The 54,746-nt window shown below is 62.0% G+C and carries 52 protein-coding genes (1 of these 52 running past the window's edge); 18 read left to right on the top strand and 34 right to left on the bottom strand.

Annotation, left to right across the window (positions count from 1 at the left end):
* Positions 1 to 242: 242 nt before the first annotated feature.
* The gene (locus tag ACSQ84_RS35270) at positions 243 to 1,349 is read right to left on the bottom strand and encodes a hypothetical protein (protein ID WP_436216358.1); all 1,107 of its coding nucleotides are present in this window, start codon (positions 1,347 to 1,349) and stop codon (positions 243 to 245) included.
* 584 nt (positions 1,350 to 1,933) lie between these two features.
* On the opposite strand from ACSQ84_RS35270, the gene ACSQ84_RS35265 reads away from it, so the two are divergent.
* The 4 genes from ACSQ84_RS35265 to ACSQ84_RS35250 all read left to right on the top strand — a co-directional run bounded on the left by ACSQ84_RS35265 (position 1,934) and on the right by ACSQ84_RS35250 (position 6,640).
* Positions 1,934 to 3,505, top strand: coding sequence for an ABC transporter ATP-binding protein (locus tag ACSQ84_RS35265; protein WP_436216357.1), 1,572 nt, complete (start codon positions 1,934 to 1,936; stop codon positions 3,503 to 3,505).
* The gene (locus ACSQ84_RS35260) at positions 3,489 to 4,580 is read left to right on the top strand and encodes an ABC transporter permease (RefSeq protein ID WP_436216356.1); all 1,092 of its coding nucleotides are present in this window, start codon (positions 3,489 to 3,491) and stop codon (positions 4,578 to 4,580) included. Before ACSQ84_RS35265 ends, ACSQ84_RS35260 begins: the two co-directional genes overlap by 17 nt.
* Positions 4,567 to 5,484, top strand: coding sequence for an ABC transporter permease (locus tag ACSQ84_RS35255; protein WP_436216355.1), 918 nt, complete (start codon positions 4,567 to 4,569; stop codon positions 5,482 to 5,484). Before ACSQ84_RS35260 ends, ACSQ84_RS35255 begins: the two co-directional genes overlap by 14 nt.
* Before the next feature lie 76 nt (positions 5,485 to 5,560).
* Entirely contained in the window at positions 5,561 to 6,640 is a 1,080-nt protein-coding gene (locus ACSQ84_RS35250; RefSeq protein ID WP_436216354.1) for a BMP family ABC transporter substrate-binding protein, read from the top strand.
* A gap of 227 nt (positions 6,641 to 6,867) precedes the next feature.
* Here the strand turns inward: ACSQ84_RS35250 and ACSQ84_RS35245 are convergent, their stop codons facing one another.
* Positions 6,868 to 8,217: an 8-oxoguanine deaminase gene (locus tag ACSQ84_RS35245; protein WP_436216353.1), complete on the bottom strand. Its 1,350-nt coding sequence runs from the start codon at positions 8,215 to 8,217 to the stop codon at positions 6,868 to 6,870.
* Between the two features lie 132 nt (positions 8,218 to 8,349).
* On the opposite strand from ACSQ84_RS35245, the gene ACSQ84_RS35240 reads away from it, so the two are divergent.
* Both ACSQ84_RS35240 and ACSQ84_RS35235 read left to right on the top strand, forming a co-directional pair.
* Positions 8,350 to 9,183, top strand: coding sequence for an FAD binding domain-containing protein (locus ACSQ84_RS35240; RefSeq protein WP_436216352.1), 834 nt, complete (start codon positions 8,350 to 8,352; stop codon positions 9,181 to 9,183).
* The gene (locus tag ACSQ84_RS35235; RefSeq protein WP_436216351.1) at positions 9,180 to 11,900 is read left to right on the top strand and encodes a molybdopterin-dependent oxidoreductase; all 2,721 of its coding nucleotides are present in this window, start codon (positions 9,180 to 9,182) and stop codon (positions 11,898 to 11,900) included. Before ACSQ84_RS35240 ends, ACSQ84_RS35235 begins: the two co-directional genes overlap by 4 nt.
* Positions 11,901 to 12,055: 155 nt before the next feature.
* Here ACSQ84_RS35235 and ACSQ84_RS35230 read toward each other — a convergent pair whose 3' ends face one another.
* From ACSQ84_RS35230 to pucL, 3 genes are all read right to left on the bottom strand, one after another.
* Positions 12,056 to 12,322, bottom strand: coding sequence for a DUF3551 domain-containing protein (locus ACSQ84_RS35230; RefSeq protein ID WP_436216350.1), 267 nt, complete (start codon positions 12,320 to 12,322; stop codon positions 12,056 to 12,058).
* 153 nt (positions 12,323 to 12,475) lie between these two features.
* Positions 12,476 to 13,018, bottom strand: a complete 543-nt coding sequence (locus ACSQ84_RS35225) for a cupin domain-containing protein (RefSeq protein WP_436216349.1) — start codon at positions 13,016 to 13,018, stop codon at positions 12,476 to 12,478.
* Between the two features lie 58 nt (positions 13,019 to 13,076).
* Positions 13,077 to 13,919: a factor-independent urate hydroxylase gene (gene pucL / locus ACSQ84_RS35220; RefSeq protein WP_436216348.1), complete on the bottom strand. Its 843-nt coding sequence runs from the start codon at positions 13,917 to 13,919 to the stop codon at positions 13,077 to 13,079.
* 187 nt (positions 13,920 to 14,106) lie between these two features.
* Here pucL and ACSQ84_RS35215 point away from each other — a divergent pair, with 187 nt between their 5' ends.
* Complete coding sequence (locus ACSQ84_RS35215) at positions 14,107 to 14,970, top strand: solute carrier family 23 protein (RefSeq protein ID WP_436216347.1); 864 nt, start codon at positions 14,107 to 14,109, stop codon at positions 14,968 to 14,970.
* 216 nt (positions 14,971 to 15,186) lie between these two features.
* Here ACSQ84_RS35215 and uraD read toward each other — a convergent pair whose 3' ends face one another.
* From uraD to ACSQ84_RS35175, 8 genes are all read right to left on the bottom strand, one after another.
* Positions 15,187 to 16,065 (bottom strand): 2-oxo-4-hydroxy-4-carboxy-5-ureidoimidazoline decarboxylase, encoded by an 879-nt coding sequence (gene uraD, locus ACSQ84_RS35210; protein WP_436216346.1) that lies wholly within the window; start codon positions 16,063 to 16,065, stop codon positions 15,187 to 15,189.
* Between the two features lie 14 nt (positions 16,066 to 16,079).
* A complete protein-coding gene (gene puuE / locus ACSQ84_RS35205; RefSeq protein ID WP_436216345.1) occupies positions 16,080 to 17,018 on the bottom strand; it encodes an allantoinase PuuE in 939 nt (312 codons plus the stop codon).
* Position 17,019: 1 nt separating this feature from the next.
* Complete coding sequence (locus ACSQ84_RS35200) at positions 17,020 to 17,433, bottom strand: DUF3830 family protein (RefSeq protein WP_436216344.1); 414 nt, start codon at positions 17,431 to 17,433, stop codon at positions 17,020 to 17,022.
* Between the two features lie 120 nt (positions 17,434 to 17,553).
* The gene (locus ACSQ84_RS35195) at positions 17,554 to 17,850 is read right to left on the bottom strand and encodes a hypothetical protein (protein ID WP_436216343.1); all 297 of its coding nucleotides are present in this window, start codon (positions 17,848 to 17,850) and stop codon (positions 17,554 to 17,556) included.
* Between the two features lie 102 nt (positions 17,851 to 17,952).
* Entirely contained in the window at positions 17,953 to 18,813 is an 861-nt protein-coding gene (locus ACSQ84_RS35190; protein ID WP_436216342.1) for an aldose 1-epimerase family protein, read from the bottom strand.
* 5 nt (positions 18,814 to 18,818) lie between these two features.
* Positions 18,819 to 19,646, bottom strand: a complete 828-nt coding sequence (locus ACSQ84_RS35185; RefSeq protein WP_436216341.1) for a carbohydrate ABC transporter permease — start codon at positions 19,644 to 19,646, stop codon at positions 18,819 to 18,821.
* Positions 19,643 to 20,542 carry a carbohydrate ABC transporter permease gene (locus ACSQ84_RS35180; RefSeq protein ID WP_436216340.1) on the bottom strand — a complete coding sequence of 300 codons (900 nt, stop codon included), beginning with the start codon at positions 20,540 to 20,542 and terminating at the stop codon, positions 19,643 to 19,645. Before ACSQ84_RS35180 ends, ACSQ84_RS35185 begins: the two co-directional genes overlap by 4 nt.
* A complete protein-coding gene (locus ACSQ84_RS35175; RefSeq protein ID WP_436216339.1) occupies positions 20,539 to 21,903 on the bottom strand; it encodes an ABC transporter substrate-binding protein in 1,365 nt (454 codons plus the stop codon). Before ACSQ84_RS35175 ends, ACSQ84_RS35180 begins: the two co-directional genes overlap by 4 nt.
* 163 nt (positions 21,904 to 22,066) lie before the next feature.
* On the opposite strand from ACSQ84_RS35175, the gene ACSQ84_RS35170 reads away from it, so the two are divergent.
* The 4 genes from ACSQ84_RS35170 to ACSQ84_RS35155 all read left to right on the top strand — a co-directional run bounded on the left by ACSQ84_RS35170 (position 22,067) and on the right by ACSQ84_RS35155 (position 27,779).
* A complete protein-coding gene (locus ACSQ84_RS35170) occupies positions 22,067 to 22,810 on the top strand; it encodes a FadR/GntR family transcriptional regulator (protein WP_436216369.1) in 744 nt (247 codons plus the stop codon).
* 118 nt (positions 22,811 to 22,928) lie between these two features.
* Entirely contained in the window at positions 22,929 to 24,002 is a 1,074-nt protein-coding gene (locus tag ACSQ84_RS35165) for an LLM class flavin-dependent oxidoreductase (protein ID WP_436216338.1), read from the top strand.
* A gap of 79 nt (positions 24,003 to 24,081) precedes the next feature.
* Entirely contained in the window at positions 24,082 to 25,059 is a 978-nt protein-coding gene (locus tag ACSQ84_RS35160; protein WP_436216337.1) for an NADPH:quinone oxidoreductase family protein, read from the top strand.
* 416 nt (positions 25,060 to 25,475) lie between these two features.
* On the top strand, positions 25,476 to 27,779 hold the full coding sequence (locus ACSQ84_RS35155) for a hypothetical protein (RefSeq protein WP_436216336.1): 2,304 nt from the start codon (positions 25,476 to 25,478) through the stop codon (positions 27,777 to 27,779).
* Between the two features lie 82 nt (positions 27,780 to 27,861).
* Here ACSQ84_RS35155 and ACSQ84_RS35150 read toward each other — a convergent pair whose 3' ends face one another.
* From ACSQ84_RS35150 to ACSQ84_RS35120, 7 genes are all read right to left on the bottom strand, one after another.
* Complete coding sequence (locus ACSQ84_RS35150) at positions 27,862 to 28,794, bottom strand: CHAD domain-containing protein (RefSeq protein WP_436216335.1); 933 nt, start codon at positions 28,792 to 28,794, stop codon at positions 27,862 to 27,864.
* Positions 28,795 to 28,970: 176 nt separating this feature from the next.
* Positions 28,971 to 30,161 (bottom strand): mannonate dehydratase, encoded by a 1,191-nt coding sequence (gene uxuA / locus ACSQ84_RS35145; RefSeq protein WP_436216368.1) that lies wholly within the window; start codon positions 30,159 to 30,161, stop codon positions 28,971 to 28,973.
* Positions 30,162 to 30,189: 28 nt separating this feature from the next.
* Positions 30,190 to 31,230: an L-idonate 5-dehydrogenase gene (locus ACSQ84_RS35140; RefSeq protein WP_436216334.1), complete on the bottom strand. Its 1,041-nt coding sequence runs from the start codon at positions 31,228 to 31,230 to the stop codon at positions 30,190 to 30,192.
* Positions 31,227 to 32,633 carry a TRAP transporter large permease gene (locus tag ACSQ84_RS35135; RefSeq protein ID WP_436216333.1) on the bottom strand — a complete coding sequence of 469 codons (1,407 nt, stop codon included), beginning with the start codon at positions 32,631 to 32,633 and terminating at the stop codon, positions 31,227 to 31,229. Before ACSQ84_RS35135 ends, ACSQ84_RS35140 begins: the two co-directional genes overlap by 4 nt.
* A 4-nt stretch (positions 32,634 to 32,637) precedes the next feature.
* The gene (locus ACSQ84_RS35130) at positions 32,638 to 33,216 is read right to left on the bottom strand and encodes a TRAP transporter small permease (RefSeq protein ID WP_436216332.1); all 579 of its coding nucleotides are present in this window, start codon (positions 33,214 to 33,216) and stop codon (positions 32,638 to 32,640) included.
* Positions 33,217 to 33,342: 126 nt separating this feature from the next.
* Positions 33,343 to 34,296 (bottom strand): sialic acid TRAP transporter substrate-binding protein SiaP, encoded by a 954-nt coding sequence (locus ACSQ84_RS35125; RefSeq protein ID WP_436216367.1) that lies wholly within the window; start codon positions 34,294 to 34,296, stop codon positions 33,343 to 33,345.
* 100 nt (positions 34,297 to 34,396) lie between these two features.
* Positions 34,397 to 35,131, bottom strand: coding sequence for a FadR/GntR family transcriptional regulator (locus ACSQ84_RS35120; RefSeq protein WP_436216331.1), 735 nt, complete (start codon positions 35,129 to 35,131; stop codon positions 34,397 to 34,399).
* Positions 35,132 to 35,249: 118 nt separating this feature from the next.
* Between ACSQ84_RS35120 and ACSQ84_RS35115 the strand changes: the two genes are divergently transcribed.
* The gene (locus tag ACSQ84_RS35115) at positions 35,250 to 36,794 is read left to right on the top strand and encodes a mannitol dehydrogenase family protein (RefSeq protein WP_436216330.1); all 1,545 of its coding nucleotides are present in this window, start codon (positions 35,250 to 35,252) and stop codon (positions 36,792 to 36,794) included.
* Between the two features lie 39 nt (positions 36,795 to 36,833).
* Here ACSQ84_RS35115 and ACSQ84_RS35110 read toward each other — a convergent pair whose 3' ends face one another.
* On the bottom strand, positions 36,834 to 37,907 hold the full coding sequence (locus ACSQ84_RS35110; RefSeq protein ID WP_436216329.1) for a DUF1236 domain-containing protein: 1,074 nt from the start codon (positions 37,905 to 37,907) through the stop codon (positions 36,834 to 36,836).
* 160 nt (positions 37,908 to 38,067) lie between these two features.
* Here ACSQ84_RS35110 and ACSQ84_RS35105 point away from each other — a divergent pair, with 160 nt between their 5' ends.
* The 5 genes from ACSQ84_RS35105 (at position 38,068) to ACSQ84_RS35085 (ending at position 40,693) form a co-directional block, all read left to right on the top strand.
* Positions 38,068 to 38,400, top strand: coding sequence for a hypothetical protein (locus ACSQ84_RS35105; RefSeq protein ID WP_436216328.1), 333 nt, complete (start codon positions 38,068 to 38,070; stop codon positions 38,398 to 38,400).
* Between the two features lie 85 nt (positions 38,401 to 38,485).
* Entirely contained in the window at positions 38,486 to 38,680 is a 195-nt protein-coding gene (locus ACSQ84_RS35100) for a hypothetical protein (RefSeq protein ID WP_436216327.1), read from the top strand.
* A 226-nt stretch (positions 38,681 to 38,906) separates the two neighbouring features.
* On the top strand, positions 38,907 to 39,356 hold the full coding sequence (locus ACSQ84_RS35095; RefSeq protein ID WP_436216326.1) for a nuclear transport factor 2 family protein: 450 nt from the start codon (positions 38,907 to 38,909) through the stop codon (positions 39,354 to 39,356).
* A gap of 212 nt (positions 39,357 to 39,568) precedes the next feature.
* Positions 39,569 to 40,297, top strand: coding sequence for a DUF3750 domain-containing protein (locus ACSQ84_RS35090; RefSeq protein WP_436216366.1), 729 nt, complete (start codon positions 39,569 to 39,571; stop codon positions 40,295 to 40,297).
* Between the two features lie 186 nt (positions 40,298 to 40,483).
* The gene (locus ACSQ84_RS35085) at positions 40,484 to 40,693 is read left to right on the top strand and encodes a hypothetical protein (RefSeq protein ID WP_436216325.1); all 210 of its coding nucleotides are present in this window, start codon (positions 40,484 to 40,486) and stop codon (positions 40,691 to 40,693) included.
* A 410-nt stretch (positions 40,694 to 41,103) separates the two neighbouring features.
* Here ACSQ84_RS35085 and ACSQ84_RS35080 read toward each other — a convergent pair whose 3' ends face one another.
* From ACSQ84_RS35080 to ACSQ84_RS35060, 5 genes are all read right to left on the bottom strand, one after another.
* Positions 41,104 to 42,618, bottom strand: a complete 1,515-nt coding sequence (locus tag ACSQ84_RS35080; protein ID WP_436216365.1) for a porin — start codon at positions 42,616 to 42,618, stop codon at positions 41,104 to 41,106.
* A gap of 306 nt (positions 42,619 to 42,924) precedes the next feature.
* Positions 42,925 to 44,184 (bottom strand): TRAP transporter large permease, encoded by a 1,260-nt coding sequence (locus ACSQ84_RS35075; RefSeq protein ID WP_436216364.1) that lies wholly within the window; start codon positions 44,182 to 44,184, stop codon positions 42,925 to 42,927.
* Between the two features lie 50 nt (positions 44,185 to 44,234).
* Positions 44,235 to 44,762 carry a TRAP transporter small permease gene (locus ACSQ84_RS35070; RefSeq protein ID WP_436216324.1) on the bottom strand — a complete coding sequence of 176 codons (528 nt, stop codon included), beginning with the start codon at positions 44,760 to 44,762 and terminating at the stop codon, positions 44,235 to 44,237.
* A gap of 59 nt (positions 44,763 to 44,821) precedes the next feature.
* A complete protein-coding gene (dctP, locus tag ACSQ84_RS35065) occupies positions 44,822 to 45,727 on the bottom strand; it encodes a TRAP transporter substrate-binding protein DctP (RefSeq protein WP_436216323.1) in 906 nt (301 codons plus the stop codon).
* Positions 45,728 to 45,799: 72 nt separating this feature from the next.
* A complete protein-coding gene (locus tag ACSQ84_RS35060) occupies positions 45,800 to 46,486 on the bottom strand; it encodes a glutathione S-transferase family protein (RefSeq protein ID WP_436216322.1) in 687 nt (228 codons plus the stop codon).
* Between the two features lie 106 nt (positions 46,487 to 46,592).
* On the opposite strand from ACSQ84_RS35060, the gene ACSQ84_RS35055 reads away from it, so the two are divergent.
* A complete protein-coding gene (locus ACSQ84_RS35055) occupies positions 46,593 to 46,940 on the top strand; it encodes a hypothetical protein (RefSeq protein ID WP_436216321.1) in 348 nt (115 codons plus the stop codon).
* Positions 46,941 to 47,423: 483 nt separating this feature from the next.
* On the opposite strand, the gene ACSQ84_RS35050 is transcribed toward ACSQ84_RS35055, so the two are convergent.
* The 8 genes from ACSQ84_RS35050 to ACSQ84_RS35015 form a co-directional block, all read right to left on the bottom strand.
* Positions 47,424 to 48,275, bottom strand: a complete 852-nt coding sequence (locus tag ACSQ84_RS35050; RefSeq protein ID WP_436216320.1) for a sugar phosphate isomerase/epimerase family protein — start codon at positions 48,273 to 48,275, stop codon at positions 47,424 to 47,426.
* A gap of 55 nt (positions 48,276 to 48,330) precedes the next feature.
* On the bottom strand, positions 48,331 to 49,077 hold the full coding sequence (locus ACSQ84_RS35045; protein ID WP_436216319.1) for a type 1 glutamine amidotransferase domain-containing protein: 747 nt from the start codon (positions 49,075 to 49,077) through the stop codon (positions 48,331 to 48,333).
* Positions 49,078 to 49,217: 140 nt separating this feature from the next.
* On the bottom strand, positions 49,218 to 49,667 hold the full coding sequence (locus ACSQ84_RS35040; protein ID WP_436216318.1) for a hypothetical protein: 450 nt from the start codon (positions 49,665 to 49,667) through the stop codon (positions 49,218 to 49,220).
* The gene (locus ACSQ84_RS35035; protein WP_436216317.1) at positions 49,664 to 50,752 is read right to left on the bottom strand and encodes an ABC transporter ATP-binding protein; all 1,089 of its coding nucleotides are present in this window, start codon (positions 50,750 to 50,752) and stop codon (positions 49,664 to 49,666) included. The genes ACSQ84_RS35040 and ACSQ84_RS35035 overlap by 4 nt, the downstream gene beginning before the upstream one ends.
* Positions 50,753 to 50,754: 2 nt before the next feature.
* A complete protein-coding gene (locus ACSQ84_RS35030; protein WP_436216316.1) occupies positions 50,755 to 51,699 on the bottom strand; it encodes a carbohydrate ABC transporter permease in 945 nt (314 codons plus the stop codon).
* 3 nt (positions 51,700 to 51,702) lie between these two features.
* Complete coding sequence (locus ACSQ84_RS35025) at positions 51,703 to 52,764, bottom strand: carbohydrate ABC transporter permease (RefSeq protein ID WP_436216315.1); 1,062 nt, start codon at positions 52,762 to 52,764, stop codon at positions 51,703 to 51,705.
* Between the two features lie 169 nt (positions 52,765 to 52,933).
* Positions 52,934 to 54,364, bottom strand: coding sequence for an extracellular solute-binding protein (locus ACSQ84_RS35020; protein ID WP_436216314.1), 1,431 nt, complete (start codon positions 54,362 to 54,364; stop codon positions 52,934 to 52,936).
* Between the two features lie 49 nt (positions 54,365 to 54,413).
* Positions 54,414 to 54,746, bottom strand: the final stretch of a protein-coding gene (locus ACSQ84_RS35015; RefSeq protein WP_436216313.1) for an ABC transporter ATP-binding protein. 759 nt of this gene lie beyond the right edge of the window; only the last 333 of its 1,092 coding nucleotides appear in the window; its start codon lies off the right edge, out of view; it ends in the stop codon at positions 54,414 to 54,416.

Here is a 54,746-nt window from a genome sequence, read left to right as displayed (position 1 = left end):
CAGCGAAACCCATCATCTATCCCCGTAAGGTGATGGGTTTCGCTGCGCTCTACCCACCCTACAAGCTGAAGCCCAGACGTGCATGCAGGCACCCGTCTCCGCCAAGGCTTCGACGAGGCCATGAGTGGCCGGCCCGTCGAAGCTTTAGCGAAGGCGGCAAGGCCGGGCATGACGAGACAAGAAAATGGCGCCGCGGGAAACATCGCGGCGCCATCGCTTATCGCCTGGGGCTGGTCAGGCGATCAGAACTTCACGGTCACCCCGCCATAGACGGTCGATTCGGTGCAGGAGTTGGTGCTCACACCGTTGGCCGCGAGCGTGCAGACGCCGGGCATCGCATTGTGGTCGAGGCCGAACTTGTTCTGCCAGTAGCGATAGGCGACCCAGAGGTCGACGAAGTGCGAATATTTCGGGCCCATAAAGGCCTTGCTGGCATCGAATGTCAGGCGGATCGGCTCGCTGTTGAGCTCGACCTTGGAGGCGGTCGAGAACCGGCCGGGGCCCGAAAGCGCAGGCAGGCCGTTCGAATCGCCCTTCGGTCCATACCAACCGGCGCGGCCGCTGATCGAGAAGAACTGCATGTTCGGCGGCAGGAAGCCGAGGTCCATGTAATAGTTGACTTCGACCGCCCATGTCGGCCGGTACGAGACGTTGCCGTCTGAGTTGCAGGTGGTTCCGGGAATCCCGGGGCCGAACAGCCCGCACTGGGTGAAGGCGTTGTGGTTGGAGTATTCCCAATACATCAGCGGCGCGACGTTGATGTAGCCCTTGTAGGGCAGGTCGAACGCGAACTGCAGACCGGCGACGACGTCGCGCTTGGCCGGCGCCAGGAAGTTGTTTTCGGTGTTGGCATCCATGCCGACTTCGAACGAGACATTGCGCAGCGGCCCCATGGTGAAGGCCTTGGTGTTGAAGATCTCGTTGAAGCCGAAGGTCGAGCGGAACAGGCCGTAGATTTCCGTGGCGCCGGCGCAATCTCCCGGCGCGCCGGTGATCAGCAGCCCAGGCGCCACGCAGGGCGAGGCCGGATCGTTGTGGCCTGACTTGTACATCGAGATGGTGAAGAAGTTGGTGCCGTAGGCCCAGGCGTCGAAATGGGTGAACGAGTAGACCTGTTTGGCGGTGGTGCCGTCGACCGAGCCGTTCGGGTTGACGGTGTACATGCCGGGATCGGTGCCTTTCGGCATCCACGAGAACGACACGCGGTTGTCGATCACGAAGAAGAACGGCACCTCGGCCGCCGGCTTTACCGCCTTGACCGTGAGATCGGCGGCGCCGGCATAGCCGGCCGATACCAGCGTTACGAGTGACAGCGCCGTTGCTGCCAATGTTCTGCGAAACGAAGACATCCCAGTTACCCCCAGTTTGACGATCGAATGATCGAGCCCCTGGAAGCAAACGTTGCGCGCATCGAATAAAGTGAGAAGCCTCAACTTTCCCCATGGCTCGACGCAAGTTTCATCAAGAACGTCAGGCGTATCGGCGCTTTGTGCGCCGGGCCGGCGGGTCGAATGGAAGACGAAGCAACCTACGGTCGAGTATGATTCTTTCGGCTTATGCCTTTGCCGGTAGCCTTTCTGCGACGATCTGGCGCAAGGCGAACAGGCCGACCCGCGTGAATGCGGCGTTTCCCGCAGTGCGTATTTCGCGGCAACAAAGCTGCTCAACTTCGCGTCAGGACTGCCCAAGCAGGTTCGATTTGTCTGGACCGTAATAATTCTGCAACATGCGATCCGGCGCTTGCGCCGAAGCCGAATGCCGAACCGCGATCCGCAAACACTTCAACATCGCAGCAAGTGAAAACCACAGATGCCGTCGCGTGCCGAGGCGTTGAGCAAGCGCTGGCGCATTTTCCCTACTTACGCGCGCGCCTAAACTAGCCCAGTATCGCGGCATCCGTTGCTTAGGAACTCCTTGGGACGCGTGACCACGAATGCTGGATTCGACGCCCACCGCGCCGCACGCCGGTGCCACGCCGCTGCTCAGGACGGTTGGCCTGACCAAGCGCTATGGCAATTTCCTCGCCAACGAGGCGATCGATATCCAGATCTGGCCGCAGCAGATCCACGCCCTGCTCGGCGAAAACGGCGCCGGCAAATCGACCCTGGTCAAAACCATCTACGGCTTGATCCAGCCGAGCGAAGGCGAGATGCATTGGCAGGGCGAGAAGATGGTGCTGTCCGGACCATCTGACGCCCGCGCGCGCGGCATCGGCATGGTGTTCCAGCATTTCTCGCTGTTCGACAATCTCACCGTCGCGGAAAACGTCGCCCTCGGGCTCGACGCCAGGGAATCCTTCAAGGACATGTCGGCGCGGCTTGAGGAGGTATCACGCGTCTACGGACTTCCGCTCGATCCAAAACGCGAGGTCTGGCAATTGTCGGTCGGCGAACGCCAGCGCATCGAGATCGTGCGGGCGCTGATGCAGAATCCGAAATTCCTGATTCTCGACGAGCCGACCGCGGTGCTGACGCCGCAGGAGGCCGACCAGCTCTTCACCGTGCTCGATCGCCTCAAGGCCGAGGGGCGCGCGATCCTCTACATCAGCCACAAGCTGGAAGAGGTGAAGCGGCTGTGCGACACCGCCACCATCCTGCGCGGCGGCAAGAAGATCTCGACCTGCAACCCGAAGGCGGAGACCGCCGCCTCGCTCGCGCGCATGATGGTCGGCGGCGAGATCAGGCAGGTGAAGGCAGCCGCCAGCCGGCAAACGACCGTGCCGCGACTGGTTGTCAACGACCTCAATCTCGAACCTCACGATCCCCACGCCGTGCGGCTGCAGCACATCGCCTTCGAACTCCGGGGTGGCGAAATCCTGGGCATCGCCGGCGTGGCCGGCAACGGCCAGGACGAACTGTTCGCGGCGCTGTCGGGAGAGCGGCTGGCGCAGGATCCCGGCACCGTCGTGATCGACGGACACGCCGCGGGGCATCTTTCGATCACGGCGCGGCGCAAGCTCGGCGCGGCCTTCGTTCCCGAGGAAAGACTAGGCCATGCCGCCGCGCCGCGCATGAAGCTGTCCGAGAATGCGCTGCTGACCGGCCACGCCGCAAGCGGCATGGTCCAGCACGGCTTCGTCAACAGCGCCGCGACTTTGGCGACGGTCGACCGCGCCACCGAAGCTTTCGACGTGCGCAAGGCCAGGCGCGATCCCGAGGCGGCGAGCCTCTCCGGCGGCAATCTGCAGAAGTTCATCGTCGGCCGCGAAATCCTGCGCAATCCCGTGGTGCTGGTGGTGAGCCAGCCGACCTGGGGTGTCGACGCCGGTGCCGCCGCCGTGATCCGTCAGGCCCTGCTCGACCTTGCCGCCACCGGCGCGGCAGTGCTGGTCACCAGCCAGGACCTCGATGAGCTCACTGAGATCACCGACCGCATCGCCGTGATGTTCCACGGCCGCCTCTCTAAGCCGATGGCAACGGAGGATGCGAGCCGCGAGAAGCTCGGCCTGCTGATGGGCGGCAGCAGTCTCGACCCGAAGGAAGCGACGCATGCAGCTGGTGCTTGAGAAGCGCGCCGAACGGTCGAACGCGATCGCGCTGGTCTCGCCGCTGATTGCGATCGGCCTGACGCTCGTGACCATGAGCGTCCTGTTTGCGTTGCTCGGCAAGAATCCCATCACCGCGCTCGGCGTCTACTTCATCGATCCCCTCATCGACAGTTATTCGCTGCAGGAGATCGCGGTGAAGGCGACGCCGCTGGTGATGATCGCGATCGGCCTGTCGCTGTGCTATCTCGCCAATGCCTGGAACATCGGTGCCGAAGGACAATTTTTGATCGGCGCCGTCGCCGGCAGCTGGCTTGCCGTGAAGACGAACGGCACCGACGCCGGCCCGTGGGTGCTGCCGGCGATGCTGCTGCTGGGGGCCGTCGGCGGCGCGCTCTACGCCCTGATTCCAGCGATCTGCAAGGTCCGGTTCGGCGCCAGCGAAATCCTCACCAGCCTGATGCTGGTCTATGTCGCCGACCTGCTGCTGGATTACCTCGTGCGCGGCCCGTGGCGCGATCCCAAGGGTTTTAATTTCCCGACCACCGCCGCGTTCGATCCGGTCGCGACCGTGCCGGTGCTGATCGAGGGCGGCCGGCTGCATCTCGGCGGCGTCATTGCGCTGGTGGTGGTCGCGGCGGGCGCGGTGCTGCTCAGCCGGACCATCAAGGGCTTTGAAATCCGCGTCGTCGGTGCCGCACCGCGCGCCGCGCGCTTCGGCGGCTTCAATTCGAACCAGCTGATCCTACTCGCCTTCGCGATTTCGGGCGCACTGGCGGGCATGGCCGGGATCATCGAGGTCGCAGGTCCGATCGGACATCTGCAGCCCGGCATTTCACCGGGCTACGGGTTTACGGCGATCATCGTTGCATTCCTCGGGCGATTGAACCCGGTTGGAATATTAATTGCAGGACTTTTCCTCGCACTCACCTTCATCGGCGGCGAGCAGGCACAGATCGCAATGAAAATCCCGTTGGACGTCACCAAGGTGTTCCAGGGCATCCTGCTGTTTTTCGTGCTCGCTTGCGATTCCCTCATCCTCTACCGGTTCAAGCTCGTTTTCGCGTCACCAAAGGTGTCCCATGGGGCTCGTTGAAGCCATCATCCTGGCGGTGCTCGCGGCGTCCACGCCGCTGCTGCTGGCTGCGACCGGTGAACTCGTGACCGAACGCGCCGGCGTGCTCAACCTCGGCGTCGAGGGCATGATGATCGTAGGCGCGGCCTGCGGCTTCGGCGGCGCCTGGCTGTCGGGTTCGGTCATGATCGGTGCGCTGTGCGGCATCGGCGCGGGCGTGCTGATGTCGCTGATCTTCGCGCTGATGACGCTGGGGCTTGCGGTCAACCAGGTCGCCACCGGCCTCGCGCTGACCATCCTCGGCGTCGGCCTGTCCGGCCTGATCGGCTCCCGCTTCGTCGGCGAAAAGATTTCATTGGCGCCGCATCTCCATATTCCCGGCCTCACCGATATCCCGCTGGTCGGACGCATCCTGTTCGGCGAGGACGCCTTCGTGTATCTCTCGCTGGCGCTGGTCATTGGCGTTTGGTTCTTCCTTTACAAGACGCGGGCGGGGCTGATTCTGCGCGCCGCGGGCGACAACCACACGTCAGCGCATGCGCTCGGCTATCCCGTGCTCAGGATCCGGATGTTCGCGGTGATGTTCGGCGGCGGCTGTGCTGGTTTGGCCGGCGCCTATCTGCCGCTCGCCTACACGCCGTTCTTCATTCCCGGCATGACGGCCGGGCGCGGCTGGATCGCGCTGGCACTCGTCGTGTTCGCGTCATGGCTGCCGGGGCGCCTCGTGATCGGCGCGTATCTTTTCGGGGCGGTGACGATCCTGCAACTTCATGCGCAGGGTTGGGGCATTGGCGTCCCCTCGCAACTGATGTCGGCGCTGCCGTATCTCGCGACCATCATCGTCCTCGTTCTGATATCACGTGCACGAACCGGCGGCTCGACCGCGCCTGCGGCGCTCGGGACCGTGTTCGTGCCCGACCGCTAAACATGCCCGAAGTGCGCGCGACGGGGCGCCGCGCATCGGGAAGACAACGTCCACCCGTCAGGAAACGGAGAAATCCATGAAAAAGATTCTCATCGCAGCAACCGCGGCGGTGCTCGCCACTGCAGCCGGCCTCCTCGGTGCTTCCGCCGCCGACAAGCTCAAGATCGGATTCATCTACCTCGGCCCGGTCGGCGATCTCGGCTGGACCTACCAGCACGACCTCGGCCGCCTGGAGATGGTCAAGGCATTCGGCGACAAGGTCGAGACTACCTTCCTCGAAAATGTCAGCGAAGGCCCGGACTCCGAACGCTCGATCGAACAGCTGGCGCGCGCCGGCAACAAGCTGATCTTCACGACCTCGTTCGGCTACATGGAGCCAACGCTGAAGGTCGCAAAAAAATATCCGAACGTGCATTTCGAACACGCCACCGGCTACAAGCGCGACAAGAACGTGGCGACCTATTCGGGACGGTTCTACGAAGGCCGCTACATCCAGGGCATCATCGCCGCCAAGATGTCGAAGTCGGGCGTGCTCGGCTACATCGCCTCGTTCCCGATCCCCGAAGTGATCTCGGGCATCAACGCCACCATGCTCGGCGCGCAGACCATCAATCCCAACATCAAGGTCAAGATCATCTGGGCCAATACCTGGTTCGACCCCGGCAAGGAAGCCGATGCCGCCAAGGCGCTGATCGACCAGGGCGCCGACATCATCATGCAGCACACGGATAGCCCTGCCGCGATGCAGGTCGCCGCCGAGCGCGGCAAGCTGGCGTTCGGCCAGGATTCCGAAATGATCAAGTTCGGGCCGAAGGCGCAGCTCACCTCGACCATGAACAATTGGGGCCCCTACTACATCGCGCGCGTCAAGGCCGAACTCGACGGCACCTGGAAGTCGGAAGATTTCTGGGGCGGCCTGAAGAGCAAGCTGGTCGTGATGGCGCCCTATACTAACATGCCCGACGACGTGAAGAAGCTGGCGATGGACACCGAAGCGGCCATCATCGAAGGCAAGCTGCAGCCATTCAAATGCCCGATCGTCGGCCAGGACGGCAAGGAAGTCGAATGCAAGGGCGGCACCCATCTCGACGACGGCCAGGTGCTGGGGATGAATTTCTACGTGAAGGGTATTGATGAGAAGATTCCGGGGAAGTGAGGGGAGCCTTTCCTCTTACCTCTCCCCGCTCTTTGCGGGGAGAGGTCGGATCGCCTCGGCGATGCGAAGCATCGTCCGGTGCGATCCGGGTGAGGGGCGAGGCACACTGTTCCCACATTGACGCTTTCGGAAGACCGCGCTCGCAAGACAATTCACATCTGACTCGTGGTGAGAGCCCCTCACCCCAACCCTCTCCCCGCAAGCGCGGGGCGAGGGAGCAGACTACTTCACCCCATCTGCATCGCGCGGGCGGCGGCGCTGTGGCGGCGGATCAAATCCGGCACATCAAGGCCCGGGACGGCGCCATCGACGACCGCCCAATTGCCGCCGACCATCACGCGATCGGCACGGTGCGCGCCGCAGAGCACCAGCGCTGCCAAGGGATCGCCGTGACCAGAGAAGCGCAATTCATCGAGCTTGAACAGCGCCAGATCGGCCGCCTTGCCGACCGCGATCTCACCTAACTCAGGACGTCCGATGCAGGCCGCCGAGCCCTTGGTGGCCCAGCGCAGCGCGTCCCTGTGGCTGACACGGCCGACGCCGTAGCGGGCCCGCTGCAACAGGAAGGCGGCGCGGACTTCCTGCATCAGATTGGACCCGTCGTTGGAGGCCGAGCCATCGACGCCAAGGCCAATCGAAACCCCCGCCTCCTCCATCTCGCAGACCGGGCAGCAGCCGGACGCCAAAATCTGGTTGCTGCAGGCGCAGTGGCTGATCGCGGTTTTCGCTCTGCCGAGCCGCTTCATCTCGTCCGCATTGAAAAAGATGCCGTGCGCCAGCCAGGTCCGCGCATTGAGCCAGCCGCATTGTTCGAGATAGTCGAGCGGCCGGCAGCCATGCATCTGCTCGCAGAATTTGTTCTCGTCCTCGGTTTCGGCGAGATGCGTATGGAGGCGGACGTCGAGTTTGTCCGCCAATGTGGCGGTCGCGCGCATCAGCGAGGTCGTCACCGAAAACGGCGAACATGGCGCCAGCGCGATTTGCACCATCGCGTCCTCGCCGCGCTGGTGGTGCTTTGCCACCGCGCGCGCGCTGTCGGCCAAAATCGTATCCTCGTCCTGCACCACGCTGTCGGGCGGCAGGCCGCCGTCCTTTTGCGAGCGATCCATCGAGCCGCGGGTCAGCAGCACGCGCATCCCGAGCTGCTTGGCGGCCGCGACCTCGATATCGACGGCGTCCTCCAGCCCGGCCGGAAACACGTAATGATGATCGGTCGTGGTGGTGCAGCCGGACAGCAGCAATTCCGACATCGCCACGGTGACACCGAGATGCAGCGATTCCGGCGTCAGCCGCGCCCAGACCGGGTAGAGCGCCTGCAGCCACGGGAACAGTTCGCGATCGAGCGCGGCCGGCAATGCCCGGGTCAGGGTCTGGTAGAAATGATGATGGGTATTGATCAGCCCGGGCAGCACGACGTGGGCGCTGGCGTCATACACGGCGGCATCTGATGTCACGGGTTCGCGGCCGCGCGGCACCAGCTCAATGATCCTGCCGCCGCGGACCACGACACCACGCTGGGCGCCGTCGGCGAGAATGGAAAGCGGATCCTTGATCCATATCGCCTGGGTTTGGTCCATGATCCCACCTGATTTGCGGAAAGCGCCGCTGCTCTGCCATGCAAAGACCATCCCAACGGCATTGGCATTTGGCGCTGGTCTTGCAACACTTCATAGTCGCAGATGCATCCACTTGAAAGCGTTAGCCTATCCATGGACCTGAACACCATCCACGCCGTTGCGCACCCGGCCACGCGGGAACAACTGCCCGTTTGGACGGCAGGCGACGCCTGGCTCGCGGGCGGGACCTGGCTGTTCTCGGAACCGCAGGCGCACCTCCGCCGGCTGATCGATCTCACCGACCTGAAATGGCCGGCGCTGACGGTCAGCGAAACCGGGTTGTCGATTGCGGCCACCTGCACGGTGGCGCAGCTCGATGCGCTGGCTTGTCCGCCGGAATGGACCGCCGCGCCGCTGATCAACCAGTGCTGCCGCGCGTTTCTCGCCTCGTTCAAGATCTGGAAGACCGCAACCGTGGGCGGCAACATCTGCATGTCGCTGCCGGCGGGACCGATGATCTCGCTGACCGCGGCGCTCGATGGCGTCTGCACCATCTGGCAAGCCGGCGGCGGCGAGCGGAAGATTGCGGTGGCCGAGTTCGTCACCGGCGACCAGCGCAACGTGCTCGCGTCCGGCGATCTGCTGCGGCAGATAGATATACCGCTCGCGGCGCTGAAGCGGCGCTCGGCCTTCCGTCAGATTTCGCTGACGCCGGTCGGCCGCTCGGCGGCGCTGTTGATCGGCAGCGTGAGCAGTGACGGCGGAATGGCCCTGACGGTGACGGCGTCTACCGCACGGCCGATTCAACTTGTCTTTGCCGGCATCCCAGCAGCAAAGGGCCTTCGTGAAGCGATCCTGCAGCGTATCCCGGACAGCCTCTATCACAACGATTTCCACGGCAAGCCGATGTGGCGCAAGGCCATGACGTTGCGGTTGGCAGAGGAAATCCGCGGCGAACTGCAGGCGCTGCCAGGAGTGCTGCCATGACCATCGAGATCAATGGCAGAGCGTTCTCCGAATCGCCGCAGCCGGGCCAATGCCTGCGGACTTTCCTGCGCGAGCTCGGGCATTTCGGCGTCAAGAAGGGCTGCGACGCCGGCGATTGCGGTGCCTGCACCGTGCTGCTCGACGGCGAACCGGTGCATAGCTGCCTGATCCCGGCGTTCCGCGCCGACGGCCATGCCGTGACCACGATCGAAGGCTTTGCGCCCGAAGGCGACCTCCATCCGATGCAGCAGGCGTTTCTCGACGCGCAGGGCTTTCAATGCGGCTTCTGTACATCGGGCATGATCCTGACCTGTGCCTCGCTGAATCAGGCGCAGCGGCAGGACCTCGGCGCCTCCTTGAAAGGCAATATCTGCCGCTGCACCGGCTATCGCTCGATCGAGGACGCGCTCGACGGCAAGAGCAACGTCGAGGACGCCGGCGCCGGCACCGCGTTCGGCCGCAGCCTGCCCGCGCCCGCGGGCTCGCGGGTGGTGCGCGGCGCGGAGCGCTATACGTTCGATGTCGCGTTGGGCGGCTTGCTGCACATCAAGATGCTGCGCTCGCCGCATCCGCACGCCAAGATCATCGCGATCGACAAGAGCGTGGCGCTCGGCGTCCCCGGCGTACACAGCGTGCTGACCTATGAAGACGTGCCAGACCGGCTGTTTTCGACCGCGCGGCATGAATGGGACTGGATGGACCCGGACGATACGCGGGTGCTCGACAATGTCGTCCGCTTCATCGGACAGAAGGTTGCGGCCGTGGTCGCCGAAACCGAAGCCGCCGCCGAGGAAGGCTGCCGCCGCCTCAAGGTTCAGTACGACATCCTGCCGGATGTGATCGATCCCGTGGCGGCGATCGCGCCTGGTGCACCCGTGCTGCACGGCGACAAGACGACCGAGCACCGCGTTGCCAACGCGGCCCGCAATATCGTGGCCGAAATCCACGGCGAGTTCGGCGATGTCGCGGCCGCGCTGGCGCAGGCCGCGGTCAGCTACGAGGGTCACTTCACGACGCAGCGTGTGCAGCACGCCGCGCTGGAAACCCATGGCGGCCTGGCGTGGGTCGATGCCGACGGCATCCTGAACGTCCGCTCCAGCACGCAGGTGCCGTTCCTGACCCGGCGAACCCTGGCCGATCTCTTTGACTTGCCGGCCGACAAGGTGCGGGTGTTCTGCGAGCGCGTCGGCGGCGGCTTTGGCGGCAAGCAGGAAATGTTCGTCGAGGACATCCTTGCACTGGCGGCGCTGAAGACCGGCCGCCCGGTCAAATTCGAGCTGACGCGCGAGGAACAATTCATCGCGACATCGACGCGGCACCCGATGCAGGTCACGGTGAAAGCGGGCGCCGACTGGGACGGCAAGCTCACGGCGCTGCAACTCGACGTGCTCTCCAATACCGGGGCCTATGGCAACCACGCCGGGCCGGTGCTGTTTCATTCCGTCGGCGAATCCCTCGGCGTCTATATTTGTCCGAACAAGAAGGTCGACGGTGTGGCCACCTACACCAACACCGTGCCTTCCGGCGCGTTCCGTGGCTACGGCCTGCCGCAAACCCTGATCGCGGTCGAGGCCGCCATCGACGAACTGGCAAAGCAGCTCGGCATCAGCCCGTTCGAGATGCGCCGCCGCAACATCGTAAAACCCGACGATCCCATGCGCTCACCGCCGGAATCCAAGTATCACGACATACAATATGGCAGCTACGGCCTCGATCAGTGCCTCGACCTGGTCGAGCGCGCGATGGCCGCGGATACACCGAAGACCGGGTTGTCAGCGGATTGGCTGACCGGCGACGGCATCGCGCTGACCATGATCGACACCGTGCCGCCGGCCGGGCATTTTGCCGATTGCAGCATTGTGTTGCGCGAGGACGGCGGCTTCGAGCTGACGGTCGGCACCGCCGAGTTCGGCAACGGCACCAGCACCGTGCATCGCCAGATCGCAGCATCCGCGCTGGCGACGACCGTCGATCGCATTTTTTTGCGCCAATCCGACACCGCGCATGGCGGCCACGACACCGGCGCCTATGGCAGCGCCGGCATTTTTGTCGCGGGCAACGCGACGCAGGCGGCGGCCGAGGCACTGGCGGATCAGTTGAAGCAATACGCGGCATCATTGCTGGGCGAAAACCCGGACGCGTGTTCCCTCGACAACGACGCGACGGTATGCGCCGGACACCGCACACCCTACGCCCTGCTCGCCGCGTCAGCGCAATCGCTCGGCAAGACGTTGAGCGCCACCGGCACTTCGTCGGGCACGCCGCGCTCGGTTGCGTTCAACGTGCAGGGCTTTCGCGTCGCCGTGAACAAATTCACCGGCGAACTCAAGATCCTGAAAAGCGTGCAGGCCGCCGATGCCGGCCGCGTCGCCAATCCGATGCAGTGCCGCGGCCAGGTCGAAGGCGGCGTCGCGCAAGCCTTGGGCGCCGCGCTCTATGAGGAGATGGTTATCGACGAAGGCGGCCGCGTCACCAATGCCAAATTCCGCGACTATCATCTGGCGTCGTTCGCCGACGTCCCGCGCACCGAAGTGTTGTTCGCGGACACCTCCGACGCGCTGGGGCCGATGGGCGCGAAATCGATGAGCGAAAGCCCCTACAACCCCGTCGCCGCAGCCCTCGGCAACGCCATCGCCGACGCCACCGGCATCCGCTTCACGGCGACGCCGTTCAAGCCGGACCGGCTATGGCCGGCATTGCATGAGAAGTTCGGCTAAGTCGTAGGTGGACAAAGCCAACGGGTCGCGCGAATGCGCGCCCGATGATAAACTCCGCGTGCCCACCAACACACTCATAAGCGAAGATGGTGGGCACGGCGCAAGCGCGCCTTTGCCCACCCTACGGACTGAATCCGAACGACCCACGGATGAATCTAGTAGGCGCGAGGATACCGCCGGTGAGCCTGCTCCCGCGGCAGTTGCGCATTCGCATAATATGGATTGGCGAGGCACACGGCGCCAAGGCCCGACGCCGACGCCTTGCATTGTGCCAGCGAGCTGTAAGCGCATTCGATGTCGCTTCCTCCCCAGCGATAGTGCTGCAGGCAGACCGGATAGTTGCCGCCATAAGTCTGGGCCAGCGCCGGCGCCGACGTCACAACGGTGACGGCCGTCAAAATCAGCAAAGCCGGAATGCGCATCGGAACCTCCATCGGATGGACGTCACAGCGTCAATCCATTGAACCAGACAGGCCATATTGCCGACAGTCAATTCACATTCCCGCGCAGGTCATCGAAAGCGCGTTGCGCTGCGTTCGGTCCATGTCCGGGTCGGGTCATTCGCTACGCCGCGACTAGGCCGCCGGCGGTGGAGGCACCGGAATGAGTCCGTAGCGCAGCATCGTTGATTTCATTTTTGCCGGATCCGGCGCGCCACCGCTCAACAGCGCGGATATCTCCTTGAAGTAAGACGGCCCCAGCACCCCGGGGGTAAGCGTGCAAAGGCACGTTGCCGGTTCGGCGGTGTTATTCGTAAAGCCGTGGACGACGCCGCGCTTGATGAAGAGGCTTACGCCGGGCGCCACGTTGATCTCCGTGCCATCGATGCGCCAGGTTGTCATTCCCGCCAAGCCATAGATGATTTCGTCCCAATTCTCGTGATAATGCGGCACCGGCATGCGCGCATTCGGCTGCAGCGTCATCTCGAACATATCGAGACTGCCTCCGGTCTCATCCTTGGTGTGCAGGAACCTGAGCTGCAGCGTACCCATATCGATCAATTCCGGCATGGGTTCCTCCTTTTCTTCAGAACCTTGGATAAGTCTCGTGCCCCGGACGCAGCGCAGCGCGTAAGCGGTGCGCTGCAGAGCCGGGGCCCACATTTCCACAGTTAGCATGGGTCCCGGCTCTGCGGAGCAGCGTAAAGAACGCTGCACCGCGTCCGGGACACGAGGACTATCCCCGCCCCACCGTGCATTCGATCTGGCCGTGCGGCTCGTCGGTCGGCAGGAATACGTCGTTGTTGTTATCGAGCCCGAATGCCGACAGGTTGATCGGGATGAAGTGCATGTTCGGGCAAGCCATGCTGATCTCGGAAATCTCCGGCACCGCCGCCAGCGCCGCCTCGCCCATCCGGTACAGGCTGTCCTGCACGCTCTTGCTGTAGGTCGTCGCGAACACTTCCAGCGCCGTATCGAGAATCTTCCTGTTGGTCGCGGGGTAATTCGCAGGTTTGCCCGACCATTTCCACGACGCCACCATGCTGGTCGCGCACATGCGGTCGGCGGTCGGCGGGATCGTGGTGTAGGCGTCCGTGACGTAATTCTCCCAGCCCGACTGCGTCGCCTTCATGAACGTAAACCCGTCGATGCCTGATGCCATCGTGGTGGCGCCGCCGCGGACGGCGGACAGTTCAACGGTGGGCTTGCCGTTGCTGTCGAGGACGAAACTGTGCGGATGCGGCTTGCCGCCAAAACTGAGCCGGCTCCATTTGGTCTCGTGCACGGTGAGCGCGACCGAGGCGATCTGCGGATAGGTGTCGAGATATTTCTGCGCCAGCACCTGGCAAAATTCCTCGGTGCAGAGACCGGTGTTTTCACGCGCGATGACGTTGACGACGTTCTTGATGGTGTCGGTCGACACCGAGGCAGAATTGTTGCCGTGGGTGTAGGTGCGGGCAAAGTCGCCTTCCATCATCGCCTTGACGTTTAGTTGGCTGACCTCGTGGCTATCAGCCTCGCGATGGATGCGCATCACGCGGACGCGGCCCTTCCCGTATCTGTTCTTGATCAGCGGCACGTGGCAGCCTCCAGTTCGACTGACAATTTTGCGGGACGTTGATCGCCCGATATGGTCCAATATTGAGCAACGTTCGTGCCATTGAGCAAGTGCTTGGGCAGGCTCCTGGAGGGTCTCCTGAGCAAGCTCTGGCACGGGCCTTGTAACGGTTCGCATGGGCCGGGCGCGCGTGCCAGGGGAGCCATTCATGACCACCACCACCGAACTCCATCCGGTCGACCAGACGCTGCCGGCGCCACGGCTGCTGGCGCTCGGCCTGCAGCACGTGCTGGTCATGTATGCCGGCGCGGTCGCGGTGCCCTTGATTATCGGCCGCGCCCTGAAACTGCCGCCGGAGGACGTCGCCTTCCTGATCTCGGCCGATCTGTTCGCCTGCGGCCTCGCCACACTGGTGCAGTGTATCGGCTTCCCCGGGGTCGGCATCCGGCTGCCCGTGATGATGGGGGTGACGTTCGCGTCGGTTGGCCCGATGCTGTCGATGGCCGCCGCGCCTGACGTCGGCCTGCTCGGGATCTATGGCTCGGTGATCGCTGCCGGAATCTTCGGCATCCTTGCCGCGCCCTTCATCAGCCGGCTGCTGCCGCTGTTTCCGCCCGTGGTCACCGGAACCATCGGCCTGGTCAGCGTCACCGGGGTGCGCTCGCGCTGGGTCACGATTTCAGGCGGCGCCATCATGCTGCTGCTCGGGCTGTTGCCGAAGATGGCGGTATTGGTTGAAGCCGTGCCGCTCGTGGTGCTCGGCGGCGCCGGGCTCGTGATGTTCGGCATGGTGGCGGCGACCGGCGCGCGCATCCTCTCCACCGTCGATTTCAAGAACAACCAGTTCAACCTGTTCGTGGTCGCGATCTCCGTCGGCTTCGGCATGATCCCGCTGGTGGCGCCGAATTTCTTCAAGCACCTGCCGCATGGTCTGCATCCGCTGCTGGAATCCGGCATCCTGCTGTGCGCGCTGGTCGCCGTGGCGCTGAACGCGTTTTTCAATGGCCTTGGCAGCAAGGCGGCGGCAGAAGCGGATGCCGCGGCTGCAGCGTCATCGGCGCAGCATGTGTGAGGGCGGTCCTCATCCTGAGATGTAGGGTGGGCAAAGGCGCGCTTACGCCGTGCCCACCATTCTTGCGCAAAAGAAGTTGGTGGGCACGCTGCGCTTTGCCCACATACGGACTGAGGAGACCGCGAAGCGGTCGTCTCGAAGGATGGCCGCGGGCGAGATCGGGGCCTCATGGTTCGAGACGCGCGAAGGCGCGCTCCTCACCATGAGGGGAATGACCTAACTCCCCCGATACGTCGCGTAGCTCCACGGCGTGACCAATAGCGGCACGTGGAGATGGCCTTCGGGATCGCTTACCGAGAAGCGCAGCGGAATCTGGTCGAGGAACGGCGGGTCCGACATCGGCACGTTACGCGCCGCAAAATAGTCGCCGACGCGAAACATCAGTTCATAGCGCCCGATCGGCACCGGGCGGCCGCCGATCAGGGGCAGGTCGGTGCGGCCGTCGCTGTTGGTGACCGCGCGCGCCACCACGCGGGCTTGGCCAAGATCGGACAGTTCGGTGAGCACGACGGAAATGCCTGCCGCGGGCTTGCCGCTATGGGTGTCCAGCACATGGGTCGATAGCCGTCCGTGTATCGGGAGCTTGTCGTCCGCCTTCACCAGCTGGTCGAGACGCAGCGCCGCGATCCGGTATATTTCCGCGATCGAGGCCTGCGCCTCGGTCCTGACATCGTTCGGCAGCCGGCGTTCGAAATCGCGCAGGATGGAGTCCTTCGTGTGACGGCGCACGCAGACGATATAGGGGAAACCGAACTTTTCGCGGTAGGCATTGTTGGCGCGCTCGAACGCTTCAAATTCCGCATCCGACAACCGGTCGAGGCCGACGCTGTGCTGTTCTGCGTTGGATTCGGCCGTGAGGCCCGCGGCGCGCTGGGTCTTGCTGGCGAGATCAGGGTGCGCCTCGATCAGCGCGAGACGAATGTCGGCGGGCGCGCGATCGACCACTTGCTTCATCGCGTCGAACAGCGCATTTACGCTGACGAACGGCCGCGCGGCGGCCGCCTGTTCGGCGATCCAGGGGGAATACTCGAAGATATTGCCGAGCGCTTTGACGAACTCGTCCTTGCCGGCGATATTCAGATCGGAAAGCTTCATCGGCACTCCCTGACCTATCCGATATCGGCGGCGCTTTCGGCGAGATGGCTGAGATTGGCGTGCCAATGCTGCGCGATCTGCAACCGCGTCGGCACCCAGACGCCGTCATGCCTCATGACATAATCGAGGAACCGCATCAGCGACGCCGCACGGCCGGGCCGGCCGACGACGCGGCAATGCAGGCCGACCGACATCATCTTGGGCGAGGTCGCACCTTCGGCGTAGAGCACATCGAAGCTATCCTTCAGGTAGGTGAAGAACTCGTCGCCGCCGCCAAACCCCTGCGGGTTCACAAAACGCATGTCGTTGGCGTCGAGCGTGTAGGGGATGACCAGATGCGGCGGCAATCCGCCCGACTTGATCCAGTACGGCAGGTCGTCGGCATAGGAATCGCACAGATAAAGCAGCCCACCGGCCTCCATCAAAAGCCGGAGCGTATTGATCGAGGAGCGGCCGGTGTACCAGCCGAGCGGACGCTCGCCAGTCGCCGCGGTGTGAACGCGAATCGCTTCGGCGATTTCCGCCCGCTCTTCGGTTTCCGACATGTCCCTGTGTTCGATCCATTTCAGGCTGTGGCTGGCGATGTCCCAGCCGGCCTCCTTCATGGCGGCGACCACTTCGGGATTGCGCTTCAGCGCCGTCGCGACGCCGAACACGGTGGCCGGCAGCTTGCGTTCGGTGAACATCCGCCACAGCCGCCAGAAGCCGGCGCGCGAGCCGTACTCGAACATCGATTCGATATTGGCGTGGCGCTTCCCCGGCCAGGGCTGCGCGCCCAGCACGTCCGACAGGAACGCTTCGGAGGCGCGATCGCCGTGCAGGATGTTGTTCTCGCCGCCCTCCTCGAAATTCACCACGAACTGCACGGCCACCCGCGCCTTGCCCGGCCATAGCGGATCGGGTGGGTTGCGGCCGTAGCCGCGGAGATCGCGGGGGTAGCCGGGCTCCGTCACGTCAGATTTCCTCGAAACGGATTTTTTGCGCACCCTTCCACAGCACGGTCTTGCCGAACGCGGTGAGGTTCTCCAGCCCCGAGGTCAGGGTGATGAAATGGTTGCCGGCGAGCTGGCCCATCTTGCTGGCGAAATGCACGCCGCCATAGGCGAGCAGGATTTCAGTTTCGCTGATGCCGCCGGGATAGAGAATGATCTGGCCCGGCGCGGGATAGCTGGTGTGGTTTTCGTAAGAGACGCCGAAATCGAGTTCGCCGAGCGGCATCCAGACCCCCTCGCCGCTCCAGCGGACATGGATGGCCTGGCTTTCGAACGGCATCGCCTTGCGAAAGGCGGCAACCGTCTTGGGCGCCAGTTGCTCTTCAAACCGGGCCTCGAAGGTGAAGTCGCCGGCGCGGACAATTAATTGGCTCATCGATCTCTTCTCATCAGGGGCTGCAAATGGGGTTCGGCATATCCATTGCAGCCGGGATTAGCGGAAGCAAGGACCATTCCGGCCAAAGTGTCGGTTTCGAAGACCTGACCTACTCACGGCCTACTCGCTTTTGGGCCGGCGGTCGTAAGACCAGCCGAAAATGCCGCCCCGCTGCACTTCCGGTTCCGGCGCCGGGACCGCCACGGGCGCCTCCCTGGCCTCGACCTGCGCAGACGGCGGCACCGGCAGGTTGTCGCACTTCATCGAATAAACCAGCTCGCCCTTTGCGGTACGGCCGATCGGGGCGCAGGCATCCGCGCGTGCCGACGTACCCTTGGATGCAGGCTTGGACGCCGATGGCGTTTGCGCCCAAGCAGGTGAAGCCATCAGCAACATGATCAGCGGGAACTTCTTCATCGGCTTCGCTCGCGACACACGTTCTCATGATTTGAACGCAGTCTATGACGGCCGTCTCGAAAACGGCTGCCGAATATTTAGCCGAATGAACCTCAATTGGCGTCAGCCGACGCGGATCCGGTAACCGAGCGATCGCTGTTCGCCGGGCGCGATCTGCATCACGCCAGGCTTGTCGGCGAACTCGCCATCAAAATCCGACGGGCTGGCAAAGCCGTGCCAGGGCTCGATGCAGACAAACGCCGCGCCGCCCGGTTTCGACCAGACACCAAGCTCGGAAAATCCTTCCCATGACATCTCGATCGACGGCCCATGATCGGCGGCATAGCGAACCGAACGGCTCGCGAGCTGATCGATAATGACCGCGTCATCGTCGAACAGCCGCTCCGAGAGGGGAAGAATCTTGCCGCGAACCGGCGACGGTTCCGCCTTTGCGCGTAGCAGCCCGCCGGCCAACCTGCGGATCGGCACGGTCTCTTGGTGCGAGAAGGTGAGCGCGTAGGCTTCCTTTTCCAATCCCGGCAGCAATGGCCAGTTGAACGCTGGATGTGCGCCGATCGAAGCCGGCAAGGTCTCATCGCCGCTGTTGGTGATATCGAAGGCCACTGTCAGACCGGCATTTTCAATCGTGTAAGTCACATCGAGCCGAAACGCGAAGGGATAACGGACGCGCGTCGCGTCTGAATCGACAAGCACCAGCTTGCACGACGTAGCCTCCTGCTCTGCCCACTCGAACCGGTGATCTCTCGCAAAACCATGCTGCGTCATCGGATAGGTTTTGCCACGGTGCCGCAGTTGATCGTTCTTGAGGCGGCCAACGATCGGAAACAGCAACGGCGAATGGCGCGGCCATGCAGGCCCCGCCTGCCACAGCAGCTCGATCCCTTCGGCATTTCTGAGCGAGCACAGTTCAGCGCCGTCGGCCTTGATGCTCGCCTCAATAGCGCCGCTGCGAAGCGTATGCATCGCTCTCACCCCTTCACGGCACCCGCCGTCAACCCGCTCACCAGATAACGGCGCACCGCGAGCGAAAAAATCAGCACCGGCGCCATTACAAGCGATCCGCCCGCGGCGATCTTGCCCCACTCCCACCCCTCATAATTCATGAAATTGACCACCGCAACCGGCGCCGTGCGCGCATTGGTCCGCGTCAGGATCAGAGCAAAGAAGAAATCGTTCCAGGCGTAGAGAAAGCAGAGGATCGCGGTCGCGGCGATGCCCGGCGTCACCATCGGCAACACGATTTCGAGGAACACCGTTCGCGTCGACGCGCCGTCGACCAATGCCGCCTCTTCCAGCGACGACGGCACGGTCTCGAAGAACGGTTGCATCATCCAGACCACCAGCGGCAGGTTGAAACTGGTATAGACCAGCACCAGCCCGGTCACGGTGTCGAGCAGGCCGATCCAGCGATAGAACAGAAAGAACGGAATCGTGAACGCGATCGGCGGCGCCATCCGCGTCACCAAAATGGCAAAACTCAGGCCGTGCTTGCCGCGACCCGACCAGCGCGACAGCGCGTAGGCCGCGGGCACCCCGAGCAGCAGCGCCAGCACGGTCGAGAACGACGCGCTCATCAGGCTGTTGCCAAAGGACGCGGCGAACGCGCCGTGCAGCAGCGAGGTATAATGTTCCAGCGTTGGCTTGAAGATCAAGGGCGGCGGGAATTGCAGGATCAGGTCGTTGGGCTTGAAGCTCATCTGCAGCAGCCACAGGAACGGCGACAGCAGCACGAGCAGCGTCACGCCGATCGCAATCAGCCGCCTGGTGCTCGCCCTGCGATGGAAATGTCCGCTCATGCCATCGCCTCGCGGCGGCGGCCCATCCACACCACGCCAAAGCTGACCGCGACGACCAGAAGCAGCATCACGATGGTGACCGCGCTGGAATAGCCGATCTCGTTGAAATCGAATGCCAGCAGGTACGCATAGTAGTTGGTGACTTCGGTAACGCTGCCCGGTCCGCCGCCGGTCAGCAAAAACACCAGCGGAAACGCCTTGACGCTGTCGATCAAACGAAACATCGCCGAGATGATCAGGATCGGCGTAATGAAGGGTAGCGTGATATAGAAGAAAATCTGCAGCCGGTTGGCGCCATCGACCAGCGCGGCCTCGGAGAATTCCTCCGGGATGGTCTGCAATGCCGCCAGCACCATCAGGAAGGTGAAGGGCATCCATTCCCAGGTGTCGGCGATGATGATCGCGGTCAGCGCGAAATCGACACTTGAGGTCAGTGACGGCATGGTGAAATTCAATAGGCCGGCCGCGTAGTAGATCGGGCTGATGTCCGGCGTATAGATCAGCTTCCAGATCACAGCGACGACGATCGGCGGCAGCACCATCGGAATCAGGAAAAACGTGCGCGCGAATTCCACGATGCGCGATTGCGTGTGCAGCAATAGCGCCAGCAGCATGCCCAGCAGCACCTGGAACAGCACGCCCCAGAACGACAGTTTGGCCTGCACCAGCAGCGAATTGACGAAGCGCGGATCATCAGGCAGCAGGCGGTAGTTCCGCAGCGGCGCGCTGAAATCGGTCGCCGAGCCCGGATTGACCATCTGAAACGGCGTCAAGCTGGTCACCAGCAGATAGATCGCCGGCAGCACCGCGATCATGAACAGCACGATCAGGGTCGGCGCCAGCGCGAAAGCGTTGAAACGGCGGCGCTCGGCGTCGATCGATCCCCTTCCCGTCAAAGCGTGCTTCCGGCGCGCCGCATATTGGCCACCGCCTGTTCCTGCGCAGCGTTCATGGCGGCCGCACCGGCAAGCTGCCCGGTTGCCACCTGCTCGAACGCCTTGTTGAGAACGTCGCCGACGATCGGGAACTCCTTCACGGTCCGATAAGCCATATAGTTCTCGCCCTTGGCCGGAAGCCCGAGCACTTCAAGATACAACGCGCCGAGATCCTGGCCGTTGACCGTGTTGAGCTTGCGATAGGCCTCGCTTTCGATCACGGAGCGGCGGCATACCGATGAATGGCCGTGTTCTTTCACCAGCCGCATCGAGATTTCCGGGCTGACCGCCCATTTGATGAATTCCCACGCCGCCTTCTTGTTCTTGGCGTTCTTGGGGATGCCAAGTCCCTGGCTGTTCGCGGCCGGGCAATCGCGCACCGGGCCGGCGGGCATCCGCACCACGCGCGCAGTGTCCTTGACCCTGCTTTCATCTGATCGCAGCGTCGGCGTGATCCACGAACTGGAATGAATGAAGATATTGGAACGCCCGGTGAGCAGCGCTTGCCGCGCCTGATCCTCGGTGTAGGTGAGCACGCCGCGCGGCGCGTAGTTCTTCAGCAGATTGGCGTAGTATTCGATGGCCTGGATCGCCTGCGGCGAATTCAGCGCCGGCATAATATCGGCCGGCGGATTCTTGAAGATGTTGCCGCCGAAGCCCTGGATGTAGGGCGGCAGGCACCAGTGATGAAGCTGGAAGCTGACTATGCCGCTGACGTTGTCGGTGCCGTTGATCTCGGCGCAAACCTGCTGCAGTTCCGCAAAGGTTTTGGGAATCTTGAGGCCCTTCTTCTCCATCAAGTCCATGCGCGAGACGCCCATCACCATGGCCCCGCCTTCCCAGGAATAGCCGTAGGTCCCGCCTTTGGCGTCGCGGTAAGGCACCTGCGCGCCCTCGACGAAATCCTTCGGATTCCAATCGGCCGGCGTCAGGTTCGGATCGCCGGTGAACTCATCGAGATTGGAAAGCAGCCCGGCCGCTACCCAGCGCGAGGCCAGAATGAAGGTGACATTGACGAAATCGAAGGCCGAACCACCCGACGCCAATTCGAGATTGGCCTGCTGGTTGTAGACCGGAAACGAGGAGAGCTGCAGATCGACCTTCATGCCGGTCTGTGCTTCGAACTCGGGGATATAATTCTGCAGTAGCGTGAAGAACCGGTGCTGAAACGACGCCCCGCGTAGCGTAACCCCGGCAAAGGGCTTGGTTTGCGCAATCACGGGCATCGGGAAGGCCGATGCGCCGAGCGTGGCGGCGCCGGCCTGGAGCAACTTCCGGCGGCTGATGGTCGAGGCAATATCGGTTGGTTTGATCCTGGTCATGGCGCCCTCCCTGTCGATTTTTGGATAATATGACCGACATAAAATGGACTGTCAAAAGGAGCGTGGCCAGGTATCAGCACTAAAAGTGGTTGGATTTGGCGACAAACCACAATAAAGCAGACAATATAGCCAGAATGCGACGGTCGGCGGACCCAACGGAGATATCGAACTGCGCCAATCCAACACCCATGTCGCGCGCGAGATCGCCAAATTGATCGTCACCGGCGTGTGGCAGGAAGGCTGGACGTTGCCGCGCGAGATCGAGCTCGCCGTGCAATTCGGCGTCAGCCGCACCTCGATCCGCGAGTCGCTCTCGATCCTCAAGGCCAAGGGGCTGATCGCCGCCCGCCAAAAGGCCGGCACGCATGTGCGCGAGCGCATCAACTGGAACATGCTCGACGCCGAGCTTTTGGAATGGACGTGGGATTTGCGGCCTCGGGAAGAATTTGCGCGCCAGATGATGCAGGTGCGCCGCATCGTTGAGCCGGAGGCCGCGGCCATCTGTGCCGAGCGCGGCTCGGATGCGGACCTTGCCCGCATCGAACGGGCCTATCGCGAGATGGACGCCGCCGGCATGGACAGCCGCGCCTATTCCGAACCGGATCTACGCTTCCATCGTGGCATCCTGACCGCGACCGGCAATGATTTTCTGGTCGCGTTCGGCGCCACCGTCGAGGCGGCGCTGCGCATGTCCTTCGATCTGTCGACGCTGAATCCGGGCGCGCCGCGCAAGAGCCTGCCTTACCATCGAGCGATACTCGACGAGATCTGGGCGCGCAACCCCGATGGCGCCCGGCGCGCCATGCATCGGCTGATGGATCTGACCGAGCGCAACATTACCTCGGCGCTGCTGCGCCGGAAGAACGGCGAAGCGATGGCGGATGCGGGCCGCGAAGCCGACGCGTAGCGTTTCCTGATGGGCGCCTTGCAAGGCAGACACGGCTCGCAGCCTGCGAATTACTTGCATTCCCCCGTTGTTGCGCGTTTCATTTGGGCCAAAGAATTGAGCGCCCGAGGAAACAGCCATGCCAGCGAAAATCATCGGTATGATCGGCACCCAGCAGGAGGGCGTCGCGGTCCACCTGATCAAGGGCCAGATATCGCGCGAATGGGTGATCGATTTCACCCGCCTGCATGAACAGTGGAACTACGATTCCGTGCTGGTGGGATATTATGCTTCCGCCGCCGAAGGTTTTGCGATCGCGCTGTACGCGGCCGATCACACCGAGAGAATTAAATTCCTGATCGCGCATCGTCCGGGCTCGGTGGCGCCGGCACTGGCGGCGCGGCAGATCGCAACCTTCGACCAGCTGACGCAGGGGCGGATGGCGCTGCACGTCATCGCCGGCACCAGCGACCAGGACCAGGCCAGCGAAGGCGATTTCCTGCCCAAGAACGACCGCTACCGCCGCGCGGCTGAGTATCTCGATGTGATGCGCCGGATCTGGACCAGCGACGGCCCGTTCGACCACAAGGGCGAGTTCTATCGCATCGACGGCGCCTATTCGGACATCAAGCCGTTTCAGCAGCCCTATCCCCGCCTGTTCTTCGGCGGCTCCTCGGAAGGCGCGTTGAAAATGGGTGCCGAGCATTGCGACGTGTTCGCGATCTTCGGTGAGCCGCTGGCCGAGACCCGCGCCCGCGTCGACGATTTCCGCCGCCGCGCTGCCGCGTTCGGACGCAGGGCCGATTTCAACATGTCGTTGCGCCCGATCATGGCGGACAGCGAAGGTGCGGCATGGGACAAGGCGCACGCGCTGCTGGCGGACGTCGAACGCAAAACCGGCGAAGCGCCGAAACCAAGCAACCATTCCAGCGAACGTCTGCTTGGCTACGCCGCACGCGCCGACGTCCATGACGAGCGGCTATGGATGGGGATCGCGCGCGCCACCGGTGCGCCCGGCAATACCTCCTGCCTGGTCGGAACGCCGGAACAGATCGCAGCCGCGGTGCTGGAGTATTACCGGCTCGGCATCCACTCCTTTCTGCTGCGCGGATTTGAAAATCCGCACGACACGATGGCGATCGGACGCGACCTCATTCCCTTGATCAAGGCCGGCGCCGAGGCGATCGACCGGCAAGCCGAGGCGGCCGAGTAGCGTCGCGCATGAGAATCCACAAGCACCGCAGCAGGCCGGCCCGCAGCTCGGCGCCAGGAAAGATTTTGGGGATGATTGCATGAAGGCCGTGGTGGTTGAGAATTACGATTCGATTGACGGCATCTCCATCAAGGAGATGCCAATGCCTGATATCCCGCCAGGCCAGGTCCGCGTCCGGATCGGCGCCGCCGCAGTCGGCTTCGTCGACGGGTTGAAGGTGCAGGGGCTTTATCAGACCAAGGACCCGCTGCCGTTCGTGCCGGGCACGGAATTTGCGGGTGTGGTCGATGCTGCAGCCGACGATGTGGCCGCGTTCAAGCCGGGCATGCCCGTGGTCGGCATGGTCAGGTCCGGCGCGCTCTCCGAGTACATCTCGGTTCCGTCGGCGGCGCTGAAGCATTTGCCGGCAAAGATTCCGTTTGAGGCCGGCGCCTCGTTTCAGGCAAATTATCTGACGGGGCTGTATGCGCTGAGCGCGCGCGCCGACCTCAAGCCGGGCGAAACACTGCTGGTGCTGGGCGCGGCAGGCGGCGTCGGCATCGCCGCCGTCCAGCTAGGCAAGCTGATGGGCGCGAAGGTTATCGCGGCTGCATCGACGCCGCAGAAACGCGAATTCGCTGCCGGTTACGGCGCCGACGAAACCATCGACTACACCGCGGCGAACTGGCGCGACACGTTGAAGGCGCTGACCGGCGGCAACGGCCCGGATGTCATTTTCGACCCCGTTGGTGGCGAGGTTGCGCTGCAGGCGTTTCGCTCGATCGCCTGGCGCGGACGGCACCTCGTGGTCGGGTTTGCGTCAGGTACCATTCCGGCCCTGGCGTTTAATCTTCCGCTACTCAAGGGCGGCGCCCTGCTCGGCGTCGATCTGGCGCAAATCCAGAAGCGCGAGCCGGAAACGCATGCCCGCCTGATCGCGCAGCTGTTCGACTGGCTCGCCTCGGGCCAGTTGAGCCCCGTGGTCGGCAAAGTGGTGCCGTTCGAGGATTTTCGCGAGGCTTTCAAGACCATGCAGTCGCGATCCGCGCTGGGTAAAATGATCGTCAAATTCGCTTAGGGACAACCGATGCCGCCAGCGCCTACCGCGGCGAATTGAAGGCCCGGGCGATCCCCCTCGTCGCCGGCAAGTTTTCCCCAATTCGCCACAAGTCGGCCGCGCGGGACTAAAGCGTTTGAGGGGGCATGCTCTCGGACTTGATCCGGGGAAGGAGATCGGTTCGCGTTAGCGAAACAGGTCAAAGCACCAGTGCCCGCGACAATCCGGCGCGGCCTCGATCACGAAATTGCAATCCCCGGCTGCGCTGCTTTGTGAAGCCACGCGCTTGACAATACGCTAACCTATGGTTGTCTTTCTCGACCTGATATCCGTCTCTTTATTTTTTGCGAAGTCGCGAACGGCGTTTTGAACGGACAATGGCTTGAAGCAAAACGCCTGCCCGGCCGTTTCTCGCTCGTGGTGCGCGGGGGGATTTCATGTCAAGGCGTTTCGGCGTTGGATTACTGGTCGCCTGCGTGACTGCGGTCGTGGCCCCGGCGGTTCTGGTACTCGTTGTTACGGGTTACTTCCACCGGGACATGATCGATTCCATCTACAAGAACGTCGACGACATTTCCGACGCCACCGAGATGCCAACGACCGTGACCTCATTCCAGTCCAGTCCTGAGGTCGTCAGCACCCTTGGCGGCAGCGGCGAAGGGCTGAACTGCAGCCTCCCCGGACTGGCCAACATGTTCTTCGACGACATCAAGAGCGAAGGTGGCCAACGCGCCCTCGTCCTGCAACGCTTCCGGCAGGCATGCGTTTTTCACGATCTGTGCTATCGCCATGGCCTGGCCACCTATGGCTACAACCAGAATGATTGCGATCGCATTCTGCAGAACGCCGCTCTTCGGCTCTGCTATGTCTGGAATCCGATCGATAAAAAGGCACGCTGCCAAACCGAATCAAAAATGGTTCTGGCGGGTGTCAGCCTGGGCGGCGCGGACGCCTATCGCGCCTGGGACCGGTCGACCTATTTCGAGTTCGAGCCCGATCCCTCGCGATCCAGCAGATTTCTGGTCAGCCGGGTGGTGGATCATCCGTTCAAGGCTGTCGATCGCGACAAGTACAAGGACGATCCGGATCAAGTCATTCTGACTTTCGACAATGTGCGGTCCAACCTCACCGTCACCTGTGTCACCTGCAAGGACGCGCCCGTTCTCACCCCGACCAGTGACCGATACGACCTCAGCGCCGAGCTCCGATCGGTCGGCCTCAAGCGAATTCCGGAAGGCCTGCTCAAGGCCGGAAGTCCCGATCTGTCTGCTACCAATGCAGTCTGGCTGCCACCACGCCGCCGTCACGCGGCGCCACATCTGCTGGTCGACAGTGCGGGCAAAAATCATCTGATCTGGATGACCAGGAACAATCCGGGAGACACCGTCTCCTGCATAGTCCTGGCGGATGCAGCCAAGTTGTTGACCCACACATTGCCGGAGCGGGACCGTTGCTCCGAGGAAGCGGGTTCACGGCTTTCCATGGTCGAGGTCGACATGCATGCGACTTCGCCGCTTCCCATGGAGATTCCGGCACGGAGTTCAAAAGACAACGTATTTGCAACCGCAATCTCCGTGAAGTCGAAGCGCAACCTGGGCTTTTGTTCGCGGTCCGCATCCAGAACCATCGATGAAAAGGCGGGGAACGACGACAAAGCCGAATGCATTGAATTGAACGATGTGAAGGTTTTCGATGGCGCCGGTCTCGGCGCCTTTCAGAACTTTGCCATTGTGCGGCCGGGCCAGCTCGTTCTGTTCGCGCGCAATGTTGCGGTGGCCGCCACACCGGCATCTGCATGGACCAGGTTTTCTCAGAATATCTGGGGCGTCAAATACTCGCCCAGCGGCGCCATGCTGGTGATCGATGTCGCCGCGCCCTCCTCGGAGAAAGGGCCTTTGATGCCCAAGATCAGGAAAACGGTCAGGTTCAACATCGAAGATCGCTTTGATCCGATGATGCCGATCACGCGGAGAAGAGACGATCTACGCTTCCTCAGCCTGGAGACCACGGACAAGGAGGTCGGCGTCCGCGTGATTGACTTTGCGAAGGAGGACCCTGCGGTCGGCGACGTGAGACTTGAGATGAACGGAAGCAAAGCAAGCTTGCATCGATCCTGGGCATCGCGGCCCGTGCTTGTGCTCGAAACACGGGAAGCGCATCCCAAAACCAAGCTTGTCTTTTCCCGCGGAGCTATTGCGGCGAACCCGCACGCGTCCGTCGACAATGATTCTGATATCGTCGAACCGCCAAATCGGCCTTTCAACCGCACGAAACCGCAAACCGAGTCGCTGGCCCTGGAAACCCTGATATTTGAACGCGATGCGGCGCCTTCTTCTTCCGGCAAGCCGTTCGTGAAGACGAGCGCGGCGAGCTGCATGGTGAAATACACGTTCAGGCGCCACGAAGAGTTCCCGTGCTATCGCAAATTCGATGCACAGCGCCCCATGCGGGCATCGCCGGCAGCCAGAATGCAGGCATCCCAGCTGCTGGTCGGGCGCTTCGCCGGGCGAGACGGATACGGCATCGCTTTCCCCGAGTTTTGCGCGAGTGGCCCTCCCATCATTCTAAGACAGAACGGCGACGGCAGTCTCGGGCCAGAGGAGAGCTCGACCGGCGACGCAGGCACCTTCACGCGCGAGGTCACTTGCCGACCGCTCGATTCGAACGAGTATGTCAGCGGGCCAATCAAATCCGCGCCGGATATGACGATATCGGCCGCCGACTGGCCGTACGAACCTTAAGACGGCAACCGTTCAGTTCTCGCGCTTGCTGCCCTGCACGCGTTTCCTCCGCGACTTTCGTTTGATCCGGATCAAGCGCCGGTCAGCATGCTCCAGCGTCCTTGAGGCCGCGATAGGCCGACAGCGCGGCTCTCCGCAACTTTTGGCGTTGCCGGCGATAGCCCGGCGGGCGGCTTTGGCCTGTATGACCGCCTTCGGCCGACAGTCCGGGCCTCGCGAAGCGCTTGAGATCGCGAAGATCGCCCAAGGTGCGCTGCAGCTGCTTTGCAGGCCTGTGGACGTGACGGAATTCACCATGGCCAAACACCGGAACGATGTCTGTCAGCGCCTCCAGCATGTAGCGAAAGCGCTTTGCCCTGATCCGCAGCCGGTGGCGATCGGAATCGCCGAGGGTTTTGAGCCGTCGCCCGTTGCGGATCAGCCGCCGGCGCCAGCGATTGAGTTCGCCTTCGCTATAGGCTTTCAGTGCCTCGACGGGTTTGCGGCGCGCATTCCGCTCCCAGCGTTGGCGCCACGGTCCGCCTTCGATCCAACCGGACATCGCCTCGATCAGGTCGTGAAACCGCAGGGAACGCAGGCTGCGAATCATCCGGCGATGATCGCGCGTCTGACGCGCATCGAGATCCCCGCCGGTCATGCGTTGCGCCCAGGCCCGGTACCGTTTGCGGCGCGCGTACTCCAGCACCACGTCGCTGTCGCGGGCGGCGCCGAGCGAGGCGTTCAGCCATGCAATCTGCTTTTTCAGGCGCCGCCATTCCACATCAACCGTGATCGGCGCGAAGAAGGACACCGCGGCCCGCAGCCGGGTGATGGCGACACGGATCTGATGCACGGCTTCCGCATCGCCGGCGCAGGCGCTGCTGTGATGCAGCCTGACCTTGCCGACGCAGTCCAGCGCGATTTTCTGGAACGCGGTCGCACAATCGAACTGCACCGTCGAAGCCGCCGTTCGCCGGCCCTGCGGTGAGGTTTGGTCAGCGCCCTTCATCTGCCGCACCGATGGCTGGCCAGGCATTTCCCCTGCCGCACCGCAAAGGTTTCATCCCCGTCACGCGCTCCGATCGTCTCGCCTAACATGGCCTGACCCGCCGCAAGGCGCCAGCCCGTACGACCGGCCAAATCATCAAGACTCCGTCCACGATCGGTCGCGCAGTAACTGTTTGATCGCGCGATGGTTTTGGAGCGGTAAGATCAGCCCGCGTGCTCGATGGCGCGGATCGCGCCGCGCAGTTCGGCGAGGCCCCGCAGCCGGCCAATCGCGGTATAGCCGGGATTGGTGCGCTTGGTCTCGGCGAGATCATCGAGCATGCGATGGCCGTGGTCAGGCCGGAATATGATTTTTTCACCTGCCGAACGTGTCCGGTTCTCCGTCAGCAACGCCTTGAGAACCGCGATCATGTCGACGTCGCCATCGAGGTGGTCGGATTCGAAGAACGACAGACCGTCAGCCTCGCGCCTGGTCGCGCGCAGATGTGCAAAGCCGATCCGCGGCGCGAACTGTTTTGCTATCGCCGGCAGATCGTTCTCTGCACGTACGCCGAGCGAACCGGTACAGAAGCAGATGCCGTTCGCCTTGGAGGGAACCGCATCGAACAACGCCTGATAATCTTCCGCCGATGAAGCGATGCGCGGCAGGCCGAACAGCGGGCGCGGCGGATCGTCGGGGTGCAACGTCAACGTCACGCCGAGCGCCTCTGCCACCGGCGTGACACGCGCCAAAAACTCGATCAAATGCTGGCGCAGCACCGCGGTGGTGACTCCGCTATATTGCAGCAAGCGGTCACGGAACTGCGGAATCGTCAGGGGATCGGTGGTCGATCCCGGCAACGCGCTGGCGATGTTGGTGACGAGGACATCGATATCGGCCTGCGTCATCCGCGAATGAACCTCCCTGGCGCGACGCCGCGCAGCCTCGGAATATTCGGCCGGCGCTTCCGGCCGCTGCAGGATGTGCAGATCGAATGCCGCAAAGCGCTCCTGGTCGAAGCGCATCGCCCTGGCGCCGTTCGGCAGTTCCCATTCGAGGTCGGTGCGGCACCAGTCAACCACAGGCATGAAATTGTAGCAGACGATCTTGATGCCGGTCGAGGCCACCGCCTCCAGACTCGCGATCCAGGCTTCGATCGAACGCGTCGCCTTGCCCCCGAGCCGCTTGACGTCGTCAGGGATCGGAATCGATTCCACCACCGACCAGATCAGCTGCGAACGGCCGGGCTGGCTGTTCTCGATGATATTCTTGCGTTCCTCGACGCCGGCGCGCGTCCAGGCCTCGCCGATCGGCACCTGATGCAGTGCGGTCACCACGTCGGTGGCGCCGGCCTGGCGGATATCGTCGAGCGACACTGGATCGTCCGGTCCGTACCACCGCCATCCCTGCAGCATCATGGCAAATCTCCCGAATATCTTCCGGTCACTGCGCCGTCAGCACGACCTTGACGCTCTGCGAGCGGTCGAGCGCGAGGCGAACCGCGTCGGGCGCGACCGACAGCGGACGCTCGGCCGTCACCAGCGCCAGCACATCGACACTGCCGTCGGAAATCAGTTCGACCGCGGTCATGAATTCCGGTCCGAAGCGGAACGAGCCGCGCAGGTCGATCTCCTTGGCCATCACGGCATTCGCCGGCATTGGAATTTGCCCACCCGGCAGATTGCCGATCTGGACGACGACACCGCCGCGCCTGACGGCGCCGATCGCACTGGCAAGTCCCGCCGCGGTACCCGAAACTTCAAACGCAACATCGTAGGGCGCCACCGCCTTCAATGCCTCATCGCCCTTGGAGATATCGATGACATGGTCGGCGCCGAGCCGGGTTGCGAATGCCAATGGCGCGGCGGCGATATCGACCACCGTCACTTCGGCAATGCCGGCGCGGCGCGCGGCAAGCATCGTCAGCAGGCCAATGGGGCCCGAGCCGAACAGTACCGCGCGTTCTCCTTTGACGTCGCCGGCACGGGCCACCGCATGCAGGCAAACCGCGAGCGGCTCCGCCAGCGCCGCCGCCTGGTACGTCACATGGTCCGGAATCTTCACGCACTGCGCCGGGATGGCGTCGAACAGGCTGGAAAAGCCGCCCTGCATATGCGGCGTCTTGGAAGCCGAGCCCATGAAGAAGATGTTCTCGCACAAATTTAGCCGGCCCTCGCGGCACGGCGTGCAGTGGCCGCACCAGCGCGACGGATTGAGAGCGACGCGATCGCCGGTCTTCAGGCCGGGCGCGCTGCCCGAGATCTCGACGACTTCTCCGGCGATCTCATGGCCGAGCACCAGCGGCGAGGTAACGACGAAATCGCCGGTGCGGGCATGGCGGTAGTAGTGCATGTCGGAGCCGCAAATGCCGCCGGCGCCGAAACGGATCCGCACCATGCCTGATGCAAGCGGATCGAGCGGCCGCTCGACCATGCGCAGATCCTCGGGGCCAAACAGTGTTGCAGCCAAAGCCATCGATGTCATTTTGCAAGTCCCATATATTTCGGCAGCCAGAGGGTCAGTTCCGGGATGTAGGTGATAGCAATGAGCGCCAGCAGCAGCGGCACCAGCCAGGGGAGGATCGCCATCGTCGTGCGCTCGACCGAGAGCTTTGCGACGCGGGCGAGCACGAACAGCACCATGCCGAGCGGCGGGTGCAACAGTCCGATCATCAAATTGAGCGTCATGATCAATCCGAAATGGATGGGATCGATGCCCAGTTTCAGCACGATCGGCAGCAGGATCGGCACCAGGATGGTGATCGCGGCGATGGTGTCGATGAAGCAGCCGACGAACAGGATCAGGATGTTCGCCAGCAGCAGGAACACCCATTTGTTCTGGGTGATGCCCAGTATGGTGTCGGTCAGGATTTGCGCGGCCTGCGACACCGTCAGCAACCAGGCGAAGATCGAGGCCGCGGTGACGATGAACAGCACGGATGCCGTGGTCTCGATGGTATCGAACGTTGCCTTCGCTACCGTCTGCAACGTCATCGAACGATAGCGCACCAGCCCCAGAAACAGCGACCAGATCACGGCAGCCACCGCGGCCTCCGTTGGCGTGAACCAGCCGAGCGTCATGCCGCCGATCAGGATCACCGGCGCCATCAGCGCCATCACGGCGGAGAAATCGAAATACCAGTCGAGCGCCAGCAGCGCCACAAGCCCGATCCCAACCGCCATGTTGGTCGAGAGGCCGGCGAGCACCAGCAGCCAAACCGCGAGTGGAAAACACAGCACGACCACGATCTCGAGCCCGGCCGACCCAATTTGCCGCCACGAGAACGGCGTATCGCTGCCCCAGCCGTTCTTGTGGGCGAAATAGGCCACGGTCGCCATCATCATCAAGGTCATGACGACGCCCGGAATCAAACCGCCAAGGAACAGCGCGCCGATCGAGACGTTCGCCATCATGCCGTAGATCACGAACGGCAGCGACGGCGGGATGATTGGTCCGAGGGTAGCCGAAGCCGCGGTGACGCCGACCGAAAACTCGGTTGAATAGCCGTGGTCCTTCATCGCCTTGATTTCGATGGTGCCAAGGCCCGCGGCATCCGCGATCGCGGTGCCGGACATGCCGGAAAAGATGACCGAGCCGACGATGTTGACGTGGCCAAGACCGCCGCGCATCCAGCCCACCAACGCGACCGCAAAGCTGTAGATGCGCCCGGTGACGCCGGCGATGTTCATCAGATTGCCGGCGAGGATGAAGAAGGGCACCGCGAGCAGCGGGAAACTCTCGACGCCCGCGATCATGCGTTGGGCCAGCGTCACGTCGGGCGTGATGCCGGTGGCGAGAATGTACAATAGCGACGACACCGCCATCGACAGCGCGACGGGAAGACCGAGCAGCATCAACAGCAAAAATGCCCCAAGCAGCAGCAGCATCGACTTACCCTTCCGTGCCGTCGAATGCGCCGGGGCGCTCCAGTATCGAATAGCCGCGCCGCCAGTTCTCGACCGCGATCTGGATCGACCGGCCGAACATCAGCACGAAGCCGAGCAGCACCGCGTAGTAGACGAAGCCTTTTTCAATCTTGATCGTCGTCATCCGCTCGGCGCCGATGATCTCGATGTAAACCCAGACCAGCTTGATCGCATAACCGAAGAAGGCGATCCGGATCAGGTCGATCACGGTCGAGAGCGCGCGCGCCACCAGATGCGGCAGATACCGGAACACCAGATCGACCTGGATGTGCCGCGACAGCCGCACGCACATCGACGAGCCGATGAACACCACGCCGATCAGGCAATAGGTCGCGATCTCCTCGGTCCAGGCGTAGCTGTCGTTGAGGACGTAGCGGGTGAAGAATTGCAGGAAAACGCACAGCGCCATGATCCAGAAGATCGCCAGCGCCAGCCAATCCTCGAACGCATATTGCCCGAGGTCGGCGCCCTTCGGCGCCTCGTCCTCGAACGTATGGGCGATCTCCTCCGCCGTGATCTGCTTGTGGACTTCAGCCGTGGACATGCGTTTAATCCCAAGTCGTCGCGTGATTGACTCACGTCATTCCGGGGCGGCTCGGAGAGCCGAACCCGGAATCTGGAGATCCCGGGTTCGACGCTGACGCGTCGCCCCGGGATGACGACTTCGTCGTCACTTCACCGCCTGGATGCGATCCCAATCGGCCTTGCGGTAATCGAAGGTCTCAAACTTGGTGGTCTTGATCACCGTGTCACGGAACTCGTTTTTGTCGACCTCGGTGACGGTAAGGCCCTTCTGCTTGAAGAAATCGACCAGCTTGGCTTCGTTGACCTTGATCTCGCCGGTTGCTTTGGCGGCGGCTTCCTGGGTGACTTCCGTGAAGATCTTGCGATCCTCTTCGCTGAGCTTCTTCCAGAGCCCGCCGGAAATGATCGTGTTGAGGTGGTCGACGATGTGACCGGTCAGCACGATGTGCTTCTGCACCTCGTAGAACTTCTTCGCCTCGATGGTGGTGAGCGGATTTTCCTGGGCTTCCACCGTGCCGTTCTGCAGTGCCAGATAAACCTCGGCGAATGCGATCGGCGCGGTGTTGGCACCGCAGGCGCGCGGCATCGCCAGGTAGGCCGGCACGTCAGGCACGCGTATCTTGAGGCCCTTCATGTCCGCGCAGGCCTTGATCGGCTTGTTCGACGAGGTGTGACGCACGCCGTAATAGGTCACCGCCACGATGCGGTGGCCGGTCTTGTCTTCGTAGCCCTTGGTGAGATCCTTGAAGACATCGCTCTTGGTGTAGGCCAGGAGATGATCGGCATCGCGGAAGGTGTAGGGATAATAGGTCACGCCGATCGGCGGGAAGCTCTTGGCGGCAAAGCTGGAGCCGGAAATGATGATATCGACCGAGCCCAGCGAGAGGCCCTGGTTGATGTCGGCTTCCTTGCCGAGCTGCGAGGCCGGATAGACGTCGATCGCATAGCGGCCATTGGTGCGCTTGCCGATCTCCTGCGCGGCCCAGACCGATGCGGTGTGGAACGGCTCTGACGTCTCATAGACATGCGCCCATTTGAGCTTGGTCTGCGCCATTCCGGCGCTGGTTGCGGCAATGAGCGCGGCAGCGGAAGCCGCCATTACAATCGTCAATTTCTTCAACACGTAAATTCCTCCCTTGTTACATTTGCTTTTCTTACTCAACCGCTTCGGCCTTTGGCCGAACCGCTCGAATGCCTGATCAGCCGCTCCTTGCCTGCGCGCGAGGCGATGCGGCTTCGGTTCCAAAATTTTGCGCAAAGCGTTCCTGCGAACGCACCAGATGCTCGCGCATGGTGGTGCGGGCGGCGTCGGGATCGTGCGCGGCGATAGCGTCGCGGATCGCCTGATGCTCACTGAGCGCGGCGCCCCAGGATTCCGGGTTCTCGAAATAATGCGCCAGCTTGGCGAAATAGGGATTGAGCCGCTGATCGAAGAGTTCGCCGACGACACGAACCAGCACGGCATTGTCCAGGCATCCCGCTACCGCGATATGAAACGCGCGATCGTGGACCATCGAGGCGTCGCCGGGATGCTGGGTGTTTGCCATCGCCAGAAGCGAGGCGTCGATGCATTCGATATCCTCCGGCTTCGCCACCCGCGCCGCCTGCTCTGCGATCGCGCCTTCGATGAATTCGCGGGCGCGCAGCAGTTCGAACGGCCCTTCGATCATCGCGTGGGCCGGCGAAGGCGCCGCGAGCGCGGCCGGTTCGCTGACGTAGATCCCGGAGCCGACGCGAATGCGGACGCGCCCCTCGACCTCGAGCGCGATCAGCGCTTCGCGCACGGTGGGACGGGAGACCTTCAACTGTTCGGCAATATCGCGCTCGGTCGGGAGCCTGGAGCCGACAGGATATTCGCCGCCGTCGATCAGGGCGCGCAGCTGATCGGCAACCTGGCGATATAGGCGTCGCGCTTCCACTGCCTCTAACGGCACGCTGGTCTCCTCCGAACGACCTCGTGGATCGGTTCTTTTCTGGTTGGCTCAGGCCAAGGCTGGGCCAAGCCAGCTCAATCGGTAAATTGGCCTTACCAATTGACCAAAGATTGACCTTATGGGCGCGCCATGTCAAGCCGAGCGGCGAAAATTCCGCCATTCCAACCGCAAGGAGGCCGATTTGCGCCTCTCGAACGCTAGCCTCGACCGGCTCCCCGGCCATGTCCGTCGTCCCGGTTACGACCGCAGCCGCGTCGCATCAGGCATCGTCCATCTCGGAATCGGCGCCTTCCACCGCGCGCATCAGGCCGTCGTGATCGACGACCTGCTCACTGCAGGCGCGACCGATTGGGGAATTGTCGGTGCCAGTCTTCGGAGTTCGGACACGCAGGACGCCCTCGCTCCGCAGGACTGTCTCTACACGGTCGCCATTCGCTCCGGCGCGGGCACCGAGCATCGGATCATCGGTTCGGTGCTGCAGACGGAAGTCGCCAGGAGCAATCCCGCGCAGTTGATCGCGCGCATGGCCGATCCCGCCACGCGCATTGTCTCGCTGACGATTACCGAGAAGGGCTACTGCCATACGCCGCAGACCGGCGAGCTCGACTCCAACCACCCTGACATCGTCCACGATCTCGCAAACCCGGATGCACCGCGATCGGCCCCAGGCTTCATCGTGGCTGCATTGGCGCGCCGGCGAGCGGCGGGCGTAGCACCCTTCACTGTGCTGTCCTGCGATAATCTTTCGGCCAATGGCCACACCGTGAAGCGGATACTGATGCAATTCGCGCATCTGCGCTCGCCCGAACTTGGAACGTGGATCGCCGATCGCGTCGCTTGCCCGTCGACGATGGTGGACCGCATCGTGCCCGAGACCACCGACGCCGATCGCGCGGCGGTCTCGTCCGAACTCGGCATGACCGACGCGTGGCCCGTGATCACCGAGCCGTTCACGCAGTGGATCGTCGAAGACAATTTTCCGGGCGGCCGGCCGGATTTCGCGCGCGCCGGCGTGCAACTGGTCGCTGACGTGACGCCGTTCGAACATATGAAACTGCGGCTGCTCAACGCCAGCCATTCGGCGCTGGCCTATCTCGGCTATCTCGCGGGCTATGAGACCATTGCCGAAACGATGACCGACGACCGCTTTGCCGCCTTTGCCCACGGCGTGATGAACGATGCCGCCGTGACGCTTTCGATGCCCGAGGGGACCGATCTTGCGGGATACAGCGCCTCGCTGCTTGAGCGCTTTGCCAACCCGGCCCTGCGTCATCGCACCTGGCAGATCGCAATGGACGGATCGCAGAAATTGCCGCAGCGGCTGCTCGGCACGATGCAGGACCGGCTGCGGCAGGGCTTGCCGGTCGACACCCACGCGCTCGCGGTCGCCGGCTGGATGCGTTACGTCACGGGCAGCGACGAAAAAGGACAAGCGATCGATGTCCGCGATCCCATCGCGGCGGAACTCGCCGCGATCGCCAAGATCGCCGGTCCGGTCGCGGAGCGACTGGCGCCGGCGTTGCTCGACGTTCGCACAGTCTTCGGAGAATTTGGCAACGATCCTCGCCTGCGCAGCGCCGTCACGCACGCGCTGGCACGGCTTTGCGAGTTGGGCGCACGACAGGCCGTGCAGGCATGGCGGCCGTCGCTACACCAGGTGTGAGAAAGGCGGCCCGAAGGCCGCCTTTCAATCCGAATGCCGTCAGTCGATTTCCTCGATCACTATTCGCTCGGCCGGATCGACGAGATAAGTCCGGTTTTCGCGATGGAGGTACCGATACTCACGCAGCGCGGGAGCGTCCCGATACACGGTCTCCGGAAACTCCTCGACCTCGACGGCTTCCGGCAAACGCTCGCCACGACGGATGACCACCCTTGACGCGCTGCCGGTGGTTTGCGCTGCGCTGCCGGTGGCCTGGCGTTCCGTTCTGGTTTTCACGTGCTTGCGCACCGCGTCACGATCCTTGTCGGTGAACGCGGCCTTCGACTGCGAACGTGCCGGCGGGGCAGCGGCCGTGGAGCCGCCCGAGCGCGGCATAATCGTCACGATCTGATAGGTCGACGGGTTGACGATCACGATCTCATTGCGCACCACAAAGAAGTTGTACCCGCGGTATTGCGGAACAACTTGCACGACGTCCGCAGGCAAGGGCTGAAGCCGGATGTCGCGCGGGACGGCGGTACCGACCGAAAGCGAGAAGTTGACGTTGGTGACCGGCTGCACGTTCAGCCGCGAGATCGACTCAGTGACCCGCGTTCGCTGCTGGTCGTTGATATTGACCCCCGCATTCATGCTGGTGGACGAAGATTGCGCCGTACCCGAAGGCGGGCTCGTTGACTGAGCAGGCTGCTGCGCAGTGGTACTCTGCGACGGTTGCTGCCCGGTCGTGCTTTGCGACGGTTGCTGCGCAGTGGCGGGCGGGCTTGCCGGGGCCTGCTGCGCCTGATTGCTCGCGCCGCCGGTTGCCGGTGTCTGCTGAGCCTGGTTGCTCGACGGCGCAGGAGTGTTGGTTTGGGCCTGAGCCGGAGCAGATGTTCCGCCCGGCTGGGAAGAAGTGGAAGGCGTCGTCTGCGCCTGCGACGGGCTGCCGGACGCGGCGGGGGCCGTATTGGGAGACGGCGCCTGACTGGTTGACGTGTCAGGCGCCTTTTGCGGCGTCGACGGCGTTTGGGTTTGCGTAGTCGGCGAGGTCGTCGAATCCTTTGGTGACTGCGCAAATGCCGCGGTGGCGAAAACAACGCCAACGGCGGTGGTCAAAAGAAAGCACGTTTTCATTTGGAACTCCTCCTCAGTGTGGTTCGGAATGAACGAGCGCCGGGCTGACGGGTTCCGATTTCCGCAGCGCCAAAGACTCAGTGGCGCCGGGAACATTTCAAATCCGGGAACATTCGGTAGTTGCTTGGGTTGGTGGACATAGACCCGAAGGAGTTCAGTCATGAACAAATTGATCGTCTCGCTCGCGATCGGCGCTGGCGCGCTGCTCGCAACCGGTGCAAATGCCGCACCACTTACGAAGGGTATTGCCGCGATGCCGGATAACGGGATCGAAAACGTCAGAATGGTCTGCGACGAATCTGGCCGATGCTACCGCACCCGTGGCGGCCGCCGCGTCATCATTGAACGGGAATATGGTGACAGCTACAATTATTACGCCCCGCGTGAGCGATACATCGAGCGCCGTCGCTATTACAACGACGGTCCGAGTGTCGGTATCGGTGTAGGACCGGGCGGAGTAGGTGTCGGCGTTGACGTCGGCCCGCGCTGGTAGGATCCCATTTCGCGAAGTTGAGGCCGCAGAGAAACCTGCGGCCTTCGGCGCGTGACCGGCTTTCGGCACACTTGGGGATTTGTCGATGGACGAGGATAAGTTCGCTGCCCTGCTCGGCCACGCGGCCCTGAAGGTGTGGTCGGAGCTGCCGCGCGACGCCCAGGAAATGTTATTCGCGGCCGCCGTCAATGACGGCGTCATCGCCAATACGCTTGCGGTCTATTTGCACGATCGCCATCCGCGCACCGCGCATCCGCCGAAGCCGACCGCACTGGCCTGACTGTGGTCTGATGAGGCGGCAAACGTGACGCTGGCTGCCGGAGCGACTTGGCTCCCTCTCGCGCCGCACACCGCTGAAAATTTCTTCCAGAAGCCACAACCCTGTGTTTCAATCCGGCCCGCGGAACTCGAACCGCATGCGTCCGTGGGCCGGGTCATGCAGAGATCGCGCGTGCCGGCTGTCAAAAAAAGCCTGGTCCCCAAAACCATAACAACGGAGGAAATCCATGAACATCGATCGTCGTCAGCTCGCGTTACCGGTACTCGCCATCGGACTGCTCGGCGTGATGCCAGCCTTCGCCGGCGCCGATGAAGATGCTGTCGCCAAGAATCTCGAGGCCTTCCGCACGGCGCAGGCGGCCGCCAATGCCGAGGGACTCGCCGCGCTTTGCGCAGCCGAACTCAGCTACAGCCACTCGGATGGCCGGGTCGAGGACAAGGCGGCCTTCATCGCCAACGCGACCAGCGGAAAGTCGAAGTGGCTGTCGCTGACCTACAAAGACCCCACGATCCGTGTCGTCGGCCCGGCCGCGACCGTTCGGTTCCACTGGCTCGGTGAGCAGGAAGCCGTCGCCGACGGCAAGAAGAGCTCGACCAACCTCCACATCCTGATGACCTGGCTAAAGCAGGGGTCGGACTGGAAACTGCTGTCCCGCTCGGCGACCAAGCTCGCGTAACAGCCGCGGATGCCGGCGCGCCGGATTCTCGGCGCGCTGGCTGACGCCGTACGATGGATCGTGCAAGGCTTCCTTATCGTGCAAAGCTCCCTTGGGGCGGCACTATCTTCAAAAACGCTACGGCGCCAAACTGGCGCCAACAGGAAGTCGAACTATATCAGGGATCGCCGTCCTCCCTATCAATTGCACCCGTTGCCCCCTTGATCAAACCAATCATCATCTTTCTGTCGTTGGTCTTTTTCCCGATCGGTGTATCGGCGGCCCGCTATTTTTCCGATGAACCTCGCGGCGGCTGGCAGACGGCGGACCGCTCCAGCGCCGGACTTCTGCCCGAGGCGTCGCGCCATCCCGATGCGGTGATTCGCATTTATGGCGCGCGCACGCTGCGGTGGAAGGCGATCTTTGCGATCCACACCTGGATCGTCGTCAAGGAGCAGAACGCCGCGACCTACACCCGCTATGACTATACCGCCTGGGGCGAACCGATCCGGACCAACGGTTTCGTCGCCGATGCGCGCTGGTTTGGCGCTACCCCGGAAACCATCGTCGCGGTCGATGGCGAGGAAGCCGGTCGCCTCATTCCCAAGATCCGTCACGTCGTCGAAAACTATCGATTCCGGAGCTATGGCGACTACAGCGCGTGGCCGGGTCCGAACTCCAACACCTTCGTCCAGGCCGTCCTCAACGCGGTCCCCGAGCTCATGGCGGTGCTGCCGCCGACCGCGATCGGAAAAGACTATCCTTACGAGGGCAAGTCGTTCGGACTGACCCCTTCCGGCACCGGCGTTTATGCGTCGCTCGGAGGTTATGTCGGCCTCACCATCGGATGGGTCGAAGGCTTCGAAATCAATTTCCTCGGCGCGGTGCTGGGATTCGATGTTCGCCGGCCGGCGCTGAAATTTCCGGGCATCGGCCGATGGGGAATGACGGCCGGAAGTTAGCCCGCCGTTAACCTTTGCAACTGGCTGGATTGGCGTCACGCGATGTCACCGCATCGTCACTCGCACGATGAGGCAAAATTTCATGCGTGATGCGCGCAATTTGATCTCGCATTACGCGCAGTAACATCTATCTGTGAGTGAGGTAGGAAATTCGCCCCAAGGACAACTCCGAAAAGGAGCCATCTAATGGCGAATGTATTAACCACTGGGGCCTGGCTTTCTGCCCCGAGCGAAAAACCTTCATTTTTTGCAAGATTGTTGCGCGCGCATATCGAATCCAGTGAACGACGGGCTGGCCGCGCTGTTGAGATGTACATTGCCGCCCACGGGCTGCAATATCTCTCCGATGATGCCGAGCGCCAGATTGGCCGCTTGTTCTCCAGAACGGGCCAATAGTCATGGTCACACTCATCATCATGCAGGCAGCAACCAGGCTCGCTCGCCTGGGCAAAGAAGTTCGCGAGACGTGGCGCGAAACCCAGCGTCTCCGCCGCAAGCTTGCCGGCCCGACGGAAGAATAGCTGCACTCCCCAAGAGCCCCATTCGTTTCACCGGCCAGCCGGTGAAACGAGCGGGAAAAGCCTGACCCAGCCAGCCGCCGCACCGGCACGCTGGGGATCGCGGCGCTGTCCAACGGCCACTGCCGAGTTCGAGACCCGGGGCATCGTGGCGCGGCCTTTCCTGCCGCGAGCTGAACACCCTGGCGCAACCCGTAGCGGCGGTTGCGCAAAGCGCGGTTGAATGACACGCGCTCCGCGCCACCCCCGCTCCGACCAGCAAGCGGGAGTCGCCCTGATGCCGCCTTCCTACCAGTTACGCTGGGCGCGGAAAGCGAGTGACAACGTGCCCTGATCCTTGAGTTCGTAGAGGGCTGCCGGCTTGACGCTAACGGCCGGCAACGCCGCCACGCCGGAATATTGCTGATCCACCATCGTGTACATCAACTCACCCGTGAATGTGAGGTTCTTCACCGGAGACCAGCGCGTGTTGGCGCCAATCTGCGCGACGTTGAAGTTCGGGTTGCAGGTCGAACCTGGCGTCAGGAAGGCCGCGACGGCGGCGCAGATATAACCCTTCGCCGTGGCGTTATAGTTGACCGACGTATAGGAGCCGAAGAGCGCCGAATTCCACTGGGCATTCCAGTTGTGCGTGTAGCCACCACGCACGCCCCACAACTGAGTTTTCTCGATCCCGTTGCCGATTGTGAAAATGCCGTCCGAAACGCCGCCAATGGTCAGGCCCTGGTAGACGCCAGCCACGCTGCTGCTGCCGTACATCGCGAGGGTGGGTGCGACCAAACTCTGCCAGACGTAGCGACTGGCACCGTCCGAATAGCCAACTGAAATATCAATATCGTCGCCCGGGCCCGTCGGCAGGTTCTTGATCGTCAGGGCCAACTGACCAGCCCAGCCCCATTTGTCGCTGGGATGACCTGAAGTTTCTGTCGCGCCGTAATAGGCGGCGTGGATGTTGTGCGCAGCGACCGAGGCCTGGAACATGCCCCAGGCCTGGTCGACGCGAACCATGCCGACGATGTCGGGAGACCGCGTGCCACCGAATGCGTTGGCGCCATACACGCCGCCGGCGAAGTTGGTCGCGGTGAGCGTGGACGCGTTCCACAAATTGGTCTGATAGTAATTGACCTGATCCTGCAGCGAGATCGCAGCGGTGATGCCCTGACCGAAACTCGCCGTATAGGTGAACTGGTTCACGCCGGTTTGGTCGGAGTGGCCGCCAAGGAGCGCGTCGGTGATGTTGGCGGGATAGCCGGCGAAGGGTGCGTCGAACTGGGATATCGCCCTGCCGATCGTGAAGCCTGCGAACTGGATGAATGCGAAGTTGAGGGCGAACGCGCCACCGGAGGTGCCGCCGTCAGACGGGTTACCAACCGGGGCAGCCGCAGAATAAGTGGTGCCGCCAGCGCCAGTGGCGGAGTAGGTACCCGAGGTCCACGAGAAATTCGCGTCGAAGTAGGTGCGGACCACGCCGTAGTCTGTCGCCGTACGCGTATCGATGTTGAGGTTTTCGCGGGCGCGAGCGAAATAGTAGTTGCTCAGCCGGCTTTTTTGACCCGCCGAGCCGCTCCATGCCGGGGTTCCCTGAATGCCGCCGCCGTTGAAAGTGACATCGGCGCGCAGGTAACCGCCGAGCTTGATGCAGGTGTCGGTACCCGGAATGAAGTAGAAGCCATTTCCATAAAGCGAGCAGATCCTGACATATTCGACTGCCTTGGCCTTGACTGGGAGATCCGCTGCCTGGGCTCCGCCCAACGCGATGAGACATGCTGCCGTGCCAAGCACCGCGCTGTTGATTACCTTCATGATCCGCTTCCTTCTTTTCGGAGCGGCCCTCGTCAGGCTGCGCTCCGCAACGATCCGATAACTTTGCGTGCAGCATTTACGTAGCGATGTTTGCAACGCAATGACGGGGACGCTGGGCAGGTGTTGCCTCGGACTCCTTTCCTGGAGAGTGTTACGCGAAAGGCACACGAAGCAGCCTCCCTCTCATAAAATGGAAGCACTGCTCCGCGTCGTTTGCATTGCTGTGCGCCGTGGGGCTTTGCGCGTGCGCCTAATCTAGCCCTCGATCGATCACGGTCCGGTGATTGGAGCGCCAAGATAAAAGCGCTACAGCCCCTTCGGCATCCAGGTCGCGACTTCAGGCACAAGATAGACCAGCGCGAGAACGGCAATGCTAATGACGAGGTATGGAACGACGGCCTGGAAGATATGCCCCATCGACACTTGAGGCGGCGTCACCCCCTTCATCGTCATCAGCAGCAGGCCGTGGGGCGGCAGCAACATTCCCAGTTGCATGCAGATCAGGAACAGCACGCCAAACCACACCGGGTCGATCGCAAGCGAGTGCACCAACGGCATGAAGATTGGAAGCGTGATCAGCATCATGCTGACCTGATCGATGAAGATGCCGAGCGCGATCAGGATCAACAACATGACGATGACCAGGGCGTTGGCCGAAAGCCCGCTTTGCGTGATGATGTTGACGATTCCATTCGTGGAGCCCGAAAACGACAATATTTGAGAAAACGTCGTTGCCCCGATGATGATGAAGAGAATCATCCCGGAAATGAGCACCGTGCCATGCAGGGCCTGCCACAGAATTTTCAGCGTCAACGCCCGGTAGGCCGCCGCGAGCACGATCGTCGCGAAAGCGCCGATCGCGGCGGATTCCGTCGGCGTTGCCCAGCCGGCCACCATCGCGCCGACGACAAGCCCGAAGATCGAAACCAGTGGCACCACGTAGAGTACGAGCGGACTGAACCTCGCCCATCCGCTGTATTCCTTGAAGTCGCTATCGGGCGCCAATTCCGGCTTGGATAGCGTGCGCAGGATGATCCAGCCCACGAAGAGGACGGAAAGAATGATACCCGGCATGACTCCCCCGATGAGGAGTTTGGAGATCGAGATGCCGGAGAGACTGCCCAGCAAAACAGCAAGGGCGCTGGGCGGAATCAGCATGTCAACCGCGCCGATCGCCATGATGGGGCCCGTTGCCATCGTCGGATGATAGCCCCTCGACAGCATGATCGGCACCATCAGGCTGCCGAGCATCGCCGTCGTTGCGATTGTCGACCCCGAGATCGCGCTGAACACCGTTCCTGCCACCACCGCGACCACGGCAAGTCTGCCCGGGACGTGCCGGATGATCCGCTCAATTCCGTCGATGACCTTGACCGCTAGGCCGGTGTGAAAGAGCACCTCTCCCATCAGGATAAAGAGCGGGATCGGCGTCAGGGAGAAGGTGGTGATCGAGGAGACCGAGCTGCGCACGAGCTGCGAGAGACCGGGTTCACCGGCCATAAACAGGTAAGCTCCAATCAGATTGATGAGGAGAAACGCAAAGCCGACCGGCAATCCGGCGAACATCAGAACGGTTGATCCACCCAGCAGCAACCAGGCCGCAGCTTCCCAACTCATCATGACACGGACACCTGCTCGTTGCGCGGTTGCCGAGGTCCGCCAAGCAGGCTTCGCAGCCGGAAGATGGCCTCGAGCGACAACAGCACAAACACACACGGCAGCGGCAGCAGGCTCCACCACTCCGGATAGACGACCGTTTTAATGAGGATTGCATCGCTGCCCGCACTTCGCCCGGTAACAACGAAGCCGTACCAGACCATCGCCACGCAACAGAACAGCATCGCGCTGGCCGCAAACAACTCCATCAGCCAGCCGATCCGCGCCGGCACCATGTGCAGCAATATATCAATCCGGATATGGCGACCGCTTCGCAACAGAAACGGCGCCGCCAGCAAGGTCATCAGGTAGATCGCCGACTCCGACAAATCGCTGGCCAAAGCGAAACCTCGGGACATCCCCGGCACGGCCAAGTTACGAAGCAACACGTCCGCGCAAATCACCAGCATCATTCCAAACAGCAGCGCGCATGCCAAACCCACCAACGCGACGCAAAGCCTGCCAATCAACCGATCCAGCGCATCCATGGACGAACTCTCGACCTGCAAACGTCCGATCTGCAAACGTCGCAAAGGGTGAACGGATATCAGCGATTCCCAAGCAGCGTTTTCAGCTTTGCCGCATGCACCGGGCTTGCCTTGGTCAAGGCGGCCCAGGCGACGCTATAGGCGGTATCGACGAAGGCTTTTGCTTCATCTCCATCCAGCTTGATCGTTTGTATGCCGGCAGCTGCCTGTCGCTTCTCCTCGTCGACCGCATACTGCTTCCAGAAGTCGTTGCCGGCCTCCAGCTCCAGCGCCATGCCATTCAACAAGTCGCGCTGCTTCTCAGTGAGATTCTTCCACTTGTCCAAATTGACGATGATGGAGACCTCGGCATCGTAAAAGCCCGGATCGACGCGGTACTTGGTATGCTGCTGCCAGTTCAAATCGAACAACCCGCCAATCGGCCAGCCGTAACCGTCAACGACACCTCGCTCCAGGGCTGTATAGACTTCACCTGGAGCAGTCGTGACGACATTGGCGTTCAGCGCCTGAAAGAATTCGCGATAAACCGGCGTGATCCGGATCTTGAGGCCGGTCAGATTCGCCTTGTCGATCTTCTTGTTCAGATAGAGATGGAACGGCTGGCTTTCGACCATCCGCGCCAGGTACTGCATGTTCGCTTTCTCGTTCCAGACCTTGTTGATGTAGTCGAAGGCTCCGTTCTTTCTCTGCTCCGCGATAGGCCTTTCAGCGAGCTTCAGGATGTCAGCCTCGGGCATGACATTGGTGTAAAATGCCCCGGTCGACATCGCTATGTCGACCACGCCCGTCTTCACGGCGTTGCCGACTTCGAATGTGGGAATGGCGCGCGGCCCGCCAATAAAATTGATCTGCAGGACGCCTTTGCCACGCTCGTTCACCGATTTCACCCACTTCAGCAGATGGGAAACGTAGATACTGTTTTCCGGAAAGGCCGTCACCAGACGCAGCGACACTTCCTGCGCCATCGCAGAAGCCTGAAACAAGGTGAGGCACGCCAACACACCTGACAAACGTACGAGCTTCATTTTTTACTCCCCCTATTGTCTGCTGCCGGGATATCTCACGGCTGCATCGAGCCACCCCGGCACCGGTCGTCGTTGACTCGACAGGTAATGCGCCATCGCGGTGACAACCGGAAGCACGGCGGGTCGCAAGGTCATGCGCTCACGCCACGCAAGCAGCCTCGGTGTTTGCTGCCCCAGCACCGCCCCCATGCGTTCACCGAACAAGGCGGCCATGTAGAACGCAATGTCCGCGAAGGTGTAATCTCCGGCGAGCCATTCACGGTCAGCCAGAAGCGCATCCATCTCCAGGTAATAGCGTGACGCACCGTCACGTGCTGCGACTGCGGCGGGATCGTCGGGCCTGTCCTGCAATCCCATCAAGCGAATGACGTGCGGGAAGTAAACTTCATCGGACTTCATCTCGAGCAGACGTGCGGCGGCCCGTGCGGCGGGCTTGCGGGGCCACAGCGGCGGCGCCGGATGCGCGTCTTCCAGGTACTCGAAGATCTGTGTCGAGTCGAAAATCTCCACGTCACCGTCGATCAGCACCGGCACCTGCCGCTTCGGATTGACCCGCAGCACCTCGGGATGTCGCGGCTCGTAGCCGCGATCGCGATCGTAAGGCACCATAACCAATTGGAAATCGATTCCCTTCTCGATCAGGGCGATCTGCACCTTTGCACCAAACATGCTGAGCGCCGCGGAATAGAGGATCATCATCTTCAACTTCTTATTCTGAGTTGCGACCGGCTGGGATAAACGCTTGCGTCATGGTCCAATGCATCGCAGCTTGATGTCAACGCAAAACCGCCTGGAGACCAGTGAAGTGATCGAAGCCTGGCCGGATACGCGCGACAATCCCGTTGAGCGTCCTTGCGGGCGATTGCCGATTCTGGATCAATTCGAGGATGGCGAACTCGCCGGAATCGATGCGTCGGAATGGTACTTGCCAAGTGCAGACGAGGGTCGCCGGCTGGCGCAGGCCGGAGATCGGCTGGGCGTCTATCTGATGGCCTACCGCGTCCGGCAAGAAGCGGCGGCGGGTCGGGGTCTTTGCAATCGGATCGTCCCGGCGCGTCTGGATCCTTCCGCCCTCGATGAGGTCCTTGAAATCGAGACCGCAATCGCTGATGTGGCGATCGTCGCCTACGAACGTCCGCTGCGCCGACGCTAGTGCGGGTTGCCGGCGATGGCGTTTTGGGGAGTCTTTCTCGCTCCCGCGCGCTGCATCCGACCCCTGCCTGCAAGGACCCGGTGCCGATTGCAGAACGGACACTTGTCGGCGCCAACGGATAGCCCGGCACATGAGCGATCTGGTCGAGGTAAAGCCGGGTCGAGGTAAAGGCGGGTCGGATTACCCTTGCGCTCCCCCGCGTCCTGGCGCGATATCGAGCGGACTATGCCGACGTCCGCGTCGAGCTTTTCGATGTTGCGCCTGATGACTTGCTTCCGTTTGTCACCGCCGGAGATGCCGAATTGGGCATCGGAAGCGTTGACACGCTGGGCGTGAAGATCGAATCGATTACACGTAGCTCACTATCGGCTATTGGGATCAAGGACGGCCACTTTGAGAACGCTTCCCGTCCGGATTTGCTGAGAAGCTGACGCTTCGGGCTTTTGTCAGCGGTCACAGGTGCCGATGGGGTAGATCTCGACATCAGGACCCCGCCTCGGCCCAACCTTGCCGCATGCCCTCGAGCCCGAACTCGTAAACCTCCTCCTCGTTGGGGGAGAAGTCGCGCCACACGCGGGTGGCGGCGGCGAGCGCCGGAACGGCGCGACCGAAGGCTTCGATTGTCAGCCTGCCATCATATTTTGCGGCCCTCAGCGCCTTATAGGTGGGACCCCACGGCACATGGCCCTTCCCCGGAGTGCCGCGGTCATTCTCCGAGATATGGACATGGATCATGTGCCGCTTGATTGTATTTATGGCGGCAACCGGGTCCTTCTCCTCGATATTGGCATGGAATGTATCGTACATCCCCTTGATTGCGGGATGATCGACGTCGTCCAGATAGCTGGCCAACTGATCCATCGTGTTGAGGAAGTAACACTCGAAACGGTTCACCGCTTCAAGGGCAAAGCTCATGCCGTGCTTTCCGGCATCATCGCCAACGCGGCGATGAAATTCGATCCCGCGCTTGCGCTCATCCGCCGTGGGCCCCTTCCCGGTGAATCGACCGAGCTCGGAGTGCATCGGGCCGGCGATGATCGATCCTCCAAGCGCCTTGGTGCAGTCGATGACCCATTTGGTCCGCTCGATCGCAGCCTGCCGCTCCATCTTGTCGTCCGAGAGTGGATCGTGCCCCGCGCCCAGCACGCTCACGGTCGTGACGTCGAGATCCATGTTGGCAAGTTGCTCTCCGAGCCTGGCGTAGGAATCGATCGTGCCTTCGAAGATCGGAACCTCCACGCTGTCATAACCCGTTCTCTTGAGCGCCTTCAGCACAGGCGCGTGTTCGTCGGTGACATGCCCTGTCCAGAGCAGCAGATTGAATCCGTACTTCATCCGCGCCTTCCCATTGAGTTCTCCACAGCAGGCGATCCGGAGCCAGTTCCGCGGCTTAGCCCCTTGCCGGTACCAGCTGCTTCACCATCGCGTCGATCAGGCGCGGCAGGTCATAAGGGAAGCGGGCCGTAATCAGGTTGCCGTCGACCACGCAGGGTTCGTCCAGGACCGTAGCGCCAGCGTTTTCGAGGTCGATCTGTATGTTCCACACAGCCGTGGCGCGCTTGCCCTTGAGGATCCTGGCGCTCACCATCACCCATTGGCCATGACAGATCGCGCATGTGGCCTTGCCCGCTTCATACATGGCGCTCACAAACGCGCGCGCATGCGGGTCCATGCGCAGCGCATCAGGGTTCCAGCATCCGCCCGGCAGAAGCACGGCATCGTAGTCCTCCGCCCTGGCTTCGTCCGTGTAGCGGTCGATCTTCAGCCAGCCTGCATTTTCCATGAGGCGGATGGCGAGGACATGGGTGGCGCATTGCGGCGGGAAGCGGAGGCCGAGCGTGGGATGAAACTCACCGATGCGGGGCGAGACAACATGAACCGTGGCGCCGTGCTCGGTGAGCCAGCGATGAGCACCCAGAATCTCCACTTCCTCCACGCCATTGGTGCAGCAGATGGCGATACGCTTGCCCTCGAGCAGACCTGGGTTTGTCGGCGGATCAAGCAGGAAGCTCCTGAGCTCTCGGTTCAATTCGCCGTCAGCCGTCACCAACAATTCCGTCGAAATAGATGGGACCGGCGAAGAGGACATTAGCTGCTGCATGCGGTTGAAGGCAGTGGCTTGGAGAGACGTGCTCATCTTTCATGCTCCTGAACGAGGTTGATCGGCACATTCGCGATTAAAAATATCAGAAAACGATTCGCCTTAAATGCATGGGCGTTGGTTGAGGGCGGTTTATCGACACGGATAGAATCCTTGGACGCCTTGAAGGTGCGGGCTCACTCCTTGCGGCGACTCTGCAGCGTGATGAGGCCAGCCAAGGCAGCGGCGATAACCGCAACAGTCCATGTGAAGCCATGCATGTACCAAGGCGTCGCGTTGAGCTGAACTCTGCCCAGCACCGTGTTGGGATCCGGCGGCTTGAGGAAGAATGCGCCGTAGAGATGTGCGACAACGATGGAAGCGAGCAGCACAATGCAGAAGATCATGGCGACGACCATGGCCACAGTTACCAGCGAGCGCTTGGGTACACCGGGTTGCGCCAGAGGCAGGATGTTGTTGACAAGCCCAGCCAGAACGATCAGCGCGCAGCCAACCGTGAAAAGCGCGATGTTGAACGGTTGAAAAATCATCAGAAGCGCGAATACGCCAAGCCCGATGATACTGTATTCCAACGTCCGCGCCGCCGTCGGCGTCAGTCCACCATTGCCTTGCTCGCCATTTCTCATGCGCGCACCGCCTTTCCGTCGCCTGCGAACACGTGGGTTTGCGCGGGATCTGGAACGAGGTGGAGCGCCTCGCCAATCTTCACCCTTTTGTCACGCGGCACGACGACCCGGATGTCGCTGCCCGTCTTGGTGCGCGCGTGAATAAGCGTCTCGGCACCCATCGGCTCAATGAGTTCGGCCATGGCGTCGATCGTGTCCCGGGTGTCCTCGGAAACAACGGTGAAAGCTCGCGGGCGAATTCCCACGGTGATCTTTCCAGCCTTCAGGTTCGCGACCGCGGGATGGACGCTCAGATCGACATCCTGCTCGTCGAAGATCACTTTCGCCTTGCCGTTGCCGTAGCTCTTGAATTGTGCGTCGATCAGGTTCATCTGCGGCGTGCCGATGAAGCTCGCAACAAAGACGTTGGCGGGTTTTGCGAAGACCTCATGCGGGCTCCCCACCTGCTCGATGAGCCCGTCGCGCATGATGGCAATACGGTCTGCCATGGTCAGGGCTTCAAGCTGGTCGTGGGTGACTATGACCGTGGCTTTCGTGAGATTTGACAGCACGGCCTTGATCTGGCCGCGCATGGAGTGACGGAGCTCCACATCGAGCCGCGAGAGAGGTTCGTCGAACAGAAAGCATTTGGGATCCCGAACAATGGCGCGGGCAACAGCGGCGCGTTGCTTCTCGCCCTCCGAAATCTGTCCGGGCAATCGGTCCAGGATATCGCGAAGGTGCAGGATGTCAGCCACCTTCCTGACGCGAGCCGCCACTTCCGTGCTCCCAATTGCTTCGCGGTGAAGCGGCATTGCAATGTTCTGCCCAATACTCAGCGCCGGATAGAGCGCATAGAACTGGAAGACCATTGCGATGTCGCGCTTCTCCGGCGGCAGGTGGTTCACGCGCTGCCCTGCAATGACGACGTCCCCTGCCGTGGCGCGTTCGAGGCCGGCAATCGTGCGCAGCGTAGTCGTCTTGCCGCAGCCCGAGGGACCGAGCAGACAAACAATTTCACCCGCAGCCACGGACAGGTTGGCATCCTTGACGGCAACAAATGTGCCGAACTTCTTGGTGAGGTCGCGTATTTCGATGGTCGACATGATCACTTCCTGACCGTGCCGAACGTGACGCCACGCAGCAGGTGATCCTGCAAAAAGAAGGTGGCAAGGAAAACGGGAACAAGAAACAGGGTTTCAATGGCAGCCAGCAGCGTCCAGTCCGTTCCACGCCCGCCGGAAGACACGGCCTGGTTCATGGCTACCGGCACGGTGCGTGTATCAGGACCGGTCAGGAGCAGTGCGAACAGGAATTCGTTCCAGGTGAGGATGAGGCCGAAAACGAATGTTGCGGCAAGACCCGCGACAACCTGCGGCAGGCAAATCTTGAAAAACACTTTGATTTCCGACGACCCATCGATACGGGCTGCATCCTCGACATCCGTCGACAACTCATCGAAGAAGCTCTTCATCATCCACACGGTAAATGCGAGATTGAAAGCCGTATAGAGCATGATGATGCCAAGATAGGATCCAGAAAGGCCCACGGCGCGGAACATCAGGATCACCGGAATGATGACGACGATCGCAGGCAGCATTCGGGTCGTCAAAATGACGAAGAGATAGGTATCGTTGCCCTTGAGCGGATAGCGCGAGAAACCATAGGCGGCCAACGTGCCGATAACGAGGGCAAGCAGGACGGATGCCGACGCGATTACGATGGAGTTGAAGAAGAACCGGTCAAACCCGGTGGACTCCGGCTGGCCACCCGCCGTCATGACGCGGGAAAAGACCGAGGCAAAGTTGTCCAATGTCGGTGTGAAGACAAACTGATCGGGGATGAGACCAAAGAATGAGGTAGGCGAAAGCGTTGGCGGCACTGAAAGCGCCAGCCCCTGCGGCTTGATAGCCGTGAAGATGATGAAGAGGACCGGCAGGAAGTAGATGAAGCTAACAGCCGCCACGGCGAGCGTGCGGCCCCAACCCGCCTCCGCGATGCCGCCGACGCCACGAAAGCCAATCCGCTCCCAGAAAGAAACTCTGTCTGTCATGGCTCAGGCCTCCCTGTTCTTGGGATTGGCAACGTAGAGATAAAGGTTCGTGAGCACGATCACTATGAAGAGGATGATGTAGGAGATGGCGGCTCCCTCGCTTGTCTTGTTCTGTTCGTTGGCAATACGGATCAAGTGGTAGGAGATCGTCATTGTGTCGTTTCCGCCCTTGGTCAGCACGATCACAAGGTCTGCCAGCTTGAAGGCTTCGATGGTGCGGAACAGCAGCGCCAGCATCAGGAGCCCACGGATATAGGGGAAGGTGATGCTCCAGAAGCGCCGCCAGGCGGAGACCCGGTCGATGGCGGCTGCCTCGTAGAGATATTTCGGCACGGACACGAGGCCCGCCAGCACGAGCAGCATGACGAACGGCGACCACATCCAGGCGTCGGCAAAAACGATACCGGCCACAGCGCCCGCCTTGCTGTCCATGACGATGAACTGGCCGCCCGCGACGCTATTGATCACATAGCTCAGGATGCCGAAGGTGGGGTCATAGTAGTAGGTGAAGAAGACACCTGAGGCCACGACCGACAGCATCATCGGTGTGAGAACCAGAATCAGCAGATATTTCCGCAGCGGGAACTGCTTGGCAAAAAGCATCGCCAGGAGAAACCCCACGATCATCTGTGCCGAAACCGTGCACACCGCGAACATGGCGGTGTTGATGAGGGCGCTCCAGTTGCCCGGCGCCGCGACCTCGTCGGTCAGAACCTTGATGTAGTTGTTGAGGCCGACGAAGCGGATGGACTGCAGGTTCGACTGGTAGGCAAAAAACGAAAGCCCCAGGGACCAAAGCAGCGGAAAGATGTTCATCACGAATAGAACGGCGATGGCGGGCGCGACCAGGAGCCCGCCATAATAGCGACGGCGGTAGGCATTCACCGCGAATGCCGCGGCGACCAAAGCCGACATAGCGCCAACGACCCAGAAGGAACCGGACGCTGGCAGCGTCACCACCGCAAGCGCGGAAACAACAAGCCCGACGAGAATTGCAAGCCGCCAATTACCGGCCGAAAGCTCGAGAAGGGCCGGTGCAGTCTTGGCAGATTGTACGGCTGACATCAGTTGCATGAAACTTCCGTGGAAAAGCATTTCCTGTGCGCTGCGGAGCGGACACGTGCGACCGCGGCGGGCATCTGGCCACTTCTTTCAAATGGCCGGAGAAGGAGACGAAGTCACTTCCCCGGCCAAGCCTCGCCATTGCCGCCGCTCGCGGAATTCACGCGTCATGTTACTTAGTCAGCCCGACCTCCTTGAGCAGGCGCTGCTGGAACTTGGCGATATTGTCCTGAGTCGTCTTGGCATCCTGCCTGCCAGTAATAGCCAGATCGTACTGGTCCTGCTGCTGGGTCAGCAACTCGAAGAACTGCGGCACGTGCCACACGTCCTTCTGCCAATCCAGCGAAGGCGCCCAGGCCCTGTTCCAGGGGCGGTAAGTTACGTACTTCGGATCCGAGTACACGGACTTGATGGCAGACTGACCGCCGGCCGCCGCAAACTGGTGCTGGATGTTCGACGACAGCCACCACTTCACGAACTCCACGGCCTCCTTGATTTGTGCGTCGGTCGTCCAGGTGGTCAGCACGAACGGCTGGCCGCCAATATTGGACCAGCGGACCAGCTTGCCGTCAGCACTTTTGGTTCCCGGCATCATGCCGAACACCAGGCTGTCTGAGACCTTCGACGTTTTCGGATCAAGCGAGGCTTCGGCAAGGCCGATCCAGTTGATGCTCATGGCCACCTTACCTTGCCGGAACAGCTCATCCGACTTGAAGATATCCATCGTGCCCGTCTTGGCGAGAGGTGGCATGTAGGCGATCAGATTCAGATATTTCTCCACCGCCTTGACGGCCGCCGGCGAGTTCACAACACCTTCCGCTTTGCTGTTGGGTGCCTGGGTCTCATCCCAGATGTCACCACCCATTTGCCAGATAAAGCCGTTGATCTGCATGGATGAGAAGTCGTAGCTCTTGCCCGCCTGGAACGCGATGCCGTAAAAATCGTCTTCGGCAGGCTTGCCGGCCAGCGTCTCGCCCTTCTTGCGGCGAAAGAATTCGCCCACGTTCTTGAAGTCGTCCCAAGTCATGGCGTCGAGCTCTTCGCCCGTGCAGGGAAGTTTCTTGTTGAATTTCGCCATGAAGTTCTTCTGTTCTGCTTCGTGGCAGATAATGTCCTTTCGCGCGAAGTTCACCAGCACATCGGGAAACTGCGGAAAGCCGTAGTAATTTTCCGACTTGTGCGGATAGGTTGAGTAGGAGTTCAGTGCGTTCGGGTGGATGTCCTTGAACGTCTTCATGAACTCGGGATCTGCGTTGAGCAGGTCGTTGATCTTCCGGAAATAGCCGCCCTCGACGAACGCACCCAGCCACTGCGAGTCCGATACGATGAAGTTATACTTCTTTTCGCCTGATGTGAGCGACGCATTCACGCGGGTATAGAAGTCCGGCCACGGAATGAAATCCACCTGGAGCTTCACCGTGTTGCCGGACTTTGGCTTGTACTGCTCGTCGAAAAACTTCTTCATGATGCGCGTTGGTGGCCAATCCGGCACAGCCATCGTCAGCGTCACATCAGCGGCGAAAGCAAATGTCGTTCCCAGCACCAGCGAAGCGGCAAGCCCGGCCGCCATCACTATCCTGTTGATCTCCCTCGTCGCGGTCATCCTGGTTTCCTCCGTTTGGGTTTCATTTTTTCTTTTAAAGTCGCTCGCCTCAGGCCATCGTCCGTCCACTCGAAGAGCGGAAGATGTAGAATTTGCTTGGATCGAGAATAACTGTCGCCTGTTGGCCGGGCTGCAAACCCGAGGCGGCAGATTCCGGCAACACCATGCGCAGCGTTTCGCCGTCGGTTTCCACGGACACGATCGTGACGTCCCCCAGCGGCTCAAGCATGGCAATGTTGGTCTTGAGGCCTTGCTCGCCCTTCCCGGCAAAGCGCACGTCGCTCGGGCGGATGCCGACCACGGCCGCTTCGCCGGCTTCTGCGGCTTGCAGCTTTTTCACGAAAGGTAGTGGCCCAAGTGCGGATTCGAGGGCGGCGTTGTC

The sequence above is a fragment of the Bradyrhizobium sp. LjRoot220 genome (assembly GCF_964252915.1).
In the GTDB taxonomy this organism is placed as follows: Bacteria; Pseudomonadota; Alphaproteobacteria; order Rhizobiales; family Xanthobacteraceae; genus Bradyrhizobium.
This window is presented reverse-complemented; position numbering and strand designations above follow the sequence as displayed.

Bases quoted from the DNA above. Each gene is read 5' to 3' on its own strand.
- ACSQ84_RS35105 (WP_436216328.1), top strand. From the start codon at position 38,068: ATGAACAAATTGATCGTCTCGCTCGCGATCGGCGCTGGCGCGCTGCTC.
- ACSQ84_RS35045 (WP_436216319.1), bottom strand. From the start codon at position 49,077: ATGAGCACGTCTCTCCAAGCCACTGCCTTCAACCGCATGCAGCAGCTA.
- ACSQ84_RS35150 (WP_436216335.1), bottom strand. From the start codon at position 28,794: ATGCCTGGCCAGCCATCGGTGCGGCAGATGAAGGGCGCTGACCAAACC.
- ACSQ84_RS35195 (WP_436216343.1), bottom strand. From the start codon at position 17,850: ATGAAGAAGTTCCCGCTGATCATGTTGCTGATGGCTTCACCTGCTTGG.
- ACSQ84_RS35225 (WP_436216349.1), bottom strand. From the start codon at position 13,018: ATGCTAACTGTGGAAATGTGGGCCCCGGCTCTGCAGCGCACCGCTTAC.
- ACSQ84_RS35160 (WP_436216337.1), top strand. From the start codon at position 24,082: ATGAAGGCCGTGGTGGTTGAGAATTACGATTCGATTGACGGCATCTCC.
- ACSQ84_RS35050 (WP_436216320.1), bottom strand. From the start codon at position 48,275: ATGAAGTACGGATTCAATCTGCTGCTCTGGACAGGGCATGTCACCGAC.
- ACSQ84_RS35020 (WP_436216314.1), bottom strand. From the start codon at position 54,364: ATGACCGCGACGAGGGAGATCAACAGGATAGTGATGGCGGCCGGGCTT.
- ACSQ84_RS35155 (WP_436216336.1), top strand. From the start codon at position 25,476: ATGTCAAGGCGTTTCGGCGTTGGATTACTGGTCGCCTGCGTGACTGCG.
- ACSQ84_RS35240 (WP_436216352.1), top strand. From the start codon at position 8,350: ATGGACCTGAACACCATCCACGCCGTTGCGCACCCGGCCACGCGGGAA.
- ACSQ84_RS35175 (WP_436216339.1), bottom strand. From the start codon at position 21,903: ATGACCAGGATCAAACCAACCGATATTGCCTCGACCATCAGCCGCCGG.
- ACSQ84_RS35075 (WP_436216364.1), bottom strand. From the start codon at position 44,184: ATGTTCGCCGGATTGCCGGTCGGCTTTGCGTTTCTCCTCATCAATCTG.
- ACSQ84_RS35135 (WP_436216333.1), bottom strand. From the start codon at position 32,633: ATGCTGCTGCTGCTTGGGGCATTTTTGCTGTTGATGCTGCTCGGTCTT.
- ACSQ84_RS35260 (WP_436216356.1), top strand. From the start codon at position 3,489: ATGCAGCTGGTGCTTGAGAAGCGCGCCGAACGGTCGAACGCGATCGCG.
- ACSQ84_RS35255 (WP_436216355.1), top strand. From the start codon at position 4,567: ATGGGGCTCGTTGAAGCCATCATCCTGGCGGTGCTCGCGGCGTCCACG.
- ACSQ84_RS35095 (WP_436216326.1), top strand. From the start codon at position 38,907: ATGAACATCGATCGTCGTCAGCTCGCGTTACCGGTACTCGCCATCGGA.
- ACSQ84_RS35040 (WP_436216318.1), bottom strand. From the start codon at position 49,667: ATGAGAAATGGCGAGCAAGGCAATGGTGGACTGACGCCGACGGCGGCG.
- ACSQ84_RS35085 (WP_436216325.1), top strand. From the start codon at position 40,484: ATGGCGAATGTATTAACCACTGGGGCCTGGCTTTCTGCCCCGAGCGAA.
- ACSQ84_RS35270 (WP_436216358.1), bottom strand. From the start codon at position 1,349: ATGTCTTCGTTTCGCAGAACATTGGCAGCAACGGCGCTGTCACTCGTA.
- ACSQ84_RS35245 (WP_436216353.1), bottom strand. From the start codon at position 8,217: ATGGACCAAACCCAGGCGATATGGATCAAGGATCCGCTTTCCATTCTC.
- uxuA (WP_436216368.1), bottom strand. From the start codon at position 30,161: ATGCTGCAGGGATGGCGGTGGTACGGACCGGACGATCCAGTGTCGCTC.
- ACSQ84_RS35250 (WP_436216354.1), top strand. From the start codon at position 5,561: ATGAAAAAGATTCTCATCGCAGCAACCGCGGCGGTGCTCGCCACTGCA.
- ACSQ84_RS35115 (WP_436216330.1), top strand. From the start codon at position 35,250: ATGGGCGCGCCATGTCAAGCCGAGCGGCGAAAATTCCGCCATTCCAAC.
- ACSQ84_RS35215 (WP_436216347.1), top strand. From the start codon at position 14,107: ATGACCACCACCACCGAACTCCATCCGGTCGACCAGACGCTGCCGGCG.
- ACSQ84_RS35165 (WP_436216338.1), top strand. From the start codon at position 22,929: ATGCCAGCGAAAATCATCGGTATGATCGGCACCCAGCAGGAGGGCGTC.
- dctP (WP_436216323.1), bottom strand. From the start codon at position 45,727: ATGGCGCAGGAAGTGTCGCTGCGTCTGGTGACGGCCTTTCCGGAAAAC.
- ACSQ84_RS35125 (WP_436216367.1), bottom strand. From the start codon at position 34,296: ATGGCGGCTTCCGCTGCCGCGCTCATTGCCGCAACCAGCGCCGGAATG.
- ACSQ84_RS35035 (WP_436216317.1), bottom strand. From the start codon at position 50,752: ATGTCGACCATCGAAATACGCGACCTCACCAAGAAGTTCGGCACATTT.
- ACSQ84_RS35110 (WP_436216329.1), bottom strand. From the start codon at position 37,907: ATGAAAACGTGCTTTCTTTTGACCACCGCCGTTGGCGTTGTTTTCGCC.
- ACSQ84_RS35060 (WP_436216322.1), bottom strand. From the start codon at position 46,486: ATGATGATCCTCTATTCCGCGGCGCTCAGCATGTTTGGTGCAAAGGTG.
- ACSQ84_RS35070 (WP_436216324.1), bottom strand. From the start codon at position 44,762: ATGGATGCGCTGGATCGGTTGATTGGCAGGCTTTGCGTCGCGTTGGTG.
- ACSQ84_RS35030 (WP_436216316.1), bottom strand. From the start codon at position 51,699: ATGACAGACAGAGTTTCTTTCTGGGAGCGGATTGGCTTTCGTGGCGTC.
- ACSQ84_RS35100 (WP_436216327.1), top strand. From the start codon at position 38,486: ATGGACGAGGATAAGTTCGCTGCCCTGCTCGGCCACGCGGCCCTGAAG.
- ACSQ84_RS35265 (WP_436216357.1), top strand. From the start codon at position 1,934: ATGCTGGATTCGACGCCCACCGCGCCGCACGCCGGTGCCACGCCGCTG.
- ACSQ84_RS35235 (WP_436216351.1), top strand. From the start codon at position 9,180: ATGACCATCGAGATCAATGGCAGAGCGTTCTCCGAATCGCCGCAGCCG.
- ACSQ84_RS35140 (WP_436216334.1), bottom strand. From the start codon at position 31,230: ATGACATCGATGGCTTTGGCTGCAACACTGTTTGGCCCCGAGGATCTG.
- ACSQ84_RS35080 (WP_436216365.1), bottom strand. From the start codon at position 42,618: ATGAAGGTAATCAACAGCGCGGTGCTTGGCACGGCAGCATGTCTCATC.
- uraD (WP_436216346.1), bottom strand. From the start codon at position 16,065: ATGAAGCTTTCCGATCTGAATATCGCCGGCAAGGACGAGTTCGTCAAA.
- ACSQ84_RS35200 (WP_436216344.1), bottom strand. From the start codon at position 17,433: ATGAGCCAATTAATTGTCCGCGCCGGCGACTTCACCTTCGAGGCCCGG.
- ACSQ84_RS35190 (WP_436216342.1), bottom strand. From the start codon at position 18,813: ATGCATACGCTTCGCAGCGGCGCTATTGAGGCGAGCATCAAGGCCGAC.
- ACSQ84_RS35130 (WP_436216332.1), bottom strand. From the start codon at position 33,216: ATGTCCACGGCTGAAGTCCACAAGCAGATCACGGCGGAGGAGATCGCC.
- ACSQ84_RS35230 (WP_436216350.1), bottom strand. From the start codon at position 12,322: ATGCGCATTCCGGCTTTGCTGATTTTGACGGCCGTCACCGTTGTGACG.
- ACSQ84_RS35025 (WP_436216315.1), bottom strand. From the start codon at position 52,764: ATGTCAGCCGTACAATCTGCCAAGACTGCACCGGCCCTTCTCGAGCTT.
- ACSQ84_RS35185 (WP_436216341.1), bottom strand. From the start codon at position 19,646: ATGAGCGGACATTTCCATCGCAGGGCGAGCACCAGGCGGCTGATTGCG.